General features: G+C 61.7%; 61 protein-coding genes, 3 tRNA genes, 1 rRNA gene and 4 pseudogenes (1 of these 69 cut by a window edge). 35 read left to right on the plus strand and 34 right to left on the minus strand.

The genetic code is table 11. The features are described from left to right. Positions 1-234 precede the first annotated feature (234 nt). On the minus strand, positions 235-957 hold the full coding sequence (locus tag AUQ37_RS07690; RefSeq protein WP_058748097.1) for a DUF169 domain-containing protein: 723 nt from the start codon (positions 955-957) through the stop codon (positions 235-237). Positions 958-1,153: 196 nt separating this feature from the next. Between AUQ37_RS07690 and argF the strand changes: the two genes are divergently transcribed. Next, complete coding sequence (gene argF / locus AUQ37_RS07695) at positions 1,154-2,071, plus strand: ornithine carbamoyltransferase (protein WP_058748098.1); 918 nt, start codon at positions 1,154-1,156, stop codon at positions 2,069-2,071. Between the two features lie 56 nt (positions 2,072-2,127). On the opposite strand, the gene AUQ37_RS11490 is transcribed toward argF, so the two are convergent. Both AUQ37_RS11490 and AUQ37_RS11495 read right to left on the minus strand, forming a co-directional pair. Next, positions 2,128-2,898: a DHHA1 domain-containing protein gene (locus AUQ37_RS11490; RefSeq protein WP_201013865.1), complete on the minus strand. Its 771-nt coding sequence runs from the start codon at positions 2,896-2,898 to the stop codon at positions 2,128-2,130. Positions 2,899-3,008: 110 nt separating this feature from the next. Further along, on the minus strand, positions 3,009-3,572 hold the full coding sequence (locus AUQ37_RS11495; RefSeq protein ID WP_201013866.1) for a DHH family phosphoesterase: 564 nt from the start codon (positions 3,570-3,572) through the stop codon (positions 3,009-3,011). A gap of 75 nt (positions 3,573-3,647) precedes the next feature. Here AUQ37_RS11495 and AUQ37_RS07705 point away from each other — a divergent pair, with 75 nt between their 5' ends. The 8 genes and pseudogenes from AUQ37_RS07705 to AUQ37_RS07740 all read left to right on the plus strand — a co-directional run bounded on the left by AUQ37_RS07705 (position 3,648) and on the right by AUQ37_RS07740 (position 8,817). Continuing rightward, positions 3,648-4,388 (plus strand): metallophosphoesterase, encoded by a 741-nt coding sequence (locus AUQ37_RS07705; RefSeq protein ID WP_058748099.1) that lies wholly within the window; start codon positions 3,648-3,650, stop codon positions 4,386-4,388. A gap of 103 nt (positions 4,389-4,491) precedes the next feature. After that, positions 4,492-5,286: a uroporphyrinogen decarboxylase family protein gene (locus AUQ37_RS07710; RefSeq protein WP_255354909.1), complete on the plus strand. Its 795-nt coding sequence runs from the start codon at positions 4,492-4,494 to the stop codon at positions 5,284-5,286. Then, positions 5,283-5,540, plus strand: a complete 258-nt coding sequence (locus tag AUQ37_RS13110; protein ID WP_255354910.1) for a uroporphyrinogen decarboxylase family protein — start codon at positions 5,283-5,285, stop codon at positions 5,538-5,540. The genes AUQ37_RS07710 and AUQ37_RS13110 overlap by 4 nt, the downstream gene beginning before the upstream one ends. 100 nt (positions 5,541-5,640) lie before the next feature. Beyond that, positions 5,641-5,714, plus strand: a tRNA-His gene (locus tag AUQ37_RS07720). A 108-nt stretch (positions 5,715-5,822) separates the two neighbouring features. After that, positions 5,823-6,518, plus strand: coding sequence for an NYN domain-containing protein (locus AUQ37_RS07725; protein ID WP_082662474.1), 696 nt, complete (start codon positions 5,823-5,825; stop codon positions 6,516-6,518). Then, positions 6,505-6,984 carry a hypothetical protein gene (locus tag AUQ37_RS07730; RefSeq protein WP_058748103.1) on the plus strand — a complete coding sequence of 160 codons (480 nt, stop codon included), beginning with the start codon at positions 6,505-6,507 and terminating at the stop codon, positions 6,982-6,984. Before AUQ37_RS07725 ends, AUQ37_RS07730 begins: the two co-directional genes overlap by 14 nt. Next, the gene (locus AUQ37_RS07735; protein WP_058748104.1) at positions 6,960-7,355 is read left to right on the plus strand and encodes a hypothetical protein; all 396 of its coding nucleotides are present in this window, start codon (positions 6,960-6,962) and stop codon (positions 7,353-7,355) included. The genes AUQ37_RS07730 and AUQ37_RS07735 overlap by 25 nt, the downstream gene beginning before the upstream one ends. 10 nt (positions 7,356-7,365) lie before the next feature. Further along, positions 7,366-8,817: pseudogene (locus AUQ37_RS07740) on the plus strand (RtcB family protein). On the opposite strand, the gene AUQ37_RS13115 reads toward AUQ37_RS07740, so the two are convergent. From AUQ37_RS13115 to AUQ37_RS07750, 4 genes are read right to left on the minus strand one after another with little or no spacing between them, the layout of a single operon-like run. Then, on the minus strand, positions 8,818-9,213 hold the full coding sequence (locus AUQ37_RS13115; RefSeq protein ID WP_201013867.1) for a hypothetical protein: 396 nt from the start codon (positions 9,211-9,213) through the stop codon (positions 8,818-8,820). Then, on the minus strand, positions 9,210-9,623 hold the full coding sequence (locus AUQ37_RS13120) for a hypothetical protein (protein ID WP_201013868.1): 414 nt from the start codon (positions 9,621-9,623) through the stop codon (positions 9,210-9,212). Before AUQ37_RS13120 ends, AUQ37_RS13115 begins: the two co-directional genes overlap by 4 nt. A 32-nt stretch (positions 9,624-9,655) precedes the next feature. Further along, positions 9,656-10,132, minus strand: coding sequence for an HD domain-containing protein (locus AUQ37_RS11510; protein WP_201013869.1), 477 nt, complete (start codon positions 10,130-10,132; stop codon positions 9,656-9,658). Next, positions 10,129-10,620 carry a PUA domain-containing protein gene (locus AUQ37_RS07750; RefSeq protein ID WP_058748164.1) on the minus strand — a complete coding sequence of 164 codons (492 nt, stop codon included), beginning with the start codon at positions 10,618-10,620 and terminating at the stop codon, positions 10,129-10,131. Before AUQ37_RS07750 ends, AUQ37_RS11510 begins: the two co-directional genes overlap by 4 nt. 97 nt (positions 10,621-10,717) lie before the next feature. On the opposite strand from AUQ37_RS07750, the gene AUQ37_RS07755 reads away from it, so the two are divergent. Then, a complete protein-coding gene (locus AUQ37_RS07755) occupies positions 10,718-11,542 on the plus strand; it encodes a hypothetical protein (RefSeq protein ID WP_058748105.1) in 825 nt (274 codons plus the stop codon). Here AUQ37_RS07755 and AUQ37_RS07760 read toward each other — a convergent pair. Further along, positions 11,493-12,095, minus strand: a complete 603-nt coding sequence (locus AUQ37_RS07760; RefSeq protein ID WP_058748106.1) for a flavodoxin family protein — start codon at positions 12,093-12,095, stop codon at positions 11,493-11,495. The two genes, AUQ37_RS07755 and AUQ37_RS07760, sit on opposite strands and share 50 nt — an antisense overlap. Further along, a complete protein-coding gene (locus AUQ37_RS07765) occupies positions 12,092-12,508 on the minus strand; it encodes a VOC family protein (RefSeq protein ID WP_058748107.1) in 417 nt (138 codons plus the stop codon). Before AUQ37_RS07765 ends, AUQ37_RS07760 begins: the two co-directional genes overlap by 4 nt. Before the next feature lie 128 nt (positions 12,509-12,636). Here AUQ37_RS07765 and AUQ37_RS07770 point away from each other — a divergent pair, with 128 nt between their 5' ends. Both AUQ37_RS07770 and AUQ37_RS07775 read left to right on the plus strand, forming a co-directional pair. Beyond that, positions 12,637-13,545 (plus strand): Mrp/NBP35 family ATP-binding protein, encoded by a 909-nt coding sequence (locus AUQ37_RS07770; RefSeq protein ID WP_058748108.1) that lies wholly within the window; start codon positions 12,637-12,639, stop codon positions 13,543-13,545. Continuing rightward, positions 13,542-13,922 carry a NifB/NifX family molybdenum-iron cluster-binding protein gene (locus AUQ37_RS07775; protein ID WP_058748109.1) on the plus strand — a complete coding sequence of 127 codons (381 nt, stop codon included), beginning with the start codon at positions 13,542-13,544 and terminating at the stop codon, positions 13,920-13,922. Before AUQ37_RS07770 ends, AUQ37_RS07775 begins: the two co-directional genes overlap by 4 nt. Here the strand turns inward: AUQ37_RS07775 and AUQ37_RS07780 are convergent. The 7 genes and pseudogenes from AUQ37_RS07780 to AUQ37_RS07805 form a co-directional block, all read right to left on the minus strand. After that, positions 13,894-14,517, minus strand: a complete 624-nt coding sequence (locus tag AUQ37_RS07780) for a radical SAM protein (protein ID WP_235585033.1) — start codon at positions 14,515-14,517, stop codon at positions 13,894-13,896. The two genes, AUQ37_RS07775 and AUQ37_RS07780, sit on opposite strands and share 29 nt — an antisense overlap. A gap of 5 nt (positions 14,518-14,522) precedes the next feature. Then, entirely contained in the window at positions 14,523-15,209 is a 687-nt protein-coding gene (gene queC / locus AUQ37_RS07785; protein ID WP_058748111.1) for a 7-cyano-7-deazaguanine synthase QueC, read from the minus strand. Then, complete coding sequence (locus tag AUQ37_RS07790; RefSeq protein ID WP_058748112.1) at positions 15,209-15,685, minus strand: 6-pyruvoyl tetrahydropterin synthase family protein; 477 nt, start codon at positions 15,683-15,685, stop codon at positions 15,209-15,211. The genes queC and AUQ37_RS07790 overlap by 1 nt, the downstream gene beginning before the upstream one ends. Continuing rightward, positions 15,682-16,431, minus strand: a complete 750-nt coding sequence (gene mtxX / locus AUQ37_RS07795; protein WP_235585023.1) for a methanogenesis marker protein Mmp4/MtxX — start codon at positions 16,429-16,431, stop codon at positions 15,682-15,684. The genes AUQ37_RS07790 and mtxX overlap by 4 nt, the downstream gene beginning before the upstream one ends. Positions 16,432-16,569: 138 nt before the next feature. Further along, positions 16,570-17,262: a diphthamide biosynthesis enzyme Dph2 gene (dph2, locus tag AUQ37_RS07800; RefSeq protein ID WP_201013870.1), complete on the minus strand. Its 693-nt coding sequence runs from the start codon at positions 17,260-17,262 to the stop codon at positions 16,570-16,572. Positions 17,263-17,363: 101 nt separating this feature from the next. Next, a pseudogene (locus tag AUQ37_RS13755) lies at positions 17,364-17,555 on the minus strand (diphthamide biosynthesis enzyme Dph2); the annotation flags it as partial. After that, on the minus strand, positions 17,555-18,076 hold the full coding sequence (locus AUQ37_RS07805) for a 50S ribosomal protein L16 (RefSeq protein WP_058748113.1): 522 nt from the start codon (positions 18,074-18,076) through the stop codon (positions 17,555-17,557). The pseudogene AUQ37_RS13755 and the gene AUQ37_RS07805, both read right to left, overlap by 1 nt. Positions 18,077-18,364: 288 nt before the next feature. On the opposite strand from AUQ37_RS07805, the gene AUQ37_RS07810 reads away from it, so the two are divergent. The 3 genes from AUQ37_RS07810 to serS are packed head-to-tail and all read left to right on the plus strand — an operon-like array spanning position 18,365 to position 20,307. After that, on the plus strand, positions 18,365-18,757 hold the full coding sequence (locus AUQ37_RS07810) for a ribonuclease P protein component 4 (RefSeq protein ID WP_201013871.1): 393 nt from the start codon (positions 18,365-18,367) through the stop codon (positions 18,755-18,757). Then, positions 18,711-19,007, plus strand: coding sequence for a YhbY family RNA-binding protein (locus AUQ37_RS07815; protein ID WP_058748114.1), 297 nt, complete (start codon positions 18,711-18,713; stop codon positions 19,005-19,007). The genes AUQ37_RS07810 and AUQ37_RS07815 overlap by 47 nt, the downstream gene beginning before the upstream one ends. Before the next feature lie 10 nt (positions 19,008-19,017). Beyond that, positions 19,018-20,307: a serine--tRNA ligase gene (gene serS / locus AUQ37_RS07820; protein WP_058748115.1), complete on the plus strand. Its 1,290-nt coding sequence runs from the start codon at positions 19,018-19,020 to the stop codon at positions 20,305-20,307. Between the two features lie 26 nt (positions 20,308-20,333). Here the strand turns inward: serS and AUQ37_RS07825 are convergent, their stop codons facing one another. From AUQ37_RS07825 to AUQ37_RS07835, 3 genes are read right to left on the minus strand one after another with little or no spacing between them, the layout of a single operon-like run. Then, entirely contained in the window at positions 20,334-21,371 is a 1,038-nt protein-coding gene (locus AUQ37_RS07825) for a tRNA-dihydrouridine synthase (RefSeq protein WP_235585024.1), read from the minus strand. Beyond that, positions 21,368-22,516 (minus strand): YfbR-like 5'-deoxynucleotidase, encoded by a 1,149-nt coding sequence (locus AUQ37_RS07830; RefSeq protein ID WP_058748116.1) that lies wholly within the window; start codon positions 22,514-22,516, stop codon positions 21,368-21,370. Before AUQ37_RS07830 ends, AUQ37_RS07825 begins: the two co-directional genes overlap by 4 nt. Beyond that, positions 22,513-22,842 carry a hypothetical protein gene (locus tag AUQ37_RS07835; RefSeq protein WP_058748117.1) on the minus strand — a complete coding sequence of 110 codons (330 nt, stop codon included), beginning with the start codon at positions 22,840-22,842 and terminating at the stop codon, positions 22,513-22,515. Before AUQ37_RS07835 ends, AUQ37_RS07830 begins: the two co-directional genes overlap by 4 nt. Positions 22,843-22,978: 136 nt before the next feature. Between AUQ37_RS07835 and AUQ37_RS07840 the strand changes: the two genes are divergently transcribed. The 3 genes from AUQ37_RS07840 to mvk are packed head-to-tail and all read left to right on the plus strand — an operon-like array spanning position 22,979 to position 25,661. After that, positions 22,979-24,130 (plus strand): pyridoxal phosphate-dependent aminotransferase, encoded by a 1,152-nt coding sequence (locus AUQ37_RS07840; protein WP_058748118.1) that lies wholly within the window; start codon positions 22,979-22,981, stop codon positions 24,128-24,130. Further along, positions 24,127-24,651 carry a hypothetical protein gene (locus tag AUQ37_RS07845; protein WP_058748119.1) on the plus strand — a complete coding sequence of 175 codons (525 nt, stop codon included), beginning with the start codon at positions 24,127-24,129 and terminating at the stop codon, positions 24,649-24,651. Before AUQ37_RS07840 ends, AUQ37_RS07845 begins: the two co-directional genes overlap by 4 nt. Next, a complete protein-coding gene (gene mvk, locus AUQ37_RS07850; protein ID WP_058748120.1) occupies positions 24,648-25,661 on the plus strand; it encodes a mevalonate kinase in 1,014 nt (337 codons plus the stop codon). The genes AUQ37_RS07845 and mvk overlap by 4 nt, the downstream gene beginning before the upstream one ends. A gap of 55 nt (positions 25,662-25,716) precedes the next feature. On the opposite strand, the gene AUQ37_RS12600 is transcribed toward mvk, so the two are convergent. From AUQ37_RS12600 to tes, 4 genes are read right to left on the minus strand one after another with little or no spacing between them, the layout of a single operon-like run. Then, the gene (locus AUQ37_RS12600; protein ID WP_235585025.1) at positions 25,717-25,998 is read right to left on the minus strand and encodes a hypothetical protein; all 282 of its coding nucleotides are present in this window, start codon (positions 25,996-25,998) and stop codon (positions 25,717-25,719) included. Beyond that, positions 25,935-26,912 (minus strand): NAD(P)/FAD-dependent oxidoreductase, encoded by a 978-nt coding sequence (locus AUQ37_RS07855; RefSeq protein ID WP_235585026.1) that lies wholly within the window; start codon positions 26,910-26,912, stop codon positions 25,935-25,937. The genes AUQ37_RS12600 and AUQ37_RS07855 overlap by 64 nt, the downstream gene beginning before the upstream one ends. After that, the gene (locus tag AUQ37_RS07860) at positions 26,909-27,082 is read right to left on the minus strand and encodes a DUF362 domain-containing protein (RefSeq protein ID WP_058748121.1); all 174 of its coding nucleotides are present in this window, start codon (positions 27,080-27,082) and stop codon (positions 26,909-26,911) included. Before AUQ37_RS07860 ends, AUQ37_RS07855 begins: the two co-directional genes overlap by 4 nt. Positions 27,083-27,087: 5 nt before the next feature. Continuing rightward, positions 27,088-28,731, minus strand: a complete 1,644-nt coding sequence (gene tes / locus AUQ37_RS07865; RefSeq protein WP_058748122.1) for a tetraether lipid synthase Tes — start codon at positions 28,729-28,731, stop codon at positions 27,088-27,090. 139 nt (positions 28,732-28,870) lie between these two features. Between tes and AUQ37_RS07870 the strand changes: the two genes are divergently transcribed. The 7 genes and pseudogenes from AUQ37_RS07870 (at position 28,871) to AUQ37_RS07895 (ending at position 37,312) form a co-directional block, all read left to right on the plus strand. Then, entirely contained in the window at positions 28,871-29,209 is a 339-nt protein-coding gene (locus AUQ37_RS07870) for a hypothetical protein (protein WP_058748123.1), read from the plus strand. Continuing rightward, positions 29,167-30,186 (plus strand): hypothetical protein, encoded by a 1,020-nt coding sequence (locus AUQ37_RS07875; protein WP_162262212.1) that lies wholly within the window; start codon positions 29,167-29,169, stop codon positions 30,184-30,186. Before AUQ37_RS07870 ends, AUQ37_RS07875 begins: the two co-directional genes overlap by 43 nt. Further along, a complete protein-coding gene (locus AUQ37_RS07880; protein ID WP_058748125.1) occupies positions 30,138-32,246 on the plus strand; it encodes a hypothetical protein in 2,109 nt (702 codons plus the stop codon). Before AUQ37_RS07875 ends, AUQ37_RS07880 begins: the two co-directional genes overlap by 49 nt. Next, positions 32,243-32,803 (plus strand): hypothetical protein, encoded by a 561-nt coding sequence (locus AUQ37_RS07885; protein WP_058748126.1) that lies wholly within the window; start codon positions 32,243-32,245, stop codon positions 32,801-32,803. The genes AUQ37_RS07880 and AUQ37_RS07885 overlap by 4 nt, the downstream gene beginning before the upstream one ends. A gap of 78 nt (positions 32,804-32,881) precedes the next feature. After that, a complete protein-coding gene (locus AUQ37_RS12605; protein ID WP_235585027.1) occupies positions 32,882-33,526 on the plus strand; it encodes a hypothetical protein in 645 nt (214 codons plus the stop codon). Continuing rightward, positions 33,496-33,894, plus strand: a complete 399-nt coding sequence (locus AUQ37_RS12610) for a GTPase (RefSeq protein WP_235585034.1) — start codon at positions 33,496-33,498, stop codon at positions 33,892-33,894. The genes AUQ37_RS12605 and AUQ37_RS12610 overlap by 31 nt, the downstream gene beginning before the upstream one ends. A 23-nt stretch (positions 33,895-33,917) precedes the next feature. Further along, positions 33,918-37,312, plus strand: a pseudogene (locus tag AUQ37_RS07895) (DNA polymerase II large subunit). Between the two features lie 57 nt (positions 37,313-37,369). Here AUQ37_RS07895 and AUQ37_RS07900 read toward each other — a convergent pair. The 10 genes and pseudogenes from AUQ37_RS07900 to AUQ37_RS13760 form a co-directional block, all read right to left on the minus strand. Continuing rightward, a complete protein-coding gene (locus tag AUQ37_RS07900) occupies positions 37,370-38,266 on the minus strand; it encodes a DNA-directed RNA polymerase subunit D (protein ID WP_058748127.1) in 897 nt (298 codons plus the stop codon). A gap of 12 nt (positions 38,267-38,278) precedes the next feature. After that, the gene (locus tag AUQ37_RS07905) at positions 38,279-38,668 is read right to left on the minus strand and encodes a 30S ribosomal protein S11 (protein ID WP_058748128.1); all 390 of its coding nucleotides are present in this window, start codon (positions 38,666-38,668) and stop codon (positions 38,279-38,281) included. A 124-nt stretch (positions 38,669-38,792) separates the two neighbouring features. Then, a pseudogene (locus AUQ37_RS07915) lies at positions 38,793-39,311 on the minus strand (30S ribosomal protein S4); the annotation flags it as partial. 10 nt (positions 39,312-39,321) lie between these two features. Beyond that, on the minus strand, positions 39,322-39,906 hold the full coding sequence (locus AUQ37_RS07920) for a 30S ribosomal protein S13 (RefSeq protein ID WP_082662475.1): 585 nt from the start codon (positions 39,904-39,906) through the stop codon (positions 39,322-39,324). Positions 39,907-40,116: 210 nt separating this feature from the next. Beyond that, positions 40,117-40,202 (minus strand) — tRNA-Leu (locus tag AUQ37_RS07925). Positions 40,203-40,281: 79 nt separating this feature from the next. Further along, positions 40,282-41,172, minus strand: coding sequence for a type II methionyl aminopeptidase (gene map, locus AUQ37_RS07930; RefSeq protein WP_058748130.1), 891 nt, complete (start codon positions 41,170-41,172; stop codon positions 40,282-40,284). A gap of 15 nt (positions 41,173-41,187) precedes the next feature. Then, positions 41,188-41,802: an L-threonylcarbamoyladenylate synthase gene (locus AUQ37_RS07935; protein ID WP_058748131.1), complete on the minus strand. Its 615-nt coding sequence runs from the start codon at positions 41,800-41,802 to the stop codon at positions 41,188-41,190. Position 41,803: 1 nt separating this feature from the next. Beyond that, positions 41,804-42,409, minus strand: coding sequence for an MBL fold metallo-hydrolase (locus AUQ37_RS07940; protein ID WP_058748132.1), 606 nt, complete (start codon positions 42,407-42,409; stop codon positions 41,804-41,806). 122 nt (positions 42,410-42,531) lie between these two features. After that, a 23S ribosomal RNA gene (locus AUQ37_RS07945) occupies positions 42,532-45,440 on the minus strand. A gap of 334 nt (positions 45,441-45,774) precedes the next feature. Then, entirely contained in the window at positions 45,775-46,023 is a 249-nt protein-coding gene (locus AUQ37_RS13760) for a DUF61 family protein (protein ID WP_394325628.1), read from the minus strand. A 360-nt stretch (positions 46,024-46,383) separates the two neighbouring features. On the opposite strand from AUQ37_RS13760, the gene nifB reads away from it, so the two are divergent. The 8 genes from nifB (at position 46,384) to AUQ37_RS07990 (ending at position 53,790) form a co-directional block, all read left to right on the plus strand. Next, entirely contained in the window at positions 46,384-47,625 is a 1,242-nt protein-coding gene (nifB, locus tag AUQ37_RS07955) for a nitrogenase cofactor biosynthesis protein NifB (RefSeq protein ID WP_235585028.1), read from the plus strand. 90 nt (positions 47,626-47,715) lie between these two features. After that, positions 47,716-48,228 carry an ABC transporter transmembrane domain-containing protein gene (locus AUQ37_RS11520; protein WP_058748134.1) on the plus strand — a complete coding sequence of 171 codons (513 nt, stop codon included), beginning with the start codon at positions 47,716-47,718 and terminating at the stop codon, positions 48,226-48,228. Next, the gene (locus AUQ37_RS11525; protein ID WP_201013873.1) at positions 48,216-48,797 is read left to right on the plus strand and encodes an ABC transporter ATP-binding protein; all 582 of its coding nucleotides are present in this window, start codon (positions 48,216-48,218) and stop codon (positions 48,795-48,797) included. Before AUQ37_RS11520 ends, AUQ37_RS11525 begins: the two co-directional genes overlap by 13 nt. 11 nt (positions 48,798-48,808) lie before the next feature. Further along, complete coding sequence (locus tag AUQ37_RS11530) at positions 48,809-49,495, plus strand: ABC transporter ATP-binding protein (protein ID WP_058748136.1); 687 nt, start codon at positions 48,809-48,811, stop codon at positions 49,493-49,495. After that, positions 49,492-50,172: an ABC transporter transmembrane domain-containing protein gene (locus tag AUQ37_RS07975; RefSeq protein WP_058748137.1), complete on the plus strand. Its 681-nt coding sequence runs from the start codon at positions 49,492-49,494 to the stop codon at positions 50,170-50,172. The genes AUQ37_RS11530 and AUQ37_RS07975 overlap by 4 nt, the downstream gene beginning before the upstream one ends. Positions 50,173-50,180: 8 nt before the next feature. Beyond that, positions 50,181-51,251: an ABC transporter ATP-binding protein gene (locus AUQ37_RS07980; RefSeq protein WP_058748138.1), complete on the plus strand. Its 1,071-nt coding sequence runs from the start codon at positions 50,181-50,183 to the stop codon at positions 51,249-51,251. Positions 51,252-51,332: 81 nt separating this feature from the next. Then, positions 51,333-53,105 carry an alanine--tRNA ligase gene (locus AUQ37_RS07985; RefSeq protein ID WP_058748139.1) on the plus strand — a complete coding sequence of 591 codons (1,773 nt, stop codon included), beginning with the start codon at positions 51,333-51,335 and terminating at the stop codon, positions 53,103-53,105. A 145-nt stretch (positions 53,106-53,250) separates the two neighbouring features. Continuing rightward, entirely contained in the window at positions 53,251-53,790 is a 540-nt protein-coding gene (locus AUQ37_RS07990; protein WP_058748140.1) for a cob(I)yrinic acid a,c-diamide adenosyltransferase, read from the plus strand. A gap of 71 nt (positions 53,791-53,861) precedes the next feature. Here AUQ37_RS07990 and AUQ37_RS07995 read toward each other — a convergent pair. Then, positions 53,862-53,937, minus strand: a tRNA-Ala gene (locus tag AUQ37_RS07995). Positions 53,938-54,212: 275 nt separating this feature from the next. Between AUQ37_RS07995 and AUQ37_RS13130 the strand changes: the two genes are divergently transcribed. Further along, entirely contained in the window at positions 54,213-54,719 is a 507-nt protein-coding gene (locus tag AUQ37_RS13130; RefSeq protein ID WP_201013874.1) for a chorismate synthase, read from the plus strand. Beyond that, a protein-coding gene (locus AUQ37_RS13135) for a chorismate synthase (RefSeq protein WP_201013876.1) crosses the window boundary here: on the plus strand, positions 54,692-54,874 show its 5' end (the start). The gene runs 327 nt beyond the window's last position; 183 of the gene's 510 nt are visible here — the first part of the coding sequence; the start codon lies at positions 54,692-54,694; the stop codon falls past the right edge of the window. The genes AUQ37_RS13130 and AUQ37_RS13135 overlap by 28 nt, the downstream gene beginning before the upstream one ends.

Below are 54,874 nucleotides of genomic sequence, written 5' to 3' on the forward strand. Positions count from 1 at the left end.
CCTTGCGGATTGAAGGAATGGCTGGCACGTTTTATAAAACATTGCAAAATCGCATGTTTTCAACCAAAAATATCATTTTAAGCTATAACTAAAAGCTGCGGACTCGCCCTGACAGGCAGGGATGCCCCCGCCATTTGTATTTAATGATTTGCGCCGTTAACACAGTTCTTTTGTTAACGGCATAAAAATGCATTTGAATGAGGCTGGGACGGTACTTCGGCCGTCCCGCGCGGTTCAGTCGCGCTTCGCCTTCGCCATCGGGCCGGCGGTGTAGCGGCCGAGGCGGGAGACGTAGCCCTCGATCCGGCCGTACGGGATGCCGACGGCCATCTCATCGGCCTTCATGTCCGTCTTCTTCCTGCACCCAAAGCATCCGATGGAGATGTTAGGCGCCCCGGTCACGATCGGAATGACCGTGATATCCTCGCATGCGCACTGGAAGGGGGACGTGGAGAACGATACCCGGCCGCCGCGCTCAGCGGTCTCGAGCGGGACCACCCAGTAGATCCTCTCGGGGATGTCGACGATCTCGACCGTGTCGGGGACGAAGTCGGCCTTGGCGAGGGGGCAGACCGCCTCTCCGATGACCTTGTACGGGATTACCTTCCGCTCGGCGATCATCTTGGCTGCGGCCTCGGGGGTGTCGTGCATGCCGATCTTGGCATGGAACTCGCCGGACGCTACTTTCTCGGGGGTCTCGGCCATGCCGAGCGCCGAAGACCCCACATGGCAGGATTCGTCCTCGGCCGCCATCGCGAGGCAGGCGCCGTTCTTGGCGGCGAACACCGCCTGGCAGTGGCTCATCTGGGCCTCGGGGCGGGAGCAGCATGCCGGGAACTCCTCCCCCTCGCGGATGAGCTTCACCGCTACGGGTTCATGCCTCAGTTTCAGCGCATCTTTCAGCTGCTGCGCGTAATTCTTGTTCGTGTCCAGGAGGGTCTCTCCGGTGCAGGTCATGATGGCATCATTGCGTTCCGCAGATTTAACGTTGAATATCCGTTAACTATAGTTTCGGACACTGCCCGCCGCCGATATGGCCCGGAACGCGCGTTTCGAACAGAGCGGACCGCGAATTATCATGTTCTTATTACAGCGAAACAGGAACGGGCCGTCAACAGCAACCTATTACTATTTTCGCGTATATCGGAAGGGCATGGGAAAAAGGAATCTGATCTCCGTTGTTGACATGAAGGATGAGTGGCCTGCCCTCGTCGATCTCGGCATCAAGCTCAAGAAGGAGAGGGGGCACCACGGCGACCCCCTCAAGGGCAAGACCCTCGCCATGATGTTCGAGAAGCCCAGCACCAGGACCAGGACTTCCTTCGATGTCGCCATCACCGAGCTCGGGGGGCATGCGCTCTACCTCGACGTCAGCAAGATGCAGATGGGCCACGGGGAGACCGTGGAGGACACCGCGAGGGTCCTCAGCCGCTTCGTGCACGGCATCATGTACCGCGCCTTCGACTACAAGATGATGGACAAGCTCGGCGAGTGGGCCACCGTCCCCGTCATCAGCGGGCTCGACAACCTCGAGCACCCCTGCCAGGCACTGGCCGACATGATCACCATCAAAGAGAAGTTCGGCAACTTCCACGGGAGGAAGCTCGTCTTCCTCGGCGACGGCAACAACGTCTGCAACTCGCTGCTCTACGCCTGCGCCATCATGGGCATGGACATGGTCGCCTGCTGCCCCGCCACCAGGATGCCGAACGCGGAGATCCTGTACAATGCGACCCAGATCGCCAACGCCAACGGGAGCAAGATCATCGCGTCCCACGACCCTCAGGAGGCATGCAAGGACGCGGACGTGCTCTACACCGACACCTGGATCTCCATGGGCGACACCATATCGGTCGAGGAGGCCGTGAAGCTGTTCCAGATGTACCAGATCAACGACGACCTGCTCAAGATCGCGAAGCCCGACTGCATCGTGATGCACTGCCTCCCCGCCCACCGCGGGCAGGAGATCACCAACGATGTCATCGAGAGCCCGCACAGCGTCGTCTTCGACGAGGCCGAGAACAGGCTCCACGCCCAGAAGGCCGTCCTCTACACCCTGATGAAGGATTGAAACCGGGGCGGGCCGCAGCCCGCCCCCGTCTTCCGGAATCATGCATTTCCGGGTATTCAGTCCCGGCCGGCATCCCCAGCGCGTTCCGTCTGCGCTTCTATCTCGGCCTCGGCGGCATCGAGGAAAGCTTCCTCCGATCCTTCCGGGATCGTCGCCCCTGCGGCCACCGAATGGCCCCCTCCGAGCCCGCCCACCTTGGCAGCGGCATCTTTCATGACAAGTGCCAGATCGAGGCCTTCCGATACCAGTTCCCTCGGTGCGCGGGCCGAGACCTTGATGCCGTCGTCGGAAGCGGCGAAGGCCACTATCGGCAGGCCTGGGTCAGTGCCCTCGGAGCCGAGCAGCATCCCCGCGACGATCCCCACCACGGTGTCCCTGATCTCCTGCCCGGCGTCGAACCACTGAAGGTAGCGGCGCCTGCGTATGAGGTGGTTGGCCTTCACGAGGTCCAGCGCGGCGGCGATGTTCTTCCTGTGGTCGGCGCGGTTGCGCTCGGCGTCGGCCATCGCCGAGAGGTCGCCCTTGCAGAGCCTGTCCCCGGTGCGGCAGTCATCGTACCTTCCGCAGGAGTTCAGGAGGGTCGCGAACTCCTTGGCGTCGTGGAGGCCGGAATGCAGCCTGTAACGCTCGATCCCGTAGACCTCGCCGATGATGGCGGGCCGGTCCCCGGGGGCCGCGTTCGAGAGGAGCTCGTCGGCGATCACCGCCCGGTCCCCTGGATCGAGGTCGCACCAGGTGCGCCTCTTCCCATCGGCGCCGGCCTCGGCGATGCCGTAGCGCCCAAGCAGGGCCTGGCAGGCCTCGCGGGTATCGGTGAGGCCCTTCACCGCCGGCTCCCCGTACTGCAGGTACGAGACGACCCCGCGGCTCTCCCGCCCGAAATAGCGGATCCCCTGGGAGACCGAGACGTCGCCCTCGACGATAGCGTCCTCCAGGATCAGGCGGTTCCAGCTGACGAGCTTGGAGCAGCGGTCGTCCTGGAAATCCCCCAGGCGCCGACGACCGCGAGATATGCCAGATCGCGGTTCCGGGGATCTATCTCCTTCGCCAGGAGGTAGGTCATGCCGGCCCCGCAGACCTCGTACGAGCCGGACCTGCCGTAGAGGTGGGGGTTAAGCTGATAGGCCCTGCGGAAGCTGTCGAGCATGGTCTGCCCGCGCTTCCTCCATTCCGGGTCGGGGACGTGATGGTCGGTGACGACGATGCCGTCCCTGATGAAGCGGGACATGTAGGCGCTGCCCAGGTCGCATACCCAGACGAGGTCCCGGCCGCAGGAGTTTATCATCTCCACGGTGTCCTCCGAGATCTTCTTCTCGTAATCGACGGCGAAATCCTTGCCCAGGCGCTCCAGGGCGGCCGATGCGATCGCGCCGGCGGATATCCCGTCGGCATCGATGTGCGTGACCACCAGGACCGAACCGGCGCCCCTGACGGTGCCGGCGGCTTTCCTGAGCTCTGATGACAGCCTCGGGTCGATCCCGTCGGGCACGGCAGCTTCCATCGGACCCGTATACGGGCAGCATGGTATTAAGCGCTCGCAGGCTGGAGGAAGGAAAGACGGATTAACCCCCGTTCCATGGGACATGCCATGGGAGCGAGGACGGTCAGGATCATGCCGGGGGCGACGATAACCAACGACAGGTGCCTGATCCTGGACGACGGCCCTACCGCGGTGGTCGGGGACCTCCACCTGGGATATGAGAGCGCCCTCGAGGACGAGGGCATGTTCATCCCCAGGATCAACACCGAATCCGTGCGCGAGAGGCTCAACGAGGTCATCGACCGCTACGAGCCCGGGCGCATAGTCCTGCTCGGGGACATCAAGCACGATTTCCGCCGCTCCAGCTACAAGGCCAGAGAGGAGGTCAGGAGCATCGTGAAGCTGGTCTCCGACGCGGCCGAGACCGTGGTCATAAAGGGGAACCACGACAACTACCTGCAGAACATCGTGGGCGACATGGGCCTCACCGCCGTGGATAACATAGATATCGGAGGTTTCAGGCTCGAGCACGGCCATGTGGACTCCGGCGTGCGCCCGGTGATCATCGGCCATGAGCACCCGTCCGTGAGGATACCCGGGGAGCTCAGCGGAAGCGTCAAGCTGCAGTGCTACGTGGTCGCCAGGAAGGAAGGGGTCATCGTCATTCCTCCCTTCAGCCGCTTCGCCTCCGGCAACGACCTCAACCCCGGGCCCGATGCCGTCATGGCCCCCGCCCTGAAGGCGTGCGACATAGAGAACGCCGAGATCTACGGCATCAGCGAGATGGGCCTGATGGAGTTCGGGAAGCTCGAGGACATCTCCATGCTGAGCATCTGAACAGGCGGCCGCCCCGAGCGCGGCGCTGCCGGCACCGCCTGCCTGCGGTTCATCTTCTTTTTTATAGATGCTTGCGCATTCGTGAGCCAAGGAGACACAAATCATGGCAATGACTCCCAGAGAAAGAGTAACCGCAGCTATGAACAAAGAGAACCTCGACAGGCCCCCGGCGGCCATCTTCACCCAGTCCGCCACCATCGGCCAGATGGACGCCACCGGCGCCGCCTGGCCCGAGGCCCACAAGAACGCTGAGGTCATGGCGAAACTCGCTGCCGCTCAGGCCGATGTCTTCGGATTCGAGTGCTGCAGGACCTCGTTCTGCCTGACCGCCGAGGCCGAGAGGCTCGGATGCGTCGTCGATGTCACCAAGAAGGACGCGGCCCCCATGATCAAGAGCCACCCCTTCAAGTTCGACTGCATGGAGGGCGTCTACGACGACCCCGCCGCGCTCATGCCTGCCGACGAGTTCCTCAAGGGAGGCCGTGTCGCTGAGGTCATCAAATCCGCCGCTATCCTCAAGAAGAACAAGGGGAACGACTACTGCATCGTCGCCGGAACCACCGGGCCCTTCACCCTGGCCGGCCACATGGTCAGCACCGAGAACCTCATCTTCGGAATGATGATGGCCCCTGAGGAGGTCGACAAGTGGACCGCCGCCATCACCCCCTACTGCAAAGAGTACGCCCAGGCCCTCATCGACAACGGCGCCGACATCATCCAGATGTCCGAGCCCTCGGGATCCACCGACATGCTCGCCCCCGAGATGTTCCAGGAGGCCGCCGGCAGGGCCGTCACCGCTTCCCTCGGAGCCACCAACGGCGGCCTCGGCAACATCCTCCACATCTGCGGAGACGCTACCCCATCATCGACCAGATGGCCGCCTGCGGCCCGTCCGTGAAGGGTATCTCCATCGAGGAGAAGGTCGACCCCTACAAGGCTGTCGAGAAGGTCGGCGGAAAGACCGTCCTGGTCGGAAACGTCGGATCTGTGAAGCCCCTCTTCCAGGGAACCCCCGAGGAGGTCAAGGAAGGCGTCTTCAAGTCCTGCGACGCCGGCTTCAACATCATCTCCTCCGGATGCGGAATCGCTCCCGCTACCTCGGACGAGAACATGAGGGCCTTCGTCGAGGCCGTCAAGAACTTCAAGCACTGAGTTCCTGACCCTGAAACCCTTTACCGGGAGGCCCGGCCTCCCGGCCTTCTTCTCACAATATTTATCTATAAAAACGGGATAGACCGGTTCTGACCAGATGGCTGGGATAGTATAGCCTGGTTAGTATAGGGGACTGTGGATCCCTTGACTCGAGTTCAAATCTCGGTCCCGGCCCTCCCTTCGCATTTTCCTGCACTGCGGATCGATTTCCGCTGATTCCCGTGAGCGGTTTTAATAAACGGGCGGCTTATCTGAGCCGGGGCACGGTCCCCGGATGATATTATGACTCTTGTAAACAGCAGAAGAGACGACAGGGTGATGGTGTTCATCGACCTGATGAACATGGAGCTGAGCGTGAAGCCGTTCGAGGCCGAGAAGTTCAGGCTGGATTATCCCATGATGGTAAGGGAGCTTGTAGGGGAACGCGACCTGGTGGGCGCTTATGTTTTCGATACCGGGCTGGACGGCGGGCAGAACGACAAGATGCGCCCGTTCCACGATAAGCTCAGCTATCAGGGTTTCCGTGTCATGACCAGGGACTCCTACGATCCCGAGAGGAAGGAGCAGAAGGAGATCGACGTGGCCATGGCCTGCGAGATGGTGACCCATGCCCTCCAGGACCATTACGATGTCGCTATAGTGGTGAGCGGGGACGGGGATTTCGTACCGGCCATACAGCATGTGCAGTCGGCAGGCAAGATGGTCGAGGTGGCATCGTTCTCCAATTCGGTGAGCGGGCGCATAAAGCGCTTCGCCGACAGGTTCTATGCATTGGAGAAGATGCCCATACTGAGCGCGTTCAACTACCCCAACGAGAAGGACCCAGAGGAAAAGACCGGCGCCGATAAGGACAGTGCAGAGAGCGCCGCCGCGGCGGATGCCCCGGAGCATGCCGATGAAGCTCCTGCGGCGGCCGCTGTCCTGCCCGAACAGCCCGAGCAGAAGGCCCAGGAGGCGGAGCGATATGAACCGCGATGATTTCGTCTACTCGCATGTATCGAAGTTCGGCATCAACGACGGGGACTGGAGGTACCTCACCCAGTCCGCTGCCCTGAAGTTCGAGATGGATAAGAAAGGCAACGTCTCGTCCATATACAAGGGGCTCTACGTCTACCGCGACCGCGATTCGGAGGAGAACATACTTCCCGGGGAGACGTGGATCGTCTCCCTCACCCTCAACCCCAAGACCGAGAGCAATTACTTCGCGAAGGGAATCATGAGGATCGACGCCAGGTTCCTCTTCGACCTGGAGAAGGACCAGATGGACGAGATCGCCGATGCGTCTGGAACAACTGCCGGAAGGAGATCGAGGAGAGCTTCGCCTCGAGGTTCGAGGCCGAGAAGAGCAAACTCGTCGAGGAAGCGGTCGCCGAGAGGACCGCTGCATACAAGAGCCAGATCGATGAGGCCAACGCCAAGGTGTCGTCCCTCGAGAACAAGATAGAGGAGGATGCGCAGATCATCGATTCGCTCAAGAAGAAGCAGGCTGCCCCCGAGGCCGCTCCCGATGCCGCAGCCGCGGCCATCCCCGGGTTCGAGTCCCTCGGCAGGCAGTTCCCGACCGAGATCGACGTCATGCGCATCGGCCCCGATACCCTCTATTCCTCGGATTTCAGCGGCAGGTACAGCGCGCATGTCAGCGCGGACAGGAGGAAGCTCCTGATGGTGCCGGACGCCAACGGGCCCGTCATCTGCATCGAGAACATGGTGACTATCGCCGGCCTCAGCTACATGGTGCCGTACAACGGCCAGGAGCATAAGCTGATCAGCAAGTACAGCCCCGTCCACGGCGGTGTGCTGATATTCATCTCGTGAGGTCTGGCACATGGGAACCGAATGGAAAGGCAAGATCGAGAAGGTCGATGAGCACAGGTGGAGGATCCCCAAAGAGGAGTTCCCCTGGATGAGGACGGACGCCGTCCTCTATTCGAACGACCGCCTCATATCGACGGCGCTCGGGGACAATTCGCCACAGCAGGCGGCCAACGTCGCCGCCCTGCCCGGGATCGTCGGGAACTCCATGGCCATGCCCGACATGCATTGGGGATACGGATTCCCCATCGGCGGAGTCGCCGCGGTAGACGCCTACGAAGGCAGCATCTCCCCCGGAGGGATCGGGTTCGACATAAACTGCGGGGTGCGCCTCATCAAGACCGACCTCACCCTGGAGGACATCGGCGACGTCAAGCCCCTGATGGACGAGCTCTACCGGAACATACCCTCGGGGCTCGGCTCCAAAGGGCTCACCAGGATCACCGACAGGGACCTCTCGGACATACTCGAATCGGGATCGGAATGGGCCGTCGAGAACGGCTACGGCTGGGAAAGCGACCTGGACGTCACCGAGGAGAAGGGCTGCATGAAGGACGCCGACCCGGCCGGGGTCAGCGACAGGGCCCGCAAGCGCGGGCTCTCGGAGCTCGGCTCGATCGGCTCCGGCAACCATTTCCTCGAACTGGATGTGGTCGACGACGTGTTCGACGAGGCCACCGCCAAAGCGTACGGCCTGAAGAAGGGCTGCGTGACTATCACCGTCCACTGCGGCTCGCGCGGACTGGGACATCAGATAGCCACCGAGTACGTGCAGAAGATGGAGCGCTACATGAAGCGTCCGGAGTGCAGCTCCCCGACCGCCAGCTGGCCTGCGCCCCGCTGTCGTCCTCCCTCGGCGCGGAGTACTACCGCGCCATGTGCTGCGGCGCCAACTACGCATGGGCCAACAGCAGATGATCACCTCGTGGGCCAGGGAGTCCTTCGAGAAGATCCTGGGGGATTCGGCCGAGAGCATGGGGATGGAGGTCGTCTACGATGTGGCGCACAACATCGCCAAGATGGAGGCGCACACCTCCGACGGCAGCAGGCGTGACGTGCTCGTGCACAGGAAGGGCGCCACCCGCGCGTTCGCCCCCGGCAGGCCGGAGATAACCCAGAAATACCGCGACTTCGGGCAGCCGGTCCTCATACCCGGGGACATGTCCACCGGCACTTACGTGCTCGCCGGCAGGAAGGGCGCCATGGAGCAGACCTTCGGGTCGACCTGCCACGGCGCCGGGAGCAGATGTCCAGGAAGACAGCCGTGGAGCAGCTGAACATCGCCGATATCAGGAGGAGGATGGCCGATGAGGGGATATACCTCAGGTCGGCCTCCGACGACGGCGTCCTCGAGGAGGCGCCTCAGGCCTACAAGAACGTCAGCGACGTCATCGAGGTGGTCTGCGGGGCCGGCCTGACGGCCAAGGTCGCGAAGCTCACCCCGATAGGGGTCGTGAAGGGCTGATCAGAGACCCAGCACCTTGGAGGCCGCCTTGGCCACGGCCTCCTTCCTCCCCTCGGGGCAGGCGACCTGCACCGTCCATCCGTAGGGCTCCCTGGACTGAAGGGCCTTCGCGATCGCGGAGGTCCTGGTAAGGGACCTGACCTTCCCATCCGGGTCCACGATGGACACGTCGGTCTTCCCGATCTTCACCTGGGTCTTCATGACGGACGGGGGCGCGCTGATGACAGCGACCTCCGATACGTCGATCCCAGCCCTGTCGGCGATGGCCTTCTCGAGGTCCAGGCGCTCCCTGAACCCGGAATAGCGTCCCAGCAGCGCGATCAGGTCGTCCCCGGTGTCCTGCTCCGAGACCGTCAGCGCCCTTTTGTAGAACCTGCGCCCGAGGATGCTCCTCATGAGCTAGAAGGGACGCCGCCGTACGAGATCAGCGCCTGGGTCATGTCGGAGTCATCCCATAGATAGATGTCCGAGAGGTCGAGGTCCTCGGCCGCGCAGACCGCTTTGACGACCATCCTCTCGATGATCTTCGCAGTCGGATGGAAGTAGACGGAAGAATACATCAGGGCGCGGGACACCATCAGCCCCTCTGCGGCCGGGGCCCCGTTCCTGGATATGCATATCCTGTCGTTGACCACCCTCATGGTGGTGAGGAGGCGGTCCAGGTCTATCTTGCCCATGACCACCCCCGTGTAATGGGCGTCGCGGAGGAGATAGTCCATCTGGTCCGCGTCCACCGGGCCGTGTATGATCTGGTGGATGTAATCCTTGGACGGGAAATGGTCCACCGGGCCGTCGAACCTCATCATGTCCAGGTCGCGCTCGGTGCTCTCCGGGAACGCTATGAGGTCGCAGACTCCTGCGCGTCGATGCCGGCATCCTCCAGGATGCTGCCGATGGGCTCCGATCCCCCGCAGATGTCCCCGTCGCGGTCCAGGTAGTACTTCCCCCTGCCGGTGATGAGGTTCCTCGCGAGCTCCATGTGGTCGAGCCCCGTGGCCTCCTCCATGACCCCTTCCAGGGTATGGGAGAACGGCGAATGGCAGATGTCATGCATGAGGGCGGCGGTCCTGACCGCGTCCGAGTCCTCTCCGGACAGCCCCAGCGCGTCCGACATCCTGCAGGCGATATGATAAGTCCCGAGGCAGTGCTCGAAACGGGTGTGGTTGGCCCCGGGGAAGACATAATACCCCAGGCCGAGCTGCCTGACCCCCCTCAGCCTCTGCATCTCGCGGCGGTCGAGGATATCCAGGCATATTCCGTCCACGTTCACGGCCCCGTGCACGGGGTCGTAGACCGTCTTCACCTTCCCGTTCACTCGCCTGCCTTCCAGAGCTTGTCGCCGACGTAGGTGAGGGATTTGACCGCTTTGCCGGGCTTCTTCGCCGCCAGGTCCGCTCCGGACCTGAGCGCCACCCCGATGGCCAGGGGCATCTTGTTCTTCGAATCGCGGATCCAGACGCAGTCGCCCTCGGCGATGCCGGGATCGCATTCCACGATGCCGGGGCCCATGCAGTCGGCGCCGTTGGTGATGAACGGCACCGCGCCCATGTCCACTGTCACGTATCTCTTGACAGGCTTGTACCTGATCACACCTCTCACGGTCAGGAAGGGCTTCCCTTCGTAAACTATCCCCAGGATGTCGTTGCCGACGAACAGGAGATCGAAGTCCGTGCTCTCGGCGCGGTCGACCGGCTCCCCTTCGCTGAAAACCGGGACCCCCAGAGCAGCCTCGATCTCGTCTGCGAAGGCCTTGACCTCTTTGTTCCTGAGCCTCTTCCTCTTGCGGATCCTGATATCGGCCATATGGTTCCCCATATCCGCCCACGCAATAGTATGTTTCGGTCCTCCGGCCCGCGTGCGCCGTCATGCTAATAATCGGGCACACGATACACCGTGCTACATGGGAATCAACATAGCACTCTGCGAGACCGAGGCTGAGAAGGCGCCCTGCCGCAGCCTCAAGATGGAAGTACGCCGCGCCAGGACCGATGCCGCGGGGTTCGACGACTACATGATCTATGAGGAGAAGGTCTCCCTCGATGATGCCAGGAACGTGTTCCCGGACTTCGAAGGGTTCCTCAAGAGGAACAGGATCAACGCCGAGACGGACGCCGTCTACATGGACAAGGTCAAGAAGGACGAGGACCGCGAGGCCCTCTCGAAATATGTGAAGAAGACGGCGACCGGATGGATCGACCTCACCCGCATGGACGCGGCCACGAAGGAGAAGGCGCTGAAGGCCGCTGGCCCCGACGACCGCACCACCGCCTGGGACGACCTGGACTTCGATTCGATGAACAAGATGTGCTCCGAGTGCCCGCTCTCCTGGGACAAGGGGCGCGGATGCATGGGGACCTTCGGGCCCGCCACCAGCAAGCTCCCCGAGATCGCCCGCAAGTACGGATGCCCCATCATCGGAGCGACCTTCGAGAACGCCGCCGCGATGAAGAAGCTGACCCCCGAGGATGCGAAGGCCGTCCTCAAGGAGGTCGAGATCCTGAAGCCCGCCCTCGAGAAGGAAGGGAAGATGGCCGTCCACAGGTACATGGGGCCCCTGGAGAGAATCGAGCCGCGGCCAAGGTCTCCTCCGAGTACAGCTGCGGATTCTATTTCTTCTGAAGAAAACACGGGGGAGAGCGGGCAGGCCCTGAACAGGGCCGTCCGTCCTCCGATGTTCAGTTCCGGCGCTGCCGGCCTCGCTGCAGCCCGGCGTTCCGCTCCATGAGCCGGGACATGTTGGCGGCGAGGCTCTTGAGGCCCTTCATGGCGGCCTCGTCCTTCTCGTACCCGGGCGAGTCCAGGGCCCTGAACAGGGGCAGGGGGAACGCACCGGCCACAGAGACCTCGTTCCTGAGGAGCCAGAACGTCAGATGGCCGTATGCCAGCTCCCCGCCTTCGTGGGCGCAGACCGTGACGACGCCGCCCACTTTCCCCCTGAGCCCGTGGTCGCCCACCGAGAGGCACAGGTCGGCCCTCTCGAGGAACGCCTGCATGTTGGACGGGACCGACCCGCCGTAAGCGGGAGCGGCGAGGATGATACCGTCGGCGGACCTCATCTCGTCGAGGATGTCGTTCATATCGTCGTCCTCAATGATGCACCTCCCGTCCCCGCGCATCTCGCAGGTGCGGCAGTCGTTGCACAGGCCCAGTTCGTTATCGTACACGGTTATCTGCTCGGTCTCGATCCCGGCCCTCTCGAACTCGTCTGACAGCGCGATGCAGATGTTGCTGGTGTTCCCGATCAGACGGGAGCTTCCGTTCAGTATGACTACTTTCATTCAAGTTCCTCCGGTTTCTTCACGGGCGCATCCGTCTCGATAGCGTACAGGATGTTCCCGTCGGTATCGAAGAACGAGGTGGCCACTCCCATAGGCAGACGCTTGGGGTCGAGCTTGAAGCTCACACCCTCGTCGATCAGCCTGCGGTGCAGGTTGTAGGGGCTGTCCACGCCGATGAATATCCCGGTGTCGATCCCGATCTTCTCAGACCGGAATATGCGGATTATGCAGGAGCCGCGCCTGACCACACACTCGTTCCCGCCCGCGTACACCGTGTCCATCATCAGTATGTCCCTGTAGAACCCCAGCGCCCTTCCGGGATCGGCGGACGGCACCGAGACCATGAAGATGCTCTCCGGGAGCCCCTCGGTCGTATACTCGAAATTCCCTCCTCCGGGATCGCCTATGGGCATGGCTGGCGGTATCCGCGAGCAGATAGACAAAACCTGCGGTATGGAAGCGGGCATGCGGCGTGCGGCCTTCCGGCACCCGCACAAAACCCTATATCGTCATCTGGGGATTACGGGACGAGAGGTAAGAAATGTCAGCACCAGTGCTAAGCGCCGAGGATATCGAGGACCAGACGAAACTACAGAACACCCTGTCGAGGATCAAGCACGTCGTCATCGTGATCTCCGGCAAAGGAGGGGTGGGCAAATCCACCGTCTCCTCGAACCTTGCCGAAGCGCTCACCATGGACGGGTACAGCGTCGGCATCCTGGATGTCGACATCACCGGGCCCAACATCCCTAAGATGTTCCACGTCGAGGATCAGAGGCTGACGGTCGAGAATGAGAAGCTCGTCCCCGTCCAAGTCCCCCCTGCGCTCAAGCTCGTCTCCATGGCCTTCCTGCTCCCCAGCCAGGACGATGCCGTCATGTGGAGGGGCCCCGTCAAGATGGGTGCCGTCAGGCAGCTCCTCGAGGATGTCGAGTGGGGAGACCTCGATTACCTTGTGATCGATATGCCCCCCGGGACCGGAGACGAGGCCCTGTCCATCGTCCAGCTGATCCCCAAGGCGGATGGATGCGTCGTCGTCACCACCCCCCAGGACGTGGCCCTCCTCGACTCCAGGAAGTCCGTGACCTTCGCAAGGCAGACCGGCATCCCCGTGATCGGCATCATCGAGAACATGAGCGGGTTCGTCTGCCCCCACTGCGGGCAGACGGTGGACATCTTCAAATCCGGAGGCGGCGAGAACACCGCCAAAGACATGAACGTCAGGTTCCTCGGCAGGGTCCCGATCGAGCAGGGCGTCATGGCGGCCGGGGACAACGGTATGCCCATCGTCGTCGCCGACCCGTCCTGCGCTTCCGCCAAAGCGTTCATGTCGATCGCCTCGGAGGTCGAGCACATAATCGAGAAGGAACCTGAGTACCTACGCGCCCAGCACGAGGCCTTCGAGAAGGCGCAGAGGGAAGCCCAGGAGAAGGCAGGGCATCAGCAGTGAAGATCGGCGTTCTCACCGAGGGGGACACCCTGGATTCTCTGGTGGCAGAGGATTTCGGCCGCGCCCCCTTCTTCCTCATCGTCGACGGCGACACCCTCGATTACCAAGTGATAGAGAACGAGTTCGCCAACGGCGACGGGCCGGGCTATAAAGTGGCCAAAGCGATCGCCGACCTGAAGCCCGATCACGTCATCTGCGGCGGGATCGGCACCCACGGCCTGAAGATCCTCGAGGATGCCGGCATCCGCGTCTGGTACGATTACGACGATACGGCCGAGAACTGCATCGGCACGGTCAAGGACCGCCTGGCACTCGAGAAGAAGTTCGAAGGGAAGCAGCGAAGGGGGCTCAGACCCCCTTCCTGTCCCCCCATATGATCTTGTGGAGCTGGGGCAGGACCCTGACGTCGAGACGGTCGGCGACGACCCTTTCGGCGATATCCTTCAGTCCGATGCCCCCGACCGGGCTGAATATGACATTGGCCTCGGTCGGATGCTTCTTTATGAAAGCAACAGCGTAATCGTAGTCGCGCCCGTCGGCGATGACGAACTTGAGCTGGTCCTTGGAACCGAGATGTGCCAGATTGCCCAGGTCCATCCTGTCCTGCATGCCGGACGACGGGCATTTGATGTCCATGCTTATGATGAGGTTCCGGGAATCCGGCAGGCCGGCGATGCTCACCGATCCGTTGGTCTCGAGGACCAGCACCTTCCCGGCGGACATTATCGCCGATATGAACTCTTTTGCATCATCCTGCAGGAGCGGCTCGCCCCCGGTCAGGCAGACCGACCTCACATCGCCGATGAGCGCCATTATCTCCGGTACGGACATCTGGGACTTCGCGTCCGACGGATCGAGCGCGTAGCCGGTGTCGCACCATGAGCAGCGGAGGTTGCAGCCGGCCGCCCTGACGAAATAGGTCAGGCGGCCCATCTGCAGGCCCTCGCCCTGGATCGAGAGGAAGGTCTCCACTATCTTCAATTCCCGGCGCCGTCCTCGTAGGGGATCTCGTCGCGGTAGCCGGCCTCCCTGAAGCCCTCGAGCCTCAGGCGGCAGGAATCGCAGTGCCCGCATGCTTTCTCCCCGCCGTTGTAGCAGGACCATGTGAGCTTCAGGGGGGCCCCGAGCTTCTTGCCAAGGCGGACGATGTCCGCTTTGGAGAGGTAGAGCAGGGGGGTCATGATCTTGACCGCATGCCCCTCGACGCCGGCCTTGGTGCCCTTCTCGAGCATCTTCTGGTAGGCCTCGAAGAAATCGGGACGGTCATCGGGATATCCGGAGTAATCGACGGCGTTGGCGCCCAGGTACACGTATTCGGCGTCGATGCTCTCCGCCAGGCCGGCGGCGACGCTCATGAAGACGATGTTCCTGGCCGGGACATAGGTTATCGGGATGTCCTCGTCGAGCTTCCCCTCCCTGTCCATCGGGACGTCGATGTCCTTCATGGTCAGGGCGGACCTGAACGACGAGAGGTTCAGGTCGATGACCACATGGGCGACATTGTAGTGCCTGCAGACCTTCTCGGCCGAATCCAGTTCCTTGGTGTGCCTCTGCCCGTAACGGAAACTCAGCGCGGTGCACTCGCACCCGTCCGCAAGCGCCTGGGCGAGGGTGGTGGTGGAGTCGAGCCCGCCGGACAGCAGCACGACGGCCTTCTTGGACATCAGAACCTCACCTCGTACCAGGCGGTCTGCCCGCGTTCCTCGTCGAGGCCCACGGCCAGGGACCTGATGTTCGCCGGGATCTGGATCTCGCGGACCATCTTCTCCGCCATCATCTTGGACATCTCCTCGGCGGTCGTGGTCGGGACCGGCAGCATGCGGACGTCCATCTTCGGGAACATGTACCTCTTCCCGTTGCATTCGACATGCACGTCCTCCCCGTCCTCGGTGATATGGACCTCCTTGGACTGCGCAGGAAGGAGCACAGCGTGGTCCATGGCGTCGACCATCTCCTTCAGCTTCTTCTTGAGGATGACGAAGTCCATCACCATCCCGTTCTCATCTATATCCCCCTCGAGCCTGAGGTGGACGATGTAGCTGTGGCCGTGCAGCCGGGAGCACTTCTCATGCCTGGATATGAAGTGGCAGGCGGAGAACCTGATGCCGGAGTACCCTCCGTCAATCTCGATGGAGCTCATTGCCTCAGCCCCGCAAGCTTCATGGCCAGGACCAGGGAGTCGGAGAAGTCGGTCTTCACGCGAGAGGTGTCTACGAACACTTTGTCGCTGTTGAGGACCGGGGCCCCGAGGGCGCGCATGTTGCCGATGAAGTGCATCGCCCTGAAGAGGAGGTTCCCGGAGATCCCTTCGGGAGCGATGATGATGTCGGCCTCTTCCACGGCATCCTCGATGAGGATCTGCGCCTCGTAGGCGTCGTAACCGGCCTTCATCAGCCTCTTGACGACCTCCATCGAGTCGGCGATGGTCTTGTCGACCGCGTCGTTCCTGCCGATGTCGTCCGAACGGCCGCCGGACATGACGGCTATCCGCTGGGTGCTGAACCCCAGTTTCTTGGCCAGGGCCGCGCCCTTCTCGGCCATCTCGACCTTGTCCTCGACGGTCCATCCCTCGTCTATGCCCACAGGGGCCATGAGGAACAGCCTCCCGCGGTACTCCATGAGGACGATCCTCTGGAGATCGTCGACCCCCAGCGCCTTCTTCACATGGGGCAGGAGGACAGCGGAGGACATATCCCCGCGGACGGCCGCGTCGATCTTCCCGTCGGCCAGGTCCCTGGCCAGTTTCTCCGGGTCGGTGTAGATGGAGATATTGGGATTGTCCATCACGCGGACGCTCGTCTCAACGAACTTCGATTCCGGAGCGCGGCCGATCCCCACCTTCACATCGGGGAGGTCGCCTGCGAGAAATTCATCAGACTTTACCATGAAAGACCCATGCTCGCCATCGTTAATAAATTTATAATTCCCGGGAGCGCGGCGCGGCATTAACCCAGAACATCGGGCCGGCGGCCTTCCGAAACTCCGGTCCGGGCAATGCTGGACACAGCATCGCGGCGGACGGGATCAGCAGATCGTGTCGAACCGGTAGTCGCTCCAATCCCTGAGCCCCAGCACGATCTCCGCCTCGGTCACGGTCAGCATCGGCTTGGGATACCTGGCCTGGTCGTCCATGGCCACCCGGGGACAGGCGGTGCTCACGAAAGCGTCGACCCTGTACGGGAGAAGGGCCTGGGGGGAGATCTCGTCCGTCGCCAGCATCACGACGTCCTTGCCGGCGTCCCGCAGGAGCCCGGCGATCCTGTCCGCTTCGGAGCGGCGGTTCTGGCCGACCTTCCCGCAGACGATCACCATGAAGGCCTGAGCCGATCTGGCACTTTCGATGGCGGCGAACCTCCGGCGGAGGATGCGGTCCTTCTGATCTTCGACCGAACGGGCCTCTCCGGTCACCGGGTTGAGGACCGTCATCTTCTTCTTCAGCCCGAACGCGGCCGCAAGGGGATGGAAATCGCCTTCGCCGATGAACAGGAAACCGTCGGTCTCATCTTCGGCAGCAACGGCCGCGGAGCAGTCGCATCCCAGGACCTGGCCCGGATAGCAGAGCCTGCCGTCCCCCTTCCCGATGACAGCGGTCTTGCCGGCCTTCTCCAGGATCTCCTTCGCCCTCGGGAGGAGGTGTATGTACTGGACGGAGGCGAGGAGTCCCACCCTGCCGGGAAGGTCCGGGAGGATCTTCTCCAGAGGCCCGTCGATGTCCACATCGGCCCTGGCCTCGATGTAGAGGCGTCCGGGTCCTGCGGAAGGTTCGGTATCGGAGAGTGCCCGAAATGGACGAGCGCCTGAGCGAACCTGCGGAAATCGGTGAAGAGATCGCATGCGCCGTAGCACGGATATCCCAGAACAACGGGGACCGCACCTGTATCTTTGAAAATCCTGTCGGAGAGCTCTGCGGCGCGGACCTTGAGCCCTTCCGGAAGCTGGAGGGCGACAGAGGAGTATCCCCTGCCGCGGATCCAGCTTTCGATGTTATCGATCTGGAGATCGAACAGCATCAGTGGATGAGTTCCTGCCCTTTCTCGACGTCGATGTAGCAGGAAGTGGGGAGTTTCATGGAGGCCCTCCAGAGGGCATCCTTGACCTGAGGGACCTTGTCAGCCGTGGTGTAGACGGTGTAGACAGCCTGGTCCATCTCGACACGCGCGGCGGTGCCGACGGTCTTACCGAAGGCGCGGCGCATTCCGCTGGACACACGGTCCGCTCCTGCTCCGGTAGCGAGCTTGTTCTCGCGGAGGACGACGTGGGGGTAGACCCTGACTTTGAAGTGGTAGTCGGTGGGACCGAGCTTGCCGAGGACCCTGTTGGCGGCGACACGGCCCGCCTCGATGGCGGTGTGCCTGATCTGCACGCGGGCTTTCACTTTGAGGGAGAGCTTTACGGGGAACTCGTCTTCCCTGGTGAGGTCTCCCATGTCGAACTGGCTGATCCTGACCGCCGGAACTCCGCCCATGTACTCGCGGCGAGTATAGGCCATTCCGGTAATCCTCCTGTACATCGATGCTGGCTTTCTTACCATGATACCACCTGAAGGTAGCGAACGGAGCGAGTATCCCCGTTCCGTATTTAATCCCTTGGTAGGGATAACTGAGCCTTCCGATATGGCCAAACAATATAAGGGTTCGCATCGGCCGGCCGGTCCGGGCACTCCAGGACATGAGTACCGGCGGCCCGAGGGGGAATCCCGGATGTGCCAGTATCCCGTACGGCATATGAACCTGACCCGTCTCTCCGTCCCTGCGGCGGCGGAACATCCCTTTCGGAGCAATGCTTTATATCGGAATCATGGTTGGAGAGCCCGTTCGGTATGGCAAAGCACCCCGCCCGCTCGGCCGTCAGGTACATCGGAATGAGAAGGTCCGCCAGATTGGCGGAGCTGTCCGCCGAGGCCGTCCGCGAGGGCAGGGAGGACCGCGCAATACGCTATGTGAGCCTGGCCAGGGCCGTCTGCGGGAAGTCCCAGACGCCCATGCCCGAGGGCTTCGCGTACTGCAGGGAGTGCCTCCTGCCGCTGCTGCCGGGCGTGAACTGCACCGTGAGGCTGACAGGCGGCAAAGTGGTTTCCGCCTGCCCTAGGTGCGGGACGGTCCGCAGGATGCCGTACATCAGGGAACAGAAAGAGGCCCGTTTCGAAAGGACGGGGAGGCATCAGAATGACGGAGAGGGAAGCGAAGAAGGAGCTAATCAGGCGCAGCGTTGACATCGACCCGACCGTCCGCATCGGGAAGGACGGGGTCACCGAGAGCATCGGGGCGGAGATCGTCGCCCAGCTCAAGAAGAAGCGCCTGATCAAGGTCAAGGTGCTGGGGAACTGCGAGGAGGACGCGGGCGCCGTGGCAGCCAAGCTCGAAGAGCTCACTCAGGGCGTGGCCGTGGACGTACGCGGAGGGGTCATAGTCATGACCGACAAACGTACCTGGACCTCGCTGTGCCAGAAGAAGAACGACTGAAGGAAGACAAATGCTGGACATCAACATCATCAGGGAGAACCCCGAGAAGATCAGGGACATGCTGAAGAAGAGGAACAAGACCACCGAGAGGCTCGACAGGCTGCTCGAGGCCGACAAGGAGTGGAAGTCCCTCACCAACGAGAACAACGACCTCCGCAAGACCAGAAACGCCGTCTCGAAGGAGATCAGCAAGATGCCGGCGGGCGCCGAGAAGGATGCCAAGATCACCGAGATGCGCGCGGTCGGCGACAAGATCGCCGCCAACGACAAGCGCATGGCGGAACTCGAGGAGATCAGGACCGACTGCCTCCTGAACATACCCAACATCCCCGCGGACGATGTCCCGATAGGGAAGGACGACACCGAGAACGTCGAAATCAAGGTCTGGGGCGAGAAGAGGAAGTTCGACTTCAAGCCCAAGACCCACTCTGAGCTGATGCTCGATCTCGATATGGTCGATTTCGAGAGGGCCGCCAAGATCACCGGCTCCGGGTTCTACGTGCTCAAGGGCGACGGCGCCAGGCTCGAGAGGGCGCTCATCAGCTTCTTCCTGGACACCCACCGCAAGCAGGGCTACAAGGAGGTCTTCACCCCCGTCATCGTCAACACCGCCGCTGTCACCGGCACCGGCCAGTACCCCAACCTCAAGGACGACATGTACCACCTGGAGAAGGACGACATGTGGCTCAACCCCACCGCCGAGGTCCCCGTGACCAACCTCCTTCAGAACGACATCCTGTCCAAAGAGGACCTGCCGGTGAAGCTCACCGCCTACCTCCCCTCGTTCCGCAGGGAGGTCGGGAAGCACGCCGATACCGCCGGGATCATCCGCGTCCACGAGTTCAACAAGGTGGAGATGGTCAGGTTCGAGGAGCCCTCCAAGTCCTGGGCGGCCCTCGAGGAGATGAGGGGCGACGCCGAGGAGCTCCTGCAGAAGCTCGGACTGCCCTACCACGTCCTCCTCCTATGCACCGGGGACCAGAGCTTCTCCTGCGCCAAATGCTACGACCTCGAGGTATGGGCCCCCGGAGAGGAGAGGTACCTCGAGTGCTCCTCGTGCTCCAACGACCTGGACTTCCAGGCCCGCCGCGCGAAGATCAAGTACAGGCCCGAGCAGCATCTCAAGTCCGAGTTCGTCCACACCCTGAACGGCTCCGGGCTCGCCCTCCCCAGGACCATGGTGGCCATCCTCGAGAACTACCAGAACGCCGACGGGTCCGTCACCATCCCCGAGGTGCTCAGGCCCTACATGGGCGGGCAGGAGAAGATCGTCCCGCCCGAGAAGAAGAAGACGTTCTGACCGCCAAACCGTTTACCGGCCTTCCTTCATTCTCCCGGCCCGTCGGGGCCGGGCTCCGGCATCCCGCCGGAACCGCCGGGCCTTATCCTCTCGCCGCCCACGGCATCCTCGAGCTCCCCGAGGATCCTCAGCATCTCGCCGACATCGGCGGAGCAGGCGAGCTCCTTCCTGTACATACGGCACCCGTGTATCCCGGCGGCGAAGCGCGGGACATAGCTGCGGAGCCTCATGAACCCCTCCTCCGGCCCCTTCTCGTCCAGCACCATGCCGATGAGCTGCCTGCACCAGGCGGCCTGCTGGGACACCGTCGGGCAGGGGAGGACCTCTCCTGTCCAGAAATAACGGTCTATCTGGGTCACCAGGAACGGGTTCCCCACGCCGCCCCTCGCGACCATCACGCCCCGGGCGCACGAGGTCCTCACCGCTTTCACCGCGTCGGCGAGCGTGTATATGCTCCCGGAGACCACCAAAGGGACGGACATCTCCTTCCCGAGGCCGGCGATCTCATCCCAGTGCGGATCGCCGGTGTACCTCTCCTCCCTGGTGCGGGCATGCAGCGCGATGCAATCGACACCCGCCGCCTCCAGTTCGGAGATCACCTCGGGATAGTTCTCGGACGAGGCGGATTGGCCCAGGCGTATCTTGGCGGTGACCGGGACGTCCACCGCCTTCTTCACGGCGCGCACGACCGCCCCGCAGTTGGCCGGGTCCTTCATCATCACGGCCCCCGACAGGCTCCTGGCTATCTTGTTCACCGGGCACCCCATGTTGATGTCGATGAAATCTATGTCTGGGTCATAATCCAGGGCCGCGGAGGCCGCCCTCGCCACCGTCTCCGGGTCTGATCCGAACAGCTGGACCCCGGACGGGCGCGCATCCGACCCGATGTACTCCCAGGACCTGTCGGTGCCGCGGATGAGGCCCATGGCCGAGACCATCTCCGACACGTCCGCGGCCACCCCGAACGGCTTCATGAAGCGGCGGTAGGCCCTCGACGTGTAACCCGACATAGGTGCCAGGATGACCCTGCCGTCTATCTCCAGCCCGCCGATCCTCCAGGTCAAATATCCATCTTCCTGAAATCTTCGAGTATCTGGCCGGCGCCGATGCTCTCCTCGTAGCCGGGAGCGGAGAGCTTAGCCCCTATCTCCTCCACGCCCTCGCGCAGGGAACGGGAGGTCACCCCGTAGCGTATCGACACTAGGGCCTCGACCCAGGCCCCCAGGAGGTCGCACGCCTTGACCCTCCTGCCGTCGCGCACCGGGTCCGACGAGACGGTGAAGGGGTCACAGGCGAAGAACTCCAGCTCGGACCTCCATCCTTCCGGGATCAGGGGCATGATGCGGGAGTTCATGAGCTCGCCCTCGATGCCGTCCAGCAGCTGCGGGAGGCCGCTGACCCTGGTCTTCACGGGGGTGATGACATCCTTCGTGAGGACCTCCGGAAGGTCGTGGAACAGCCCGGTGAAGAAATCGCAGTACACCTGCCCGGCGGACGCCCCGGCATCGCGGTCCGCCAGGTACGCGCAGTCGGCGACCAGGAGGGAGTGGCCCAGGACCGTGGTCTTGGGTATCCTGGGGGTCCTCGCCCATCTCTGCTGGAACCTCAACTGGCCGATGATGTTCACGAAGTGCCAGAGCTTCGAATCCGGGGACATCATCTCCCTGACCCCGGCCAGGTCCCTGTGCTGGAGGACCTGCCTGTCGATCTCGTCCTTGGTGTCCTCTATGCCGTAGACCGAGCGGTTCGCATCGTAGATGGTGATGAACTCCCAGCGGGTCGCCAGATAATGAGCGGCGCGGATTATGGCGTCCTCTTTGGTATCCTTCGGCGACCCCAGGTACCTGCGGAAGCTTTCCGTGAACCCGTCCGGCATGCCGCCGACGCGCTTCGAGAACTCGGCCAGGACGTATTCGCTGACCTCCCCGGCCTTCTCCTCCTCGATCCGGTGGAAGATCTGCGGCTTCAGGTCGGTCAGGGCCACCCTCTGGATGAAGGAGAAGAGGCAGCGCTCGATGAGGGCCGGCCAATCGACCCTGTTCCCGGCGTCCTCCTCGCATTTCCCCAGGATCCATGCGATGGCCGCCTTGTGGGCCTGCTTGTCCAGCTCGGTGAGGTCCAGCGTGCGGAGGTGGTCGTTCCACCTGTGCATGTTCGAGGCATCGAACATGTAGTAGACCATGGCGGCGTTCAGCGCTTTCTGGGTCATCTGCCCTCCGTCAGATCCTCGATGGCCGCGCCGTTATCTGCCTTGTATTCTCCGGTGAGGTCGATGAGGAACCCGTCGTCGGGGAAGCGGGACAGCTCCGCGGAGATCGCGCGGTCGTTCTCATAGTCCGCGATGGCGGACCTGTTCCTCCTGGAGCATACCTCGAACGCCGCGATGCCGGCGATGATCATGATGTACCCAGGGACCATGAGCGCTCCCGGGACAGGCCCGTCGGACAGGCCGGTGCTGTCGAACATGGCGAGCACCGAAACGACGATGCCTGCCGCCAACAGGACCAGAGATGCCTCCGGGAGTCCGAACTTCATGCTTTCGGTAACGCACGGACGATGTTATAAAGGTACCATTGAGAGCCCTCGGGACACCGCACGGTATCCGCAGAGGGACGCTGCCTCCCGCGCCCGCGCGTCCGAGATATATAGGGGCTCCCTCATATGCCCGGTTATGAACAGAGGCATGAAAGTCTCGGACAGGCTCCAGTCCGTCCCGATGTCGGGGATCAGGAAGATGTTCGATCTGGCAGGGCCCGGGTCCATCAACCTCGGGCTCGGAGAGCCTGACCTCGACCCGCCGAAGGAGGCTGTGGAGGGCATGAACGCGGCCGCGCTCGCGGGGAAGAACAAGTACTCCCCGACGGCCGGCATCCCGGAGCTCAGGAAGGCCGTGGCCGAGCGTTACTCCATGTACGCCGGCGGCCTGGGAGCGGAGAACGTCATCATCACCCCGAGCGGCTCCACGGCCCTCCTCGAAGTGTCCCAGTCGTTCGTGGACCCCGGGGACGAGGTCCTGGTCCCGTCGCCCGGCTTCGTCATCTACGGCCCCCACGCGAAGCTCGCCGGCGGGAAGGCCGTCGAGTACCGGCTGACCGAAGGCGACTTCCAGCCGGACACCGACGATATCCAGTCCAAGATAACCCCGAGCACCAAGATGATCGTGGTCACCAACCCGTCCAACCCGACCGGCGCCGTCCTGACCGAGGAGACCAGGAACGTCCTCGCCGACATCGCCGCGGACAAGGACGTCATGATCCTCTCCGACGAGGTCTACGAACCGTTCATCTACGAAGGGAAGCACCAGTCGTTCCTCCCTTACCTGGACCGCGCGGTCGTCGTCGGAGGGTTCTCCAAGATGATGGCCGTCACCGGATGGAGGCTGGGGTTCGTCATTTCGGGCCCTAAGCAGACTGACGCCCTCATCAAAATGCAGTACCATGTCTGCGCCAGCCCGGGGATGCCGGCCATGTACGGCGTCCTGAACGCCCTCCCGCACATCGACCCCTACCTGGACAATGCCAGGAAGATTTACAGGGCAAGGAGGGACCTCATCACCAAGAGGCTCAACGAAGTGCCGGGGTTCAGCATCCTGCCGCCCAAGGGCGCGTTCTATGCCTTCCCCTCCTACGACATGGACATGAAATCGGCAGACCTGGCCGCCGAACTGGTGAAGGCCGGGCTCATCTGCACCCCCGGCTCCGCGTTCGGGACCTACGGCGAGGGGCACCTCAGGTTCTCCTACGCCGCCAGCGAGGAGAAGATCTCCAAGGGGATGGACATACTCGAAAGCACCGTCAGGCGCATCAGGAGGGAAGGCGCATGAACGATGACGACCCGAACGCGCACCTCTTCGGGGACGATTTCCCCGAGGAAGGTTCCGAGAAGGCAGATGAGGCCCAGGAGTTCGTCTACGGGAAGAACGGGAACAGGGTCAGCGCTATGAACGACCTCTGGTTCGAGAACCTGTCGAAGCAGGTAGAGGCCATGGAACTCCCCGACACCAAGGCGAAGATGCAGATGGTGTTCAAGCTGACCGCGCAGGCGGTCCTCGACATGTTCGCCGACTCCCAGCCTCCGGAATCCGCGCCCGATACGTTCTCGGATTTCGACATATTCATGGGCGTGGCGCTCACGAACATGGAGTACGGGGTCAACCTGTTCGCGGAGCAGCAGAAGGCCCTGCAGGCGGTGGACCCCTCCAAGTTCAAAGACGACGAGGAGTACACCCGCGCGCTGTCGGACCTCGAGGACGCCTGGTGGGACATCCCGCAGCCTCTCCTGGGCGGCAGGAACCCCAACGACGCGATAAAAGAGACCCTCGCCAAATACGGGCTGAACCGATGACGTACGTTTCGGCTTCGGCCCCCGGGAAGTTCGTCATCCTGGGGGAGCATTCGGTCGTCTACGGCAAGCCGGCGATATCCGTCGCCATGAACATGCGCTTCAGCATCCGCGTCAAGAGGAGCGACAGGTACATGGTCAACAACCAGCCGGCGGCGCCCTACAACATGAGCCCCCACATGAGGTACATCTCGGACAAGATAGGTACTTCCCCGGTGTCGATCTACGTCGACGGCAGGGTGCCCTCGGGCTCCGGCCTAGGATCCTCGGCGGCGCTGTCCAACGCCTACGCGGCGGCTATCAGCTGCCTGGAGGGGCTGCCCACCGACGAGGAGTCCATAGCCAGGCTCGCCTATGAGGCGGAGTACGCCGCGCAGGGCAGGGGCAGCCCGATGGACACCTCGGCCTCCGCTCACGGCCATGCGATAGCCCTCAACGTCCCCTACGACGATGAGGACTTCCTCTGGCACATCGACAACGGAGAGAGGTCCTGGGACATATCCAAGATAGACGTCCCCGAGATGCACTTCGTCATCGGCAACACCGGGATCAAAGCAGCCACCGGCCCCCTGGTGGAGAAGGTGAGGGAGTACACCGAGAGCAGCAGGTTCGCCTCGGAGATCATCGAGGAGCTCGGCGACGTCGCCCTGGACGGCATGAAGGCCATGAAGAACAACGACCTCGAGGAGCTCGGGGCCCTGATGACCTACGACCACCGCCTGCTGTCGATCCTCGGGGTATCCTGCAACGAACTGAACCACATGGTCGATGCCGTCCTCCCGTACTCCTACGGCGCCAAGCTGACCGGCTCGGGCGGAGGAGGGTGCATGGTAGCGCTCACCGACCGTCCGGACAAGGTCTCCAAGGAGATCCGCGCCCACGGCGGCACGCCTTATATCGTCAAGACCGGTGTCCCCGGCGTCACCGTGAAGATGCGGGAAGGGGACGGCAGGAACAGGCGCCGCTGGAGGCAGAAGAAGAAGGGCGCTCCGACCGGCAAAAGCAAAGAGTGAGAAAGATACGGCCCCGGGGGGCCGGAAAAAAGGGGCCTTCCGGCCCCCGGTATTTTCAGATGAGGTCCTCGAATCCCTCGACGACCTTGGGGAACTTCTCCTTGATCGCCTTGAGAAGGTTCTCGACGTTGACATGCTCGATGTCGGCGTCCTTGATCAGCTTGACGACCTGGTTGATGGTCTCATCGTCGAGCTCGGCGAGGCGCTCCTTGGCCATCCAGTCGCGGTAGAGGTTATCCTCCATCCTGTCCCTGATCTTCTTGTCGTAGGGCTTCAGGGCGGCCGCGGAGTAATCTCCTTTCTTCTTGCACTCAGCGAGGACCTCTCCGGCGTACATCCCGGAGATGCAGGCATGGCCGATGCCGCCTCCCGTGATCGGGTCGATGAGCCTCGCGGAGTCTCCGACGAGCAGGACATTGTCGGCGGAGTAGCCTTTCTCCAGGCCGGGGCAGGTGGAATCGAACCCTCCGTCGATCTCGAGGATCTGGGCGTGCTTGAACCTGGGGTCCTCGGCGATGAACTTGTCGAGGAACTGCTTCGGGCGGACGCCGTTCTTGCAGAAGGTACCCATGATCCCGATGCGACGTTGGCGACGCCGTCGCCCTTGGGGAAGATCCAGAGGTACCCTCCGGGAGCGACCTCGAGGCCGAGGCGGAACTCGCAGAACTCCATGCTGCAGTCGATCCCGGCCATCCTGTACTGGATGCACGGCTCGATGTCGTTCATCTTCAGGTTGGTATCGATGCCGCACCAGCGGCCGACCTGGGACTCCACGCCGTCAGCGCCGACGATGCAGTCGCAGTAAATGTCGAGAGGCTCGCCCATGGAGACGCAGTGCGCGCCGACGATCTTCCCGTCCTTCATTATGGGGCCGGTCATCCAGGTGCGCATCATGAGCTTAGCGCCCGCCTTGACGGCGAGCTTGGCGATGCCCTTGTCGAACAGGTGCCTCTCGAGGACGTATCCGACCTCGGCGCCGGCCTTGGTCTCATCCAGCTGGAACGAGGTCCCGTCCGGGGAGACGATGACCGCGCCTTTCATGTCGGCGCGTATCCACTCGGGCTCGGGCTTGATCCCGATCTCGGCGAACATCTTCTTGGAAACACCCTCGGCGCACCTGAGGGGCGCGCCGATCTCGGCCTTCTTCTCGATGAGTATGGTGTCGATGCCCTTCTCGGCGCAGGATTTGGCCGCCATTCCTCCGGCGGGCCCCGCTCCGACGACAAGCACCTCGCATTTCAGCTCCTTCATTCCTTCGCCTCCATGGACAGGGCCCCGACAGGGCAGAGCCTGACGCAGCGGCCGCAGCGGTTGCAGGCATCGCTGAACGTCAGCACGTAATCGCAGAGGAAGATAGCGTTCTGGGGGCAGCATCCGACGCATCCCCCGCAGTGCAGGCATTTGTTCGTATCAACCTTCATCCGATTCACTCCTTGTTCTCAGCCGGGGCCTCGTCCGGGTCCTTGGGCACGATCAGCGCCTCGGCGAGCTGCTTGGCCTCCTCCTTGTGCTTCTCCTTCCACTCGGCCAGAGGAACGGAGAACTTCTTCTCGGTCTCCACGCGCATCTCGATCCCGCTGTTGTAGGCGCAGAACGGGATGATCTTGCAGTCGGGAGTGACGTAGTGGATGGAGCACCTCCTTACCCTCTCGACATCGTAGTTGTAGGAGTCCTGGAAGTGCATGGCACCGACGTACATGGCCCCCCAGGAGAACTTGGCGAGGGCGGCCTTGGACTTCTTGCTCATGATGCTCACGAGGGCGTTGATGAGGTCGTTCTTGGTCATGCCCTCGGGCAGACCGGCCTCGTTGATGCAGTTGAGCAGGAGCTTCCTGACCTTCAGCACCGTGAGCTTCTTGAACGCCGCCGTCTCCGCCTTGTGCGATATCTCGTCCATGCCCTTCACGAACCTGTCGACATCGATCATCCTCGGCATGGGCATGACGTTGTCCTTGTCGTCGATGAAGAGGTAGGTCGCGAGCCCGCAGTGGGGGTGCGTCGGGAACGTGATCTTGTTCTGTCCCAGGATAATCGACGCGTAGTTCGAGATGCCGGCCACGGTGGGCACCGGGTACCAGTCGTCCATGGTGGTGAATCCAGTCTCGTCGTTGATCGCCTTGGCGACGTCGGTGAGGGTGATCCTGCCCTTGTCGACCTCCTCGTGGGTGACCCTTCCGGTGAACGCGACAGGCTGGTAGTTCACTCCTCTGACGACCTCCCTGTGCTTGATGGCGAACTTCAGTATGTCCCCGATCTCGTCGTCGTTCAGGCCGCGGACAGTGGTGACGACGAGGACGATGGACGGGCTGTGGCCGGTCTCCTCCCTCAGCTTCATGCAGTTGGCGATGACGCCCTCCTTGACCTTCATCATCCAGCGGCCGCGGGACCTCCTGTAGATGTCGTCGTTCAAGCCGTCGAACTGGAGGTAGATGGTGTTGAGCCCGGCCTGCGCGCAGGCCTTGAGCTTGTCGTAATGGTTGCAGAACTCGATGCCGTTGGTGGCGATCTGCACCTGGGCGAAGCCCCTCTCCTTGGCGGCCTTGATGACGTCGACCAGCCTGGGATAGACGGTGGGCTCTCCTCCGGAGAACTGGACCGCGGTGCATTTGATGGGCTCCTCGCTCCTGAGGGCGTCGAGCATCTTGCAGACGGTCTCGAAATCTGGCTCATACACATACCCGGCATCGTTCGCGTTGGCGAAGCAGATGGGGCATTTCATGTTGCACCTGTTGGTCAGGTCGATGTTGGCCAGGGCGGTGGGCGACATCATGTCGATGCGCTCCCCGTCGATGACGATGTGGACGTTCTCGCCGTCCTTGAGCGACTTGTCCATAGGGTTCCTGAGCCCCGTGCCGTCCTTCGCGTATTTCTCGGCCTGCAGGTATTTCTTGGCGTCGGACCAGTAAAGGTCGCAGAAGTGGCCGTGCTCCGGGCAGTCCTTCTCCATATAGACCTTCCCGTCCTTTTCGAAAACATTGGCCTCGAGCAGTTTGCCGCACTCGGGGCATATGGACCGCGTCTTCTTCGGCAGTCCGACGGCCGCCGAATAGGGCTTCACAGTTGCGCTCATGACGGTTGCATTTGTTTATTATTAAATAATATTCTCCGTCGATTCGGCACGGGGCGCTCCCCTGCCAGAGGGATAATGCGGCAGTTGCCCCTGACTGCAGTGCGCCCGCTTATTATCCCCGGAGGGCGAAACGCCTGCCATGAAAGGGACAGCGATACGGGGGGACCGCAGGGGAGGCATGCCGTTCGCCCTGGCGGCGGTGGCGATCCTCCTGTCGGTCACCGCATACGGAGCGGTGCAGGCGGAGATCGAGGGAGCCAGGGACGGGGCGGAGGACTCCTGGAGGTCGGTGAAGGCGATAGATTCGGCGGCCGACGGCATAACGGCGTTCATAGAGCAGGGGATGGGGGAGAACGTACGGTCGGTGAGCCTCGATCCGGACGCCGGCGGGCTGGACGGCCGCCGCGCCGAGTCTCCGAACGGATGGAGCGGTGGATGGGGTCCATGTTCCCGGCCGAGGACTCAGGCGTCCTCGTGAAGCTGAACGGATGGACTGCGGAGCTGAACGTGGAGGACCTGAGGACCCAGGAGGGCCTGTACGCCGCGGACGGCTACACGCCCGCGTACCTCTACGCCGCCGGGACCGCTGACCTGACCTTCGAATCCGACTCCGGGAAAGCGCATCGGACGGTGGAGCTGAGGGCGGACGGAAGCTGCGCCCTGCCCCTCGCCATCGAGCGCGGGACGCTGTTCGAGAGCCTGCTCGAAGGCAACGGATCGATGATGTCCCAGATGATGCAGTACCAGCTGTCCTCTCTCGCTCAGTCGAGGATCATGAGCGGATACGGGGCATACGTGTCCGGAGAGAAGGGGACGGATTCTGTCATCACCGCCGAGGACGTGAAGGAGGCGTACAGCACCGTTCTCCGCGCAGCCGAGAGCATCGTCTTCAGGGACGCGGACGGGGAGATCGTCGGAGGCACGCGCGACATCGGGATGGACCTGGTCAGGAGCAGGGGAGGGCTGACCGTGGACCTCTCCGGCATGTACTCGCAGATAGCCTCTGCATCGATGGACAGGCTGATCGGGAAATGGTTCGACTACTTCCTCGGGTCGGAGATCATCAGCGCCCTCGACGGCGTCGCAGATACCCTGGCCGATGCCTGGGACTCCCTGGTCTCCTTCCTGACGAACAAGAAGACCGACTACTCGGCCGCTCCTTATATCAAAGAGGTCACCGGGAGGTCGGACTTCTCGGTGCGGGGATCGTTCGAGCTCCGCGTCCCGTCCCCGGCCGAGAACATGGGGGAGGTAAGCATCACGGTGCCCTACCCGGAGGCGGACCTGCTGCATTACGGGACCGTGGACCATTTCAAGAAGACCTACCGCGCGGACACAGACGGGCTCATGGAATGGATCACCAGCGTAGCGAACGGCGCGCTGGCACAGATAGCGAAGCGCAATCGATGGGGACCGCCGCGATACAGGACAGGGGGAGCTTCGCCGATTCGGTGAGGGCGTTCGCGGAGGAGAACGCCTCCAGGTGCGACGCCGACTTCCTGAAGATACTCACCGCCCAGGTCCGCGCCGAAGGATACCCGGACCCGTTCTACACGGCGATATACAGGACCATCGAGGAGAACAGGGCCGACATCTGGACCACGGACCCGGAGGCGATCCTCCGGGACCGCCTGCCGGAGATCCGCGGCCTGCTGGTGTCCGCCTATTCCGAAGCGGGAGCGGACAGTGCCCTGGCGGAGAGCTACGCCGATGCCGGGATCGCCTCGCTCACGACCGCCGCCTGGAACCTGGCACAGTTCAGGGAGTACTCCGACAAGGTCGATGCCGAGGTCGCCGGGCTGTCGGCCCTCTGCGAAGTGGAGAAGAAGAGCAGCGCGATAATCCAGAAGGGCTGCGCCAAGATCCTCAGGCTCCCGCTGATAGCGACTTCGTTCGATACCGAGAAGCGCTTCGCCGAGCTGGCAGAGGAGTTCGCCCAATCCGTCGGCGCCGATCCTTTCGAAGGGCTGCGCGAGTATGGGAAGGAAGGGACGTTCGAGCTCCTGGGAGATGCCTCGAGCTTCGAGAAGCTCACCGTGGAGACGGATTCCCGCCCTTCGGTCTCGATCGCTAGGAACAGCGGGTCCAGCTCCCACTGCACCGACCTCTGCACTTTCGGGGCGGATTTCTGCTCGGTGTTCTCCGTGGAGGTGAATGATACCGTCACCTACAGCGTGACCGGGAGCGGCCCGCTCCAGAGCAGGCTCGGGACGGGCAACTGCGTCTTCAGGGCCTCGGTCCCGGTCAGCCTGAAAGCGGACGTGCCGGTGGTCTCCGGATGGCCCCTGAGCGGTTTCGAATACTCCGCAACCGACACCATAACAGAGGATGCCTGGAAGAAACTGGCAGAGTGGGCGGGAGAGCTGGCCGACCCGCTCATCAGCTACCTGCGCACAGTTGGCGAGCTCGGAGAGAGGCTGGCCGGTGCCGTCATGGAGATCGTGCGGGATTCCGGCATAGTCCGGGAGATCTACGAGCTCATCGGCTCCCGCACTGAGATGCTCGGCGAGGCGGTGGAGAAGATCCTCAACGATTCGGCCGGGAAGGTTCTGGAGTCTCTGACCGGAGAGGTGCAGGAGATCATCGACATCAAGGCCAGCAGCCAGACCGTCGGGATCGGCTACATGGGATGGAAGCTCACCTTCACGGTCTACGCCAAGAACATCGACAAGAGCTCCAAGGACCTGCTGAAGATCGGCGCCGAAGGCACCCTCGGGGGCTCCCCGATGAAGGCCTGGCTCACAGTGTCCCAGAACAGCAGCGGGTACAAGGTGCACGGGGGCTTCGGGTACACCGGCGACGGCTGGGGGATAAGCGGGACCTTCAACCCTTCGATGTACAGATCGGACCGCATCCTGACCGTCGACGGTCATTACGGGGACACAGAGGTGAGCATCTCCTTTCCGGAGGTCCAGGAATACCGGCAGATCGATGTCCGCCTTTCCGACATCCCCGGCATGGGCACCGTGCTCTCCAACCTCCCGTCCCCAGTTCCCGGCACCCTGATATCGGTGGACGCGGGCGCGGAGCTGAAGTACAATGTCCCGATGGAAGAGGGCCTTCTGATAAACGAGGCCGAATCCAACCCTGCGGGGGAGGACAAGGGCTCGGAATGGGTCGAGCTGCTGAATTTCTCCAGGTCGGAGATCAGCCTCGACGGCATGTCGCTGAGGAACTCCCGCGGCGCAACATGGGGGCTGAGCGGCACGATCGGGCCCATGGAGCACAAGGTCGTGACGTTCCCCGTAGCATTCCTGAACAACAGCGGCGAAAAGCTCGAGCTGCTGGCCGCCGACGGGTCCGAGATCGGCCATACGCCGAAGTTCAGCGACAGCGCCAACGACAGCACGACGTACCAGAGGACGGTCGACGGGTGCACCCAGTGGAAACGCGGGGAAGGCAGCCCCGGCGAGAAGAACTCGGGGCTCTTCGATGCGACGGTTACCTGCTCTCTTCGGCCAAGGACATTGTCAAGGACGCGGCGCTGGAAGCGATCGACGAAGCAGGGCACGTGACGGACGTGGACGGCCTCAGCCTGCTCTGCAAGAAGATAACCCAGAAGGTGATGGACAAGGTAGCGGAGGACATATCGGGGATGATCGTCGGCGCCCGCCTGTTCGCGGAGTGCCGCCTGCATGATGCGTCCGGAGCGGCATGCACCGGGTTCCAGGCGTACATCGAGGTCGACCGCGGCACCGCCTCCGATGCCCTGAAGCTCCTGATGGGGCGCGCCGCCGAGCTGCTGCTGCACATCGACGACCCGTACAAGGTCAGCATCGCCGATGTGGCGCTCGGGGACGTGTACATCGGCGCGGAGGCGTTCGCCGGGATCGGGGTGCCGAAGTTCATCGACATGAGCGGGTCCCCCGAGACCAGCGCATCCATCGACGTCAACGTCAACGCGGAGGCCGTCTCGAACCTGCTGGGACATGACAGCGGAGCGAAGTGGAAGGTCAACGCCGGCATCGTGGTCCGCGACTGCCCGGCGTCCGCCGTCTCGTTCGGCAGCAAGTACGACAGCAGCATGAAGCACGACCTCTGGCTCATGCGCATGACCGTCTCCGGGAAGTGAATATCGGAGGGTGTTCCGGGCGCGAACGCAGGCGTCCCGGCACATCCTTATTTATGCGCGATTACAATGGACTTCCATATGGCCGGAATGAACACGCAGATACCGACGGTCCTGACCGCCGAGGAGCTCATGGACAAGGCATTCCGCAGGGCCAGCAGGATCAGCAAGAAAGGCAGCGACTCCTTGGACACCAAGAAGAAGACCGCCCTTGCCAGGATCACGGCCTCGGGCGACATAGTCGAGACGACTCTCGTCGGCTACATCCAGAAGTTCCCCAGGATGGAGAAGGAGGACGACTTCTTCCCGCAGCTCGTGGACCTGGTGATAGGGATAGACCGCTACAAGAAGGCCCTGGGGGCCCTCAACTGGTGCGCCGGGAGGACGGAGCTGCTGAAGAAGCAGTCCCTCCGCGAGGTGCGCAGGACGAAGGACCCGGAGATAATCGAGTCCATCAGGAAAGGCTTCTACGGCAGGCTGGGGTCCTATGTCGACCAGATATCCAAGGACCTGCTCTTCCTGCAGGATGCCAAGAACAAGTTCAGGGACCTCCCGTCGATCGACCCCAAGATCCCGACCGCCGTCGTGGCCGGGTTCCCGAACGTCGGCAAGAGCAGCCTGGTGACCTGCATCAGCACCGCGCGCCCGAGGTCGCCCCCTACCCGTTCACCACGAAAGGGATCACCATCGGGCACATCAAGGACGACTGGAGGATGTTCCAGATAGTGGACACCCCCGGGCTCCTCGACAGGAGCTTCGAGGACAGGAACGACATCGAGAAACAGGCGGTGCTGGCACTTAGGTACCTGACCGACATCATGATCTTCGTCCTGGATCCCTCGGAGACCTGCGGGTACCCGATGGAGAAGCAGGAGGACCTGCTGAGGACCGTCCGCGAGAACTTCGACGGCGTCCCCATAATCGTCGTCGAGAGCAAATGCGACGTCCTCAGGACTGACCATGACGCCATCCGCATCTCCGCCGCCACCGGCGAGGGGATGGAGGAGTTCAGGCAGATGCTCATCGGGAAGCTGAGGGAGATCCTGCGCAGCAGGCCCCTCGAAGAGCCGGAGGCTCCAGAGGCATCCGAATGAGCGAGGTCGCCGTCAGCGACGAGATGAGGGCTTATTTCAAAAGCCTCCAGGAGCAATCCGACGCGATCTTCGACCTGGCCGAGAAGGCCAGGAAAGAGGGCAAGGACCCGGTGGAGAAGGTCGAGATACCCAGGGCGGAGGACCTGGCCTCGCGTGTGGAGGAGCTGCTATCCGACTATCACGTGGAAGGCGTCGCGGACCTTATCCGCCAGAAGACCCAGGAATACGGGAACAGGGAGATCGTCGCCATCAAGGTGGCGGAGGAATACGCCAAACGCCCGGGCGAGAGCCTCGACAAGACCCTCGACAGGGCCGTGAGGCTCGGCCTCGCCATCATCACCGAGGGCATATTGGTCGCTCCCCTGGAGGGGATCGCGACCACCAAGATCGGCCATAACGCCGACGGGTCCACCTTCGCCGACCTGGTCTTCGCCGGACCTATCAGGCGTCCGGAGGTACCGGGCAGGCCATGTCCGTGCTCATCTGCGACGTCGTGAGGCAGGCGCTCGGCATCGGGAAGTACATCCCCACCGAGGGAGAGATAGCCAGGTTCGATGAGGAGATCCCGCTGTACAAACAGTGCCAGCATCTCCAGTTCACCCCCACTTCGGAGGAGATCAGGACCATCGTCAGCGAATGCCCTGTCATGGTCGACGGCGAAGGGACCGAACGCGTGGAGATTTCCGGTTTCAGGGACCTGCCGCGCATATCCACTAACCGCGTCAGGGGAGGCGCCTGCCTGGTCATCGCCGAAGGCATGTGCCTGAAGGCATCCAAGCTGAAGAAGCACGTCGACAAGCTCGGGATCAAAGGCTGGGACTTCATCGGAAAGTACCTCGACATGCACAAGGCGGTCGACACCGACACCAAATCCAAGAAGAAGATCGTTGAGCCCGCCTACAAGTATCTCAAAGATATGGTCGCGGGAAGGCCCATCTTCGGCCATCCCTGCCGTTTCGGAGGCTTCAGGCTGCGTTACGGCCGCGCCCGCACGTCCGGTCTCGCCGCCCTCGCCTACAACCCGGCGAGCATGTACGCCATGGACGAGTTCATGGCGATAGGAACGCAGCTCAAGATTGAGCGCCCCGGGAAAGCCTGCGTCGTCACCCCCGTCCGTTCGATCGAGGGCCCCACGGTCCTCCTGAACAACGGCGACCTGGTATACTGCGGCACCAAGGAAGAGTACATCAATATCAGGAACAAGGTGGCGGAGGTCGTCGACAACGGCGAGATCCTCGTGCCGTTCGGAGAGTTCTGCGAGAACAACCACGTCCTCGTGCCCTGCGGGTATCCTACGGAGTGGCACAGGGAGGAGATAAAAGCGGCGAACGGAGGCGTCCTGCCGGACGATTGGGAGGACCCGACGTACGAGCGCTCGAAGGAGATGAGCAGGCAGTTCAAAGTGGCCCTCCACCCGAAGTTCAACCTCTTCTGGTCGGACATAGAGCTGCCCAGGCTGAAGGCCCTGAGGGGATATCTCGCCGAGAAGGCGAAGTTCCGTGACGGCCGCATATTCGTACCTACCGACCGCCAGCCTGTCCCCCAGCGTAAGGACGACGACCCGACGATGAAGAGGGTCCTGGAGGACCTCGGCGCCCTCCACCGGATGCAGGGGAACATCATCGCCATCGAGCAGAAGTACTGCCTGCCGATGATCGACTGCCTCGGCCTGAAGGTCGAGGGCGACAGGCTGGTGGAGAACGGCGATTTCGACGGGGAGGACTCGCTCGATGCCGTTTCCAAGGCGGCCGGCTACAAGGTGATGGCCCGCGCGATGACCCGCATCGGCACCCGTATGGGAAGGCCGGAGAAGGCCAAGGAGAGGACCGGGTCTCCGCTGTGCCAGTGCCTGTTCGCCCTCGGCGAAGAGGACAGCCCTAACCCTCAGAAGGACACCCTGTCGGTGATCAAATCGCTCCAGCAGGAGAACCACCTGGCTGCCGCCAGGAAGGTCATCAATGTGGCAATGGGGGCCCGCAGATGCCCCGTCTGCAACCGGGAGACGTTCCGCTGCTGGTGCAGGGACTGCGGAGTGCATACCTTCCCGTTCGAGAAGGCGAAGAAAGAGGGCGCCAAGAACTCCACCGTCGCCGTGAACGTGGAGGCCGAGTACAAGGCGGCCATGGACGCGGTCGGCGAGAGCGACTCCAAGCAGACCCTCAAATGCACCGATAAACTCACGTCCCGCACCAAGACCCCGGAACTGATGGAGAAGGGGATACTCAGGCGCAGGCACAATGTGTCGATCTTCAGGGACGGAACCATACGTTACGACATGACCGATATCCCCATCACCCACTTCAGGCCGAGGGAGATCGGGCTCACCATCGAGAAGGCGCATGAGCTCGGATACACTCACGACTGGAACGGCGCGCCGCTCACCGACCCGGAGCAGATCGTGGAGCTGAAGTGCCAGGACATCATCCCCGCGAGGGAATGCGGAGATTACATGGTCCGCGTTTCCCAGTTCGTCGATGACGAGCTCGAGCTGATCTACCATCTGCCGAGGTACTACAAGTGCGATAACCGGTCCGATCTGATCGGGAAGGTCGTCTTCGGGCTGGCCCCGCACACGTCCGGCTGCATCCTGTGCAGGATCATAGGATACAGCAACATCCGCGGATGCTACGGCCACCCCTTCTACCACGCGTCCAAGAGGAGGAACTGCGACGGCGACGAGGACTGCATAATCCTGGCCCTCGATGCCCTGCTGAACTTCTCCAGGGTGTTCCTGCCGGACCGCAGGGGAGGGCTGATGGACTGCCCGCTCGTCCTGACCACCAGGCTGGACCCGAACGAGATCGACAAGGAAGCGCACAACGTCGACTGCAGGAGGTTCTACCCCCGCGAGTTCTACTATGCCGCCATGGACATGAAGGACCCGAAGGAGATGGAGAAGCAGATGGACCTGGTGGGAGGGAGGATCGGCACCCCGGCGCAGTACGAGGGGCTGGGATTCACCCACGACACCCCGGACATCTCCGAGGGGCCCAAGGAGTCCGCATACACCACCTTAGGCTCCATGAGGGACAAGATGTACGCTCAGCTGAACCTCGGCATCAAATGCCGCGCGGTAGACGCCAAGGATGTGGCGCTCAAGGTCATCAACAAGCACTTCATGCCCGACATGATCGGAAACCTGAGGAGCTTCGCCACCCAGACCGTCCGCTGCACCAAATGCGGTACGAAGTACCGCCGTGTGCCCCTGGCAGGCGTCTGCACCAAATGCGGCCACGAACTGAACCTCACCGTGCACGAAGCGTCCGTCCGCAAGTACCTCGAGGTCTCCAAGGACGTCTGCGAGAAGTACGATCTCGACAACTACACCAAGGAAAGGATCGGCATCATCGAGGCCAGCATGGACTCCCTGTTCAACAACGACAAGATCAGGAAGACCAAACTGACGGACTTCTTCTGAGGGCCGATCCTGATGAATTGAAAAAAACCGGCCCGCCGGGGCCGGAAATGTTTTTGATCAATAGCCGCGGGGCTTGACAGGGTGCTCTTCGGCGCCCACGAGGGCGTCGGCCTGCGAAGCGATGGCAAGGGCCTCGGCGCTGAGGATCTCGACGGCCTTGTCGAGGACCTGCCTGGCGGTGAGGGAGCCGTCGGTCTCGAACTTGAACAGGAAGCTGTCGTCCTTCCAAGTGATCTTGACGACCGGCTTGTCATCGTGCATGAGGGCGGAAGCGGTGCTGCCGAAGGAGATGGCCTTCCATTTGTCGGCGACCTCGAGCCTGCCGTCCCTGACCTCGAACAGGCCGGGGCAGGTCTCGGCGAGCTTCAGGGTGTCGGAGTCGGACGCCCAGTTGGGGTCGATCTCGATCTCCGGCTCGTAGGAGTAGCCGACACCGAAGGCGGCCTGCCATTTCACGTGCTGCTTGGCCGTGCCCATGACCGCAGTGGCGTAGATCAGGACCGCCTGGTCGGCGGTGAGCTCCACGATGGGGATGAACTCGTCCTTCACCTTGAGCGAGCTGTCGCCCAGGGGGAGGAGGTCTCCCGACATGACGGTCGCGGGCCCGTGCTTGTTCAGACTGTACATGATGGTGCAGTGCGGGCAGCCTTCGCCGCCGCACTCGCACTTGTCGCGGAACGTGAACTGGGAGTAGTCGGTGGGCACGGGGATCATCCCGAGCCTGTGGGCGATGACCTCGTCGAAGAGGGAGGTCACGCTCTCGTACTCCTTGGCGTTCTCGTCGAGGTCGTTCTCGTCCTGGATGGGTCCCAGGTGGAACTCCACCTTGTCGATGGCCATCTTGGGGATGTCCTGCAGCATGGTGCGCCGGAGGGCGTTGGCCATCGCCGGCGAGGAGTCCTTCAGGATGAACTTCGCCTTCCTGTCCTCCATCTCGACGATCTCGATCTTCATGACAGGTCCTCCTCAGACCCTGCGTCCCCTGCGTCCGCCCTTGGGCTTGGTACCGTCGTGGGGTATCGGGGTGACATCCTCGATGCGCCCGATGGTGAGGCCGGCACGTGCGAGAGCACGGACAGCGGCCTGGGAACCGGAACCGGGAGAGGTCCCCTTGTTGCCTCCGGGGGCCCTGACGCGGACATGGATGCCGGTGATGCCCTTCTCGGCGGCGACCTCGGCGATCCTCTCGGCGGCCTTCTGCGCCGCGTAAGGCGAGGACTCGTCCTTGGCCTGCTTGACGATCATTCCGCCGGTGACCTTGGCCAGGGTCTCGGCCCCGGTGATGTCGGTCAGGGTGATCATGATGTTGTTGTAGCTCGAGTAGATGTTGGCGATTCCCCATTTCATCTGTGCCATCAGTTGTCAGCCTCCGTGATTCCTGCCTCTGCCGCGTCGGCCCTGGCGGCCGCCGCGTTCTCTGCATCTGCCTGGGCCCTGGCGGCGTCCCTGGCCTCGGATCCGGCGCCGGCGTGGCGGCCGCGACCCTCATCGGGTGGTTCTCGTCGGTGAACGGCGAGGCGGGGTTGTAGGAAACGGTCCCCTCCTCTTCCCTGAGGACAAGGTATCCGGGAACGGTGACCTTGTGCCCGTCGACGAAGATGTGCCCGTGGTTGATGAGCTGCCTGGCCTGCTTGGGGGTCGCTGCGAGCCCCTTCTGGTAGACGATGGTCTGCAGGCGCCTGCTGAGGATGTCCTCGTCCTTCAGGACGAGGATGGCGTTGAGGTCCCCTCCGGTGACGGGGAGGACGCCGAGGCGTGCGCATTTCGCGATGAGCGCGTCGGTCTCGATCTGAGCCTGCTTGTCGCCAGTCCTGAGACGGGCCTGGAGCTCCCTGGACTGCTTCCTGAAGTTCCTGAGCATGGTCTCGGCTTTCCAGACCTCGGTCTTGTTCTTCAGACCGAAGGCCCTGACGATCTCGTTCTCCTGCTTGATCCTCTCTCCCTGCCAAGGGTGGGAGGGGGTGTCGTAGGTCTTCCTCGAGAATTTAGGATCTCCCATTCAAAACACCTCACTGAGTCTTGGGTGCAGCGCTTGCGGCTTTTGCATCCGATTTCTTCTGAACTCCGACTGCGAGGCCCTTCCTTCCGTTGGACCTGGTCCTCTGACCCCTGACCTTGTGGTGGGTGTCGTGCCTGACTCCGCGGTAGTTGCGGATCATCTTCATCCTGTTGATGTCGTCGTCCTGCATGATCCCGAGGTCCTGGCCGATAAGATGCATGTCGGCGCCGGTCTCGTAGTCCATCTGGCGGTTGACGGCCCAGGAAGGAGCGTACTGAACGTAATCGATGACGAGCTTCTCAAGGTCCTTGATCTGCTCATCGGAAAGGGATCCGATCTTGGCGGATCCGTCGAGCCCGGATTTCTTGACGATGATCTGGGCGACCCTCTTTCCGACTCCTTTGATGCTCTGGAGCCCGATGACGACGTGCTTCTGACCGTCGATATCGGAGTTCGCCATACGGACGATGTAGTTGAAATCCTCGCCCTCGGTCTTCGCGGGGCCTTTCTGCTGCTTGCCGGCCGCGGCCTTCTTCTTGTCCGCGACGGTCTTGGGCTCCGCAGCCTTCTGATTGCTAGCTTTGGGTGCTGCCATATTCTGTTCCTCCGTAAATGTTCCCGGCGCCTTCAGGCGCAGGGAATGCTCAAGCGCGGGGCCCGCACCGGGACGCGCTCTCGGTTTTCGTCCTGGCATGCAGAACGGGTCCCGAGTTTACGTTGGATGCTCGATTCCATTATAGTATAAAAACATGGGCGCAGAGACAGCGCACGCGGCCGTCAGAGCCTGCCGAGCTGAAAGTATTGATGGTGCCGATGGCCGGATTCGAACCGGCGAACCGCTAGGGAGCAGATCTTGAGTCTGACGCCTTTGGCCAACTCGGCTACATCGGCTTGCTGTTCCCCAGAAGCGTCCGGGGATATTTAGGTTCCTAGTGCCGGACGGCCCAGAGGGCCGCCGGCCGAGGATCCCTTACGGGGAAGTGGTGATCTCCCCGCGCTTCCCGTCGATGTAGAAGGTGTACTCGAACTGGGAGACCATGCCCCCGTCGACCTCCTTCAGGATGTTGAAGCCGGAGAGGACCCCCTTGCGCAGCAGGAACCTGACCCACTTCTCAGCGTCCGGGTAGTCGCAGGACCTGGCGCAGAACGGGGAACTCGGGAACTCCTTCTTAGCGTACTCGAGGAAATCGTCGGCGCCCTCGTTCCCGGTCTTCTTGTCGTTGGACAGTATGACGATGTTCCCCCATTTCCCGTTGACGACGTACCCTCCGCCGTTGGTGGCGAAGGGCTCGATGGCCACCGTCATGCCGGATTTGATCACAGTCTGATCGCCGGAATCGTAAGGCGGCACGGAGAATCCCGCGTGGAGGTTCCAGCGGTCGATCTGGTGCCCGCAGAGGTTCTCGACGACCTTGAAGCCGGAGCCTTTCACGCTGTTCTCGATCACAGAGCCGACATCGCAGAGCCTGACGCCGTCGCCGATGAACTCGCCGACGGTGTCCCTCGCCTTCTTGGCGGCGGCCACGAGCTCGGTGTAATCGCGGGTGCCGACCTCGACAGTCCCCGCGGTGTCCCCGATGTAGCCGTCGAGCATGCCGCCGCAGTCGATCTTGACGACGTCGCCGGTCTCGAGGACGGTCTCGTCCTTGCAGGACGGGGTGTAATGGGCGGCCTCATCGTTCCTGCTGATGTTGCAGGGGAACGAGAGCCCGCACCCGTGCTTGCGGATGTACCCCTCGACTTCCTGCGCGATATCGTACAGCTTCGCTCCCGGCTCGCAGAGGCTCATGCCGAGCTCTCTGGCGGCGCCGGATACCACTCCGACCTTGCGGAGCTTCTCCAATCCGTCCGCGTCAAGCATTCAGAACATCTCTTATCATTTGTCAGTGATCGGTCCGGGGCGGACGATCTCGTACTCCCTGTCCTTGAGCCATACAATGGTCGACGGCCTGTCGGAGGTGCTGGGCCCGGCATCGATGTACGTGGACACCGTATCGCCGAAGGCGACGCGCGCCATCGAGATGTCTGTGGCATCGGGATGGAAATGCCTGTTGGCCGAAGTGGCGACGATGGGGCCGGCGCGCTTGGCGAGCTCGATGGCCATCGGGTGGTCGGGGATGCGGATCCCCACCTTGTCCGAGGATGCCGTGACGATGTCAGGGACCTCGGGCCTCTTCTTTATGATGATGGTCAGGGGCCCCGGGAGGAACGCCTTGATGAGCTTGTCGGCGTTCTCGTTGAGGACGGCGATGGATTCCATCATCTTCCTATCGGCGACGGCCACGGAAAGGGCCATGTCGAACGGGCGGTTCTTGGCAAGGTAGAGGTTCTTCACAGCGGCCTCGTTGAATATGTCCGCTCCGATCCCGTAGACGGTATCGGTAGGGTAAACGACGAGTTTTCCCTCGGAGATATCCTCTGCACCTGACATGGCGGCCTGGATGCAGTCATCGTTGAGCCCGTTGGAGCAATCGCACTTTATGATCCTCAATTCACCAGCCTTCCATCATCGTCAAAGCGGTCCTCACTGACATATTTCCGTCCGCTGAGACCGTTCCGTGTCCAGGATAGAGGTATGAGATATCAAAATTGCGCAGCTTCTCGAGCGACGCTATCATGTCCTCGGCAGACCCTCCCGGGAAGTCCGTGCGGCCGACACCGCCGTCGAACACAGTATCCCCGGAGAACAGCGAATGCGAGATCTCATCGTAGAGGCAGATGCTCCCGGGAGTGTGCCCGGGCGTCTCGATGACGCGGAGCCTGTATCCTCCGAGATCGAAACTATCCGTCTCCCCGATCGGCCCGCATACCATCGGGCGGGCGGCTGCGCCGGCGATGGCACGTGTCTCGCGCCAATCGGCGTATGCCATGCAGCCGAACTCGTCCTGTATGTCCGGAGCTCCGCCGATGTGATCGGTATGGCAGTGCGTGAGGATCATGAGATCCAGTTTCCTGTCCCCCAGTATGCTGCGGATCTGGGATATCACGCCTGAAGAATCATCGCCGCACCCGGCATCGATCAGGCAGGTCCTGTCCGATACGAGCAGGTAGATATTGGAATTGAAGCCCCTGTGCGCTTCTATCAGATGTATCGTCATCCGAATGAGGATAGAACGGCGGAGATGATAAACGAATCCGTCAGAAACAAAAAACAGAAAAGAATTGGAAAGAAAAAATGGAAGAGAGACTTTCATACGAAACCTGTTTGACTGCTAGACCACATCCAGCGGCAAAACCGTTAGTAAGCCAGGACTGAATACCTCGGATGGCCTCGGTACTTACATCCGGCTCCTATCAAACTCCTCATATACAGAGTGGCTTATAGTGCCTCTTTTTCAAGGTTGCTTCGAGCTTAGATGCCTTCAGCTCTTATCAACTACCGCGTGGCTACTCAGCTTGCCTTGTCAGACAACTGATAAACTAGAGGCGACGAATCCATGTTCCTCTCGTACTAATGGATCCTTCTCGTCAGGCACTTACAATTCCATCAAAAGCAACAAAACTGTCTCGCGACGTTTTAAACCCAGCTCACGATCCCTTTTAATGGGCGAACAACCCCACCCTTGGCAGCTGCTGCACCACCAGGATAGGGAGAGCCGACAGCGAAGTAGCAAGCCACGGGGTCGATATGAACTCTTGCCCGTGACAACTCAATTATCCCCAGGGTAATTTTTCTGATATCAATCACCCCCATTTGGGAGGTTGATTGGTTCGCTAAGCCATAGTTTCCTATCTCCGAACCCTATTGTCTGGTTCCGAGTCAAGCTAGCTTTTACCTTTACATTCTTCGTAAGATTTCTGACCTTACTGAGCTAACCATTGGGCGCCCTTGTTATCTTTTTGAGGGCGTGGCGCCCCACCCGAACTGCCCGCCTATAGCTGTCCCCTCGAAAGGGTGAGTCGTAAGAAGCGATAAGGTCGGTATTTCACTGTCCTCTCGGAGCGATGCTAGCGCACCGTCCTGGGTAACGAGTCCCGACTATTCTACACATATCGCCTCCTACAACAACAACAGGTTGCAGTGAAACTCCATGGGGTCTTCGCTTTCAGATGGAATGATCTGGATTGTGCACCAGATTGATTGTTTTCACTAGCGTCAAGGTAGGGACAGTAGAAACCTCGTTGAGCCTTCATGCAAGTCGCCAATTAAGCGACAAGGTATTACGCTACCTTAAGAGGGTCATAGTTACCCCCGCCGTTTATCGGTCCTTCAACCGGTTGAAACCGGAGTTCAGATGCCGACACTGGGCAGGCTTCGGCCCCAATACACATCCTTTCGAACTAGCTGGGACCTATGTTTTTACTAAACAGTCGGATTTCTCTTGTCACTGCGACCAGTAACTCTCATTACTGGCACCCTTTATCCCGAAGTTACAGGCTATTTTGCCGAATTCCCTTACCTTGATTATGCTAACACGCCTTAGGCTACTCACCTAGGGACACCTGTGTCGGTTCTTGGTACGATTCCTACAATTGTAACTATAGTGGGTTCACTGGGACCAGGGATCATCAGAAGCGGGATTTCTCCCGCATCATCACGCTTTCAGGAGTTTCTCACCATTACGGTTCTTCGCTCCCTTACACGCTTGAACAAGCAGACAAACTTGCTCCAACTACCCCGATCCTGCACCATAGGCAAAGAAAGTAGAAGTTCAGGAATATTAACCTGATTCCCATTCGATATCCTCGATTAAGAGATACCTTAGGATCGACTAACCCTTGGCTGACGAACATTGCCAAGGAACCCTTGCCCCTGCGGCGACATGGATTCTCACCATGCTATGCTGCTACTCACTCCATGATCCTCGTTGGTACACGGTCCATAGGACCTCACGGCCCTACTTCTGCCCATGCACCACGCCCCGCTATCAAATTACATTGCTGTATTCTTAAGTATCGGTACTCAGTTTAGCCCCGTCCATTTTCTGGGCCCATAATCTAGACCGGTGAGCTGTTACGCTATCTTTAAAGGGTGGCTGCTTCTGAGCTCACCTCCCGGTTGTATTGGACTACTGACGCCATTTCATGTTACACTTGACTGAGATTTGGGGACCTTAACTTAAGGCTGGGTTCTTTCCCTTACGGTAACCAAGCTTACCCCGGGTTACCTTGCATCCGATGTCTACGGTGAACGCAAGTTCGGAGTTTGACAAGACACCGAGAGGTTTCCCTCCCTAAGCATCCAATCGGTGCTCTACCTCACGTTCTGCCTCGATCGAAGTCTAGCTGCGACTAGTTTCGCGGGGAACCAGCTATATCCGGCCTAGATTGGCCTTTCACCCCTATACCCAAGTCATCCAAACGATTTGCACATCAGAACTGGTTAGCTCCTCCACCTCCCCTTCGGAAGGCTTCAAGCTGCTCAGGCATAGATCGACCGGCTTCGGGTCTCCGCACCATTGACTAAAGGCGAGCACACCTTGTCCCTCGTAAAAACTGCGGACAATCGGTTTCCCTTCGGCTACCTAATTTAATAGTTAACCTCGCCAATGACCAGAACTCCATGGATCGGTTTTCTAACCGAACTATACAACACTGGTCCACCATTGCTGGCTTCTTCCCTTTCATGCCGTATAAATCTATAACCGTATGGTTTCAGGTCTTTTCATCTCCCGTTAAGGGTACTTTTCAGATTTCGCTCACGCTACTACTGCACTATCGGACTAGAGTAATATTTAGAATTGGAGGCAAGTGTCCCCCATCTTCACGCGAGATATCCAACTCACGTTACTCTGGACATCCATCAATCTCCGTACAGACATTCTACTAAGGGGCTATCACCCTCTATGGCGTAGTTTTCCAACTAACTTCGTATATTTCTGCCCAAGGAGTAAATGGGTCCACACCACATCTCCCCATGCTTTCACATGGGGATTCAGTTTGTTCTATGCCGCGTTCGATCGCCTTTACTAGCGGTATCTCGGTTGATTTCTTTTCCTGCGGGTACTAAGATGCTTCAATCCCCCGCGTTCCCTGTCATTACTGACAATTCCGAAGAATAGGAAGTCCCATTAGGTGATCGTCGGATCATAGGCTTCTTGCACCTTCCCGACGCTTATCGCAGCTTGACACGACCTTCATCAGTTCTCTAGCCGAACCATCCCCCATACGGCGTAGCAACGCCGCTGGCGTATGATCTAGCACACGTCCAGGTTTCGTATGATCGATCGTCATAGGGTATTGTTCCGCCTCTCTTCCTGTGCGGTACCCTCAATCTCTTCCCCGCATGAGTCATCCTCACCGGGTGCATGATGATGAGTCAGGTTTCGCGCCCAACTCAGCAAAAATCCCAGATGCGAGGGTTATATTTAAGCCTTCGCATTCAGAAGATTTTCGCTGTTTTTAGGCAGCGAGCCTTCCCTCTATAATTCGCAAGTAATTCTTGCGGATCACACGATGTTACACATCGCGCATACCCCTCTACACACAAGTAGTATATATAATTAACGGGGGACCGGTTTCGTCACGGCGTGAAAACTGTGAAAATGAGGCCAGGAATGCATTTTTTGAGCCTCATGAGGTCCGGGTAGTACAGGCGGATGCGGTCTTCGGAGTGCACGCGGCGCCCGAGGATCCTGGCGACGACCGCCGTCTCGACCGTTCCGTCTATCTTCCAGCCCCCTTCCTCGGAGGTTGTGTCCGTCGAGACGAACAGCGGAAGCTTGAGCAGTATCTTCTCCTGGTCCGTGCAGATCGAGCTGAGGTAGTCTATGCCGGCCCTGCTGAAGGATGCCTTCTCCCCCGTTGCGCGTCTCGAAGGTGTCGCCGCCGTTCTCTATGTAATCCATGAGCGTGCGGCGCCTGACCGGCAGTTCGCTGTTCATCCCTGCGAGCATCGCCTTGATGTTGCGCGGATCGTCCTCGATGCCGAACTCCATGCTCTCCCGGCCCTCCTTCGTCTTCCTTTGCCCTTATCTTATTTATTATATTAAAGGAGGTAAGAAACATGGCCGGGCCGCTGTGCCTGCCGCCTGGCGGCCGCAGGGCCCTTCTCCGCGCACGTGATGCCGGATACAACGCAGTCCTGACGGGCCGGCAACTCGCTTTATAACTGCACCCGATACGTGGTCGCGTGTCTGTCAATCCCGAACTCGAGAAGGCTCTGCAGGAACACCCGTGCTACAGCGAGGCCGCCCACACTGCCTATGCGCGCATGCATGTCCCGGTGGCCCCCAAGTGCAACATCCAATGCAATTTCTGCAACCGCAAGTTCGACTGCAGCAACGAATCCCGCCCGGGAGTCACCAGCGAGGTCCTGACCCCGGAGCAGGCGGCAGCGAAGATCGCCTACGTGCGCGAGCGCGTCCCCAACCTGAAGGTGATCGGCATCGCCGGGCCGGGGGATCCTCTGGCCAACGAGGAGACTTTCGAGACCCTCGCCCTCGTGAAGGAGAGGTTCCCGGACCTCACTCTGTGCATTTCGACCAACGGCCTCGCCCTGCCGGACAGCGCGGAGAGGCTGTACGGCCTCGGCGTCAGGTTCATAACCGTGACTGTCAACGCCCCGGACGAGGAGACCGGGGCCGAGGTCTACGGATCGGTCATCTGGGAAGGCAGAAGGCTCACCGGGAGGGAAGGGGCGCGGATACTGCTGTCCCGGCAGATGGAAGGGATCGAGAAATGCGCCGCCCTCGGGATGCTGGTGAAAGTCAACATCGTGATGATCCCCGGGAAGAACGCGGACAGGATCCCCGAGATCGTGAAGATGGCCAAGGCCAAGGGAGCCTACATTGTCAATATCCTGCCGTTCATCCCCGTGAAGGGGACCGCTTTCGAGAACCTCCGCCCTCCGACCGCGGAGGAGAGAAAGGCCCTCATGGACCTGTGCTCGGCGGACGCCCGCATGATGCGCCATTGCCGCCAGTGCCGCGCGGACGCCGTGGGCCTGCTGGGAGAGGACCGCTCGGCGGAGTTCGCCGGCTGCGGGTACGGGTCCGGCAACGGCTGCGGGCCTGCGGAAACCGGCCCTAACATGGTATCGTTCCGCACCGGGAAGTACGTGATAGCGCTGGCCTCCGAGAACGGGAGGAACGTCGACAGCGGCTTCGGCAGCGCCTCCCGCTTCCTTGTATACTCAGCTGACGGCCCGGACATCAGGTTCCTCCGCGAAGTCCGCCCGGCCGATCTCGCGAAAGAAGTAGCAGGACGCTCCCACAAGGAGCACGTAGAGGAGATCGTGACCCTCCTCGACGACTGCGACATCATAGCCGTGAAGGAGATCGGCGATATGCCGAGGGCGGTCATCGAGGGACGCGGGAAAAGGGTCATCGTCACCGATGGCGGAGTGAGGGAGACCGTGTCCTCGGTACGCTGATCCCCCGCCGGGCATCCCGGCGGCCTGTTTTCCCTTTAATCTGGTTTTATCTCCATTTTTTAATATATTTAGGAATGCTTAAATTATTTCATGGAAGCAAGAAAGAGGCTGAGAAGGCTCACTGCCTATGCCGGCCGCTACAGGTACCTGACATACGCCTCGCTGGTGCTGTCGGCGGCGAGCGCCCTCCTGTCCGCGGTCCCGTATTATTACATATGGAAGATACTGGACGAGATCATCGGCTCGATGCCGGATTACAGCGAGGCCTACGGCGTGGTCGGATACGGCATCGCCGCCCTCGCCTTCACAGCGGCCTCGGTCCTGGTCTACATATGCGCCCTGATGTGCTCGCACCTGTCGGCCTTCCGCATAGCCAAGAACATGAGGAAGGATATGCTCGGACGCATCCTGAGCCTCCCTCCCGGGGCCCTTGACGCAGCCGGGACGGGGAAGATCAGGAGGACCGTCTTCGATTCGGCGGCCGCCACCGAAACGTACATGGCCCATCAGCTGCCGGACCGGGCCGCGCCTGCGTCCTGCCGGTCGCCTTCGCCGTCCTGCTGTTCCTATTCGACTGGCGCCTGGGCCTGGTGTCCGTGCTAGTGGTCGTCATGGCGGCCGCCGCCATGCTCAGCATGGCAGGCGGAAAGGCCCTCAGGAAATCCCTGGAGTCCTACCAGACGGCGCTCGCCGGCATGAACCGGGAGGCCGTGGAGTATGTGCGCGGCATGTCCGTGGTGAAGACCTTCCAGCAGACCGTGGACTCATTCCGGGAGTTCAAGGCGTCCATCGACGGTTTCGGCGAATGGGCCGTGAAGTACACCATGTGGTGCCAGAAGCGCATGACCGCTTTCGTGGTCATCTCCAGTTCGGCCATCTCCCTTCTGATAATCACCGCCCTCGCCCTGAACGGCGGGACGGACTGGTCCTCGGGGTTCCTGTCCGACTTCATCTTCTACGTGGTGTTCACGCCCATCATCTCGCTCCTCCTGCTGAGGATAATGTACTCGAGCAGGGAGGGGATGATCGTGGACGATGCCCTCGCCCGCGTCGATGAGCTCCTGGCACAGGGGCCGCTCCCCGAGCCGGAATCCCCGAAGGCCCCCGAGAACATGACCGTGAGGTTCGAAGGAGTCACGTTCACCTATCCGGGCTCGGAGACCCCTGCCTGAGCGGGGTCGACATGGAGATCCGCCAGGGGGCCGTGACCGCTCTCGTGGGTCCCAGCGGGAGCGGGAAGAGCACCGCCGCCGCCCTGGCCTGCCGGTTCTGGGATCCGCAGGAGGGGAGGGTGACCATCGGCGGCATCGATGTCAGGGACATCGGCAGCGCGAAGATGGGCGAGATGGTCTCGTTCGTGTTCCAGCGCAGCGGCCTGCTCAAGGACACCCTGCTGAACAACGTCAGGGCCGCCCGCCCGTCGGCGACAGAGGAGGAGGTGGCCGAGGCCCTGCGCAGGGCCCAATGCAGCGACATCGTGGCCAAGCTCCCAGAGGGGCTCGGCACCATGCTGGGGCCCGGGGGAGCGCACCTCTCCGGCGGGGAGGTCCAGAGGCTGGCCATCGCCCGCGCCTTCCTGAAGGATGCGCCCATCGTGATCCTCGACGAGGCGACGGCGTTCGCCGATCCGGAGAACGAATACCTCGTCCAGAGGGCCTTCGAGGAGCTTTCCGCCGACAGGACGGTGCTGATGATAGCACACCGCCTGACCACGGTGCGCCGGGCCGACCGCATATACGTGATGGACGGAGGGATGATATCCGAGTACGGGACCCATGACGAGATGGCCTCCGGGAACGGCAGGTACAGCCGCATGTGGAAGGAGTACACCGAATCCGTCGACTGGAAGATCGGGGGGACGCCGCAATGACACTGAGATCGCGCACATGCGAGCGCCTGGCACTCACCGACGAAGGCTATGACAACTACGTCAGGAGCACGGCCGGCAGGGTGGCCTTCAACTGCACCCTCATCATACCTGTGATGGCGGCGTTCCTGCTCATATGCGACGTCATGGGAGACAACAGCTACGACTTCGACATCAGCGTCTGGGTCTATGCGGCCATCCTGTGCGTTTCCGCCGCCCTCTCCTATGCCGTCTACCTGTGGTCCTACGACCGCTCCTACACCGATGTCTACCGGGAGAGCGCGAACGTCCGCACGGCGATAGCCGAGAGGCTCAGGAAGCTGCCGATGCCCTTCTTCGAGAAGAAGGACCCCACCGACATCACCGAGAGAATCATTGGAGACGTGACCCAGCAGGAGCAGGCCATGTCAGAATGGTTCCCGCTCATGGCGAGCGCCATGATCTTCGTCGGAGCGATGAGCGTGGCGATCCTCCTCTTCAACCCCCTGCTGGGCGCCGCCGCCCTGTGGCCCGTGCCGATATCGATCGCCATGGTGTTCCTCTCCAAGAGGGTCCAAAACAAGTACAACGGCCGCAAGTCCAAGGCTCTCCTGGAGGTCAACGAGGGCATACAGGAGTACCTGGAGAACCTGTGCGACCTGCGCACCAACGGCGCCGGGGAGGATTACCTCGCCGGCTGAACAGGAAGATGGACAAGGCCGAAAAGAGCCAGATATCGGCAGAGCTGGCGGTATCGGTCTTCGTGGTGGCCGCCCAGCTGCTGCTGAAGTTCGGCATCGTGACCACGGCCGCCGTCGGAGGATGGATGCTGACCGAGGGCAGCGTCAGCGTCTACGTGTTCATCGGCTACATCATCCTGGTGGGAAGGGTCTACGACCCGCTGGACCAGGCGCTGCAGATGCTGGCCGCCATCAACTCCGCCGAGTACAACATATCCCGCCTGAAGGAGGTCAGGGACCTCCCGGAGCAGACCGGCAGGCAGGATTTCTCCCCGGACGGGCACACCGTGTCGTTCGAGGACGTGGGGTTCTCCTACGAAAGCGGGAACGCTGCCCTCAGGCACATCAGCTTCACGGCGGAGCAGGGCACCGTGACCGCGCTCGTGGGGCCCAGCGGGAGCGGCAAGAGCACGGCGGCGAAATTGGCGGCCAGGTTCTGGGACATCGATTCCGGGAAGATAACCCTGGGCGGGACGGATATCTCGGAGATCGATCCGGAGACGCTGCTCTCGCATTACTCCATCGTGTTCCAGGACGTCGTCCTGTTCAACACGACCGTCCGCGACAACATCAGGGTCGGGCGCCGGAACGCAACGGATGAGGAGATCGAGACAGCCGCCGAGGCGGCCGCCTGCGGGGAGTTCATCAGCAGGCTGCCGGAGGGATATGACACGGTGATCGGCGAGAACGGGGCCAAGCTCTCAGGCGGCGAGAGGCAGAGGATCTCGATAGCCAGGGCCCTCCTGAAGAACGCCCCCGTCATCCTCCTGGACGAGGCCACCGCCTCCCTCGACGCCGAATGCGAGAGCCAGGTGCAGAGGGCGATATCCGCCCTCATAAAGGACAAGACCGTGCTGGTGGTCGCCCACAGGATGAGGACCGTCCGCAATGCCGACTGGGTCGTGGTCCTTTCCGACGGGGAGATCGCAGAGCAGGGGACGCCCGGGGACCTCCTGGCCAGGAATGGGATCTTCGCCGGGATGGCCGAGCTGCAGTCATCCTCCGGCAGCTGGAAGATAGGCTCCGCGGACGGGGCCTGAGGGCGGCCCTGCGCCCCCGGGCTCTTTTTTAAACTACTTATAGGGGCACCCTATAGCGCGCACACATTCGGAAGTGCGCGCATGGAAGCACAGGAACTCAGAGAAGCATACATCAATTTCTTCAAAGCAAGGGGCCACGTCCAGATCCGCTCGGCCTCCCTCATCCCCGAGAACGACCCCACCGTTCTCTTCACCACCGCCGGGATGCACCCCCTCGTGCCCTATCTCCTGGGCGAGAAGCACCCTGCCGGGAAGCGCCTCACCGACTTCCAGAAGTGCGTCAGGACCGGCGACATCGACGAGGTCGGGGACGCCAGCCACCTGACGTTCTTCGAGATGCTCGGGAACTGGTCCCTGGGCGACTACTTCAAGAAGGAGTCCATCGCCTGGAGCTACCAGCTCCTGCAGGAGGTCCTGCACATCCCGCCCGAGCAGCTGGCCGTCACCGCCTTCGCCGGCGACGCCGATGCCCCCAAGGACACCGAGACCGCCGAGCTCTGGAAGGCCCAGGGCATCGCGGAGGACCACATCTTCTTCCTCCCGAAGGAGGACAACTGGTGGGGCCCCGCCGGCCAGACCGGCCCCTGCGGGCCCGACACCGAGATCTTCTTCATCGACAAGACGAAGAAGCCGTGCGGGCCGGAGTGCCGCCCCGGCTGCCACTGCGGGTACTACACCGAGATCTGGAACAACGTCTTCATGCAGTACTTCAAGGACGCCCAGGGGAAGTTCTCGCCCCTGAAGCAGAAGAACGTCGACACCGGGATGGGCCTTGAGAGGGCGCTCCGCGTCGTCAACGGCGTCGAGACCGTCTACGACACCCCGCTCTTCACCCCCATCCTCGGCAAGATCGAGGAGCTCTCCGGCAAGCCGTACGCCGAGAACCAGAAGGCGTTCCGCGTCATCGCGGACCACATGCGCGCCTCCACCTTCCTCATCGCCGACGGCGTCGTCCCCGCCCGCATGGGCGGAGGGTACATCCTCCGCAGGCTCATCAGGAGGGCGAGCCGCTACATGAACCAGCTCGGTGTCGAGGGAGCTCGCCTCTCTGAGATCTCCGAGGTCGTCATCCGCGACTACAGCAAGGCCTACCCCGAGCTCAGTGAGAACAAGGAGAACATCCTGAACACGGTCTCCGCGGAAGAGCAGAAGTTCCATTCGACCCTCAAGAAGGGACTGAGGAAGCTCGACGAGGTCATCGCCTCCTGCGGCGACTCCAAGGTCCTCGACGGGAACGAGGTCTTCCACCTTTACGACACCTTCGGGTTCCCCATCGAGCTCACCAAGGAACTCGCGGCAGAGAAAGGCTACAAGGTCGACGAGGAGGACTTCAAGAACAGGTTCAAGCAGCACCAGGAGACCTCCAGGATGGACACCAACCAGGTGTTCAAGGGCGGCCTCGCAGACCACTCCGAGGAGACCACCAAGCTCCACACCGCCACCCACCTGCTGAACGCCGCCCTGAGGAACCTCATCGACCCCAACATCAGGCAGAAAGGCAGCAACATCACCGCCGAGAGGCTCAGATTCGATTTCAACTTCGACAGGAAGCTCGAGCCCGAGGAGATCGCGAAGATCGAGAAGTACGTCAACGACGCGATCAAGGCCGACATCCCGGTGGTGTGCGAGGAGATGACCCTCGAAGAGGCCCGTGCCAGGAACGCCATCGGCGTGTTCGACAACAAGTACGGGGAGCGCGTCAAGGTCTACACCATCGGTGACGTCTCCTGCGAGATCTGCGGCGGCCCCCATGTGAAGCACACCGGCGAGCTCCAGGGATTCAAGATCCTCAAGGAGCAGAGCTCGGCGGCCGGCGTCAGGCGCATCAAGGCCGTCGTCGGCAAATTCGACTGAAACCTCTTTCACGGGGGCCTCCCGGCCCCCGAATAATGGACGATGCCGAGGTCCCGTACGGATGCCTGTTTGACATTGACATCGGGGCGGCATGTGAACATGTCGGCAGCCAGTTTTATTCCGTTATAACCGCCATTCCACTCTCATGGAAGAAAGCCAGGACCCCAGGGAGCAGCTCGGATTGGTGCAGATATACACCGGCAACGGGAAAGGCAAGACGACGGCAGCCCTCGGGCTCGCTCTGAGAGCCTCCGGAAGGGGCCTGAAGGTCCTTTTCCTGCAGTTCCTGAAGCCGGAAGGGGGATACGGGGAGCAGCTCGCATGCGCGAAGATCCCCGGCATAGACCTCATACCGATGGGGCTGGACCACTTCGTGGGAATAGCCAAGGGAGAGGACGTCGCCGCGGCTCACAGATGCCTCAGCAAGGCTGCAGAACTGATGGGCACCGGCAGGTACGATGTGGCCGTGCTCGACGAGAGCGTGAACGCCGTCAGGCTGAAGCTGATCACCTCGAAGGAGCTCATAGACGTGCTCAAGAGCCGCCCGGAGCATGTGGAGGTCATCCTCACGGGGAGGGGCGCGACCGAAGACCTCGTCGATTATGCGGACCTGGTGACCGATATGAGGCTGGTGAAGCACCCGTTCGATAAGGGGATAGACGCCAGAATCGGGATAGAATATTGAACAGGCGTCCCGGAAAACCAGCATCCGCGCATGCAGATGCACTCGGATCAGACAGCGGACAGGATATACAATGGTGGACAGTGCGCGATTTGAACGCGCGGCCTCCTGCTTGCAAAGCAGGCGATCTTCCAGCTGATCTAACTGCCCGTTAGCCCGTTAAACCTCAGGCTGTGCGGACGATTGAGCGGGCGGATATATAACTTTTCATGGCCCGCTTGCATCTCTGATGGCTGCAGGAGCATATGTTCCAGATATCCGGACGGAGGATACCGGCCGCCTGTCAGGGCATCGGCTTATTATATCCGCCGCGCATGGAAGAACGAGGAACCGGGGCGCGTCCCTGGTATGAACTATGTACGTCCTCGGCGAGAAACTCAGAATGTCCCTGTTCGGGAAGAGCCACGGCCCGTGCGTCGGCTGCATTGTCGAAGGAGTCCCGCAGCACGATCATAGATGCAGAGGCTGTCGCGCACGACATGGCCCTCCGCCGCCCTTCCCCCGGCATCGGGACGGCCAGGCGCGAGAAGGACGAAGCGGTGTTCGTTTCCGGCGTCAGGGACGGGAAGGCGGACGGCAACCCGATCATCATCGAGATAGCCAACGCCGACACGGACGATTCCAAGTACCTCCCGTTCGAGGAGACCCCGCGCCCCGGCCACGCCGACCTGCCGGCGCTCCTTTCCATCAGGAAGTTCGACATCCGCGGCGGAGGGCAGTTCTCCGGGCGCCTGACGGCGCCGATCGTCGCGGCCGGCGCGATCGCAAGGCAGATACTGGAACGGAAGGGCATCCGCATCGCCTCGTTCTGCAGGTCGATCGGCACCGTGTCCGATGATGCCGAGCGCACCTTCGCGGACGCGAGGCTTCCCGCGCGTTCCCGACCCGCGCCTGCAACGCGGAACTGGATTCGAAGTTCTCCGAGGAGATAATGGCCGCCAGGAAGGACTCGGACAGCATCGGGGGGACGGTGGAGTGCATCGTATCGGGGCTCCCCATCGGTTTCGGCGGGATATGGTTCGAGAGCCTCGATGCGGAACTGGCCCATGCCGTGTTCTCCATCCCGGCCTGCAAGGGCGTCGAGTTC

Source organism: Candidatus Methanomethylophilus sp. 1R26 (assembly GCF_001481295.1).
Lineage (GTDB): Archaea > Thermoplasmatota > Thermoplasmata > Methanomassiliicoccales > Methanomethylophilaceae > Methanomethylophilus.

Bases quoted from the DNA above. Each gene is read 5' to 3' on its own strand.
- AUQ37_RS07690 (WP_058748097.1), bottom strand. From the start codon at position 957: ATGACCTGCACCGGAGAGACCCTCCTGGACACGAACAAGAATTACGCG.
- argF (WP_058748098.1), top strand. From the start codon at position 1,154: ATGGGAAAAAGGAATCTGATCTCCGTTGTTGACATGAAGGATGAGTGG.
- AUQ37_RS11495 (WP_201013866.1), bottom strand. From the start codon at position 3,572: ATGGAAGCTGCCGTGCCCGACGGGATCGACCCGAGGCTGTCATCAGAG.
- AUQ37_RS07705 (WP_058748099.1), top strand. From the start codon at position 3,648: ATGGGACATGCCATGGGAGCGAGGACGGTCAGGATCATGCCGGGGGCG.
- AUQ37_RS07710 (WP_255354909.1), top strand. From the start codon at position 4,492: ATGGCAATGACTCCCAGAGAAAGAGTAACCGCAGCTATGAACAAAGAG.
- AUQ37_RS07725 (WP_082662474.1), top strand. From the start codon at position 5,823: ATGACTCTTGTAAACAGCAGAAGAGACGACAGGGTGATGGTGTTCATC.
- AUQ37_RS07730 (WP_058748103.1), top strand. From the start codon at position 6,505: ATGAACCGCGATGATTTCGTCTACTCGCATGTATCGAAGTTCGGCATC.
- AUQ37_RS13115 (WP_201013867.1), bottom strand. From the start codon at position 9,213: ATGAGGAGCATCCTCGGGCGCAGGTTCTACAAAAGGGCGCTGACGGTC.
- AUQ37_RS13120 (WP_201013868.1), bottom strand. From the start codon at position 9,623: ATGATGAGGTTCGACGGCCCGGTGGACCATTTCCCGTCCAAGGATTAC.
- AUQ37_RS07750 (WP_058748164.1), bottom strand. From the start codon at position 10,620: ATGGCCGATATCAGGATCCGCAAGAGGAAGAGGCTCAGGAACAAAGAG.
- AUQ37_RS07755 (WP_058748105.1), top strand. From the start codon at position 10,718: ATGGGAATCAACATAGCACTCTGCGAGACCGAGGCTGAGAAGGCGCCC.
- AUQ37_RS07760 (WP_058748106.1), bottom strand. From the start codon at position 12,095: ATGAAAGTAGTCATACTGAACGGAAGCTCCCGTCTGATCGGGAACACC.
- AUQ37_RS07765 (WP_058748107.1), bottom strand. From the start codon at position 12,508: ATGCCCATAGGCGATCCCGGAGGAGGGAATTTCGAGTATACGACCGAG.
- AUQ37_RS07770 (WP_058748108.1), top strand. From the start codon at position 12,637: ATGTCAGCACCAGTGCTAAGCGCCGAGGATATCGAGGACCAGACGAAA.
- queC (WP_058748111.1), bottom strand. From the start codon at position 15,209: ATGTCCAAGAAGGCCGTCGTGCTGCTGTCCGGCGGGCTCGACTCCACC.
- AUQ37_RS07790 (WP_058748112.1), bottom strand. From the start codon at position 15,685: ATGAGCTCCATCGAGATTGACGGAGGGTACTCCGGCATCAGGTTCTCC.
- mtxX (WP_235585023.1), bottom strand. From the start codon at position 16,431: ATGGTAAAGTCTGATGAATTTCTCGCAGGCGACCTCCCCGATGTGAAG.
- AUQ37_RS07805 (WP_058748113.1), bottom strand. From the start codon at position 18,076: ATGGTAAGAAAGCCAGCATCGATGTACAGGAGGATTACCGGAATGGCC.
- AUQ37_RS07810 (WP_201013871.1), top strand. From the start codon at position 18,365: ATGGCAAAGCACCCCGCCCGCTCGGCCGTCAGGTACATCGGAATGAGA.
- AUQ37_RS07815 (WP_058748114.1), top strand. From the start codon at position 18,711: ATGACGGAGAGGGAAGCGAAGAAGGAGCTAATCAGGCGCAGCGTTGAC.
- serS (WP_058748115.1), top strand. From the start codon at position 19,018: ATGCTGGACATCAACATCATCAGGGAGAACCCCGAGAAGATCAGGGAC.
- AUQ37_RS07830 (WP_058748116.1), bottom strand. From the start codon at position 22,516: ATGACCCAGAAAGCGCTGAACGCCGCCATGGTCTACTACATGTTCGAT.
- AUQ37_RS07835 (WP_058748117.1), bottom strand. From the start codon at position 22,842: ATGAAGTTCGGACTCCCGGAGGCATCTCTGGTCCTGTTGGCGGCAGGC.
- AUQ37_RS07840 (WP_058748118.1), top strand. From the start codon at position 22,979: ATGAACAGAGGCATGAAAGTCTCGGACAGGCTCCAGTCCGTCCCGATG.
- AUQ37_RS07845 (WP_058748119.1), top strand. From the start codon at position 24,127: ATGAACGATGACGACCCGAACGCGCACCTCTTCGGGGACGATTTCCCC.
- mvk (WP_058748120.1), top strand. From the start codon at position 24,648: ATGACGTACGTTTCGGCTTCGGCCCCCGGGAAGTTCGTCATCCTGGGG.
- AUQ37_RS12600 (WP_235585025.1), bottom strand. From the start codon at position 25,998: ATGTACGCCGGAGAGGTCCTCGCTGAGTGCAAGAAGAAAGGAGATTAC.
- AUQ37_RS07855 (WP_235585026.1), bottom strand. From the start codon at position 26,912: ATGAAGGAGCTGAAATGCGAGGTGCTTGTCGTCGGAGCGGGGCCCGCC.
- AUQ37_RS07860 (WP_058748121.1), bottom strand. From the start codon at position 27,082: ATGAAGGTTGATACGAACAAATGCCTGCACTGCGGGGGATGCGTCGGA.
- tes (WP_058748122.1), bottom strand. From the start codon at position 28,731: ATGAGCGCAACTGTGAAGCCCTATTCGGCGGCCGTCGGACTGCCGAAG.
- AUQ37_RS07870 (WP_058748123.1), top strand. From the start codon at position 28,871: ATGAAAGGGACAGCGATACGGGGGGACCGCAGGGGAGGCATGCCGTTC.
- AUQ37_RS07875 (WP_162262212.1), top strand. From the start codon at position 29,167: ATGGGGTCCATGTTCCCGGCCGAGGACTCAGGCGTCCTCGTGAAGCTG.
- AUQ37_RS07880 (WP_058748125.1), top strand. From the start codon at position 30,138: ATGGGGACCGCCGCGATACAGGACAGGGGGAGCTTCGCCGATTCGGTG.
- AUQ37_RS12605 (WP_235585027.1), top strand. From the start codon at position 32,882: ATGGCCGGAATGAACACGCAGATACCGACGGTCCTGACCGCCGAGGAG.
- AUQ37_RS07900 (WP_058748127.1), bottom strand. From the start codon at position 38,266: ATGAAGATCGAGATCGTCGAGATGGAGGACAGGAAGGCGAAGTTCATC.
- AUQ37_RS07905 (WP_058748128.1), bottom strand. From the start codon at position 38,668: ATGGCACAGATGAAATGGGGAATCGCCAACATCTACTCGAGCTACAAC.
- AUQ37_RS07920 (WP_082662475.1), bottom strand. From the start codon at position 39,906: ATGGCAGCACCCAAAGCTAGCAATCAGAAGGCTGCGGAGCCCAAGACC.
- map (WP_058748130.1), bottom strand. From the start codon at position 41,172: ATGCTTGACGCGGACGGATTGGAGAAGCTCCGCAAGGTCGGAGTGGTA.
- AUQ37_RS07940 (WP_058748132.1), bottom strand. From the start codon at position 42,409: ATGACGATACATCTGATAGAAGCGCACAGGGGCTTCAATTCCAATATC.
- AUQ37_RS11520 (WP_058748134.1), top strand. From the start codon at position 47,716: ATGGAAGCAAGAAAGAGGCTGAGAAGGCTCACTGCCTATGCCGGCCGC.
- AUQ37_RS11530 (WP_058748136.1), top strand. From the start codon at position 48,809: ATGGAGATCCGCCAGGGGGCCGTGACCGCTCTCGTGGGTCCCAGCGGG.
- AUQ37_RS07975 (WP_058748137.1), top strand. From the start codon at position 49,492: ATGACACTGAGATCGCGCACATGCGAGCGCCTGGCACTCACCGACGAA.
- AUQ37_RS07980 (WP_058748138.1), top strand. From the start codon at position 50,181: ATGGACAAGGCCGAAAAGAGCCAGATATCGGCAGAGCTGGCGGTATCG.
- AUQ37_RS07985 (WP_058748139.1), top strand. From the start codon at position 51,333: ATGGAAGCACAGGAACTCAGAGAAGCATACATCAATTTCTTCAAAGCA.
- AUQ37_RS07990 (WP_058748140.1), top strand. From the start codon at position 53,251: ATGGAAGAAAGCCAGGACCCCAGGGAGCAGCTCGGATTGGTGCAGATA.